The organism is Actinomycetospora succinea, assembly GCF_004363095.1.
GTDB lineage: Bacteria > Actinomycetota > Actinomycetes > Mycobacteriales > Pseudonocardiaceae > Actinomycetospora > Actinomycetospora succinea.
The window spans coordinates 113,003-155,240 of the sequence record NZ_SNYO01000014.1; the positions used below are offsets into that span (position 1 = coordinate 113,003).

47 protein-coding genes (1 of these 47 only partly in view) are annotated in these 42,238 nt (G+C 74.0%); 24 read left to right on the forward strand and 23 right to left on the reverse strand.

Features of this window, described 5'->3' with window-relative positions:
• A protein-coding gene (locus EV188_RS32060) for a coiled-coil domain-containing protein (protein WP_166660165.1) crosses the window boundary here: on the reverse strand, positions 1 to 98 show its beginning. 946 nt of this gene lie to the left of the window's left edge; the window shows 98 of its 1,044 coding nt (coding positions 1-98); it begins with the start codon at positions 96 to 98; its stop codon lies beyond the left edge, outside the window.
• Between the two features lie 252 nt (positions 99 to 350).
• Between EV188_RS32060 and EV188_RS29685 the strand changes: the two genes are divergently transcribed.
• Entirely contained in the window at positions 351 to 1,460 is a 1,110-nt protein-coding gene (locus EV188_RS29685) for a mandelate racemase/muconate lactonizing enzyme family protein (protein ID WP_133829947.1), read from the forward strand.
• Positions 1,461 to 1,505: 45 nt separating this feature from the next.
• Here EV188_RS29685 and fmdA read toward each other — a convergent pair whose 3' ends face one another.
• The 4 genes from fmdA to EV188_RS29705 all read right to left on the reverse strand — a co-directional run bounded on the left by fmdA (position 1,506) and on the right by EV188_RS29705 (position 4,979).
• Positions 1,506 to 2,759, reverse strand: coding sequence for a formamidase (gene fmdA, locus EV188_RS29690; RefSeq protein ID WP_133829948.1), 1,254 nt, complete (start codon positions 2,757 to 2,759; stop codon positions 1,506 to 1,508).
• 29 nt (positions 2,760 to 2,788) lie between these two features.
• The gene (locus EV188_RS29695; protein ID WP_133829949.1) at positions 2,789 to 3,424 is read right to left on the reverse strand and encodes an AmiS/UreI family transporter; all 636 of its coding nucleotides are present in this window, start codon (positions 3,422 to 3,424) and stop codon (positions 2,789 to 2,791) included.
• A gap of 108 nt (positions 3,425 to 3,532) precedes the next feature.
• Positions 3,533 to 3,817, reverse strand: coding sequence for an FmdB family zinc ribbon protein (locus tag EV188_RS29700; RefSeq protein WP_133829950.1), 285 nt, complete (start codon positions 3,815 to 3,817; stop codon positions 3,533 to 3,535).
• 130 nt (positions 3,818 to 3,947) lie between these two features.
• Entirely contained in the window at positions 3,948 to 4,979 is a 1,032-nt protein-coding gene (locus EV188_RS29705) for a substrate-binding domain-containing protein (protein WP_133830000.1), read from the reverse strand.
• A gap of 202 nt (positions 4,980 to 5,181) precedes the next feature.
• Here EV188_RS29705 and EV188_RS29710 point away from each other — a divergent pair, with 202 nt between their 5' ends.
• A complete protein-coding gene (locus EV188_RS29710) occupies positions 5,182 to 5,658 on the forward strand; it encodes a MarR family winged helix-turn-helix transcriptional regulator (RefSeq protein ID WP_166660166.1) in 477 nt (158 codons plus the stop codon).
• Positions 5,659 to 5,661: 3 nt separating this feature from the next.
• Here the strand turns inward: EV188_RS29710 and EV188_RS29715 are convergent, their stop codons facing one another.
• A complete protein-coding gene (locus EV188_RS29715; protein ID WP_133829952.1) occupies positions 5,662 to 6,762 on the reverse strand; it encodes an LLM class flavin-dependent oxidoreductase in 1,101 nt (366 codons plus the stop codon).
• Positions 6,763 to 6,831: 69 nt separating this feature from the next.
• On the opposite strand from EV188_RS29715, the gene EV188_RS29720 reads away from it, so the two are divergent.
• The 5 genes from EV188_RS29720 to EV188_RS29740 all read left to right on the forward strand — a co-directional run bounded on the left by EV188_RS29720 (position 6,832) and on the right by EV188_RS29740 (position 11,759).
• A complete protein-coding gene (locus EV188_RS29720) occupies positions 6,832 to 7,605 on the forward strand; it encodes a cyclase family protein (RefSeq protein ID WP_133829953.1) in 774 nt (257 codons plus the stop codon).
• Positions 7,605 to 9,230 carry a thiamine pyrophosphate-binding protein gene (locus tag EV188_RS29725; RefSeq protein WP_133829954.1) on the forward strand — a complete coding sequence of 542 codons (1,626 nt, stop codon included), beginning with the start codon at positions 7,605 to 7,607 and terminating at the stop codon, positions 9,228 to 9,230. The genes EV188_RS29720 and EV188_RS29725 overlap by 1 nt, the downstream gene beginning before the upstream one ends.
• Before the next feature lie 40 nt (positions 9,231 to 9,270).
• Positions 9,271 to 10,749: a class I adenylate-forming enzyme family protein gene (locus EV188_RS29730; RefSeq protein ID WP_133829955.1), complete on the forward strand. Its 1,479-nt coding sequence runs from the start codon at positions 9,271 to 9,273 to the stop codon at positions 10,747 to 10,749.
• Positions 10,746 to 11,504 (forward strand): SDR family NAD(P)-dependent oxidoreductase, encoded by a 759-nt coding sequence (locus EV188_RS29735; protein WP_133829956.1) that lies wholly within the window; start codon positions 10,746 to 10,748, stop codon positions 11,502 to 11,504. The genes EV188_RS29730 and EV188_RS29735 overlap by 4 nt, the downstream gene beginning before the upstream one ends.
• Before the next feature lie 69 nt (positions 11,505 to 11,573).
• Positions 11,574 to 11,759 (forward strand): VOC family protein, encoded by a 186-nt coding sequence (locus EV188_RS29740; protein WP_243742094.1) that lies wholly within the window; start codon positions 11,574 to 11,576, stop codon positions 11,757 to 11,759.
• Here EV188_RS29740 and EV188_RS29745 read toward each other — a convergent pair.
• Positions 11,750 to 12,127, reverse strand: coding sequence for a winged helix-turn-helix transcriptional regulator (locus EV188_RS29745; RefSeq protein ID WP_133829957.1), 378 nt, complete (start codon positions 12,125 to 12,127; stop codon positions 11,750 to 11,752). The two genes, EV188_RS29740 and EV188_RS29745, sit on opposite strands and share 10 nt — an antisense overlap.
• A 100-nt stretch (positions 12,128 to 12,227) precedes the next feature.
• Between EV188_RS29745 and EV188_RS29750 the strand changes: the two genes are divergently transcribed.
• Entirely contained in the window at positions 12,228 to 13,082 is an 855-nt protein-coding gene (locus EV188_RS29750) for an NmrA family NAD(P)-binding protein (RefSeq protein ID WP_133829958.1), read from the forward strand.
• A gap of 280 nt (positions 13,083 to 13,362) precedes the next feature.
• On the opposite strand, the gene EV188_RS29755 is transcribed toward EV188_RS29750, so the two are convergent.
• Positions 13,363 to 13,737: a cupin domain-containing protein gene (locus EV188_RS29755; RefSeq protein ID WP_133829959.1), complete on the reverse strand. Its 375-nt coding sequence runs from the start codon at positions 13,735 to 13,737 to the stop codon at positions 13,363 to 13,365.
• Positions 13,738 to 13,849: 112 nt separating this feature from the next.
• Here EV188_RS29755 and EV188_RS32065 point away from each other — a divergent pair, with 112 nt between their 5' ends.
• A complete protein-coding gene (locus EV188_RS32065) occupies positions 13,850 to 14,017 on the forward strand; it encodes a hypothetical protein (RefSeq protein ID WP_166660167.1) in 168 nt (55 codons plus the stop codon).
• Positions 14,018 to 14,139: 122 nt separating this feature from the next.
• Positions 14,140 to 14,787, forward strand: a complete 648-nt coding sequence (locus EV188_RS29760; protein ID WP_133829960.1) for an Rv1733c family protein — start codon at positions 14,140 to 14,142, stop codon at positions 14,785 to 14,787.
• A gap of 15 nt (positions 14,788 to 14,802) precedes the next feature.
• Here the strand turns inward: EV188_RS29760 and EV188_RS29765 are convergent, their stop codons facing one another.
• Positions 14,803 to 16,035: a GAF domain-containing protein gene (locus EV188_RS29765; protein ID WP_133829961.1), complete on the reverse strand. Its 1,233-nt coding sequence runs from the start codon at positions 16,033 to 16,035 to the stop codon at positions 14,803 to 14,805.
• A gap of 154 nt (positions 16,036 to 16,189) precedes the next feature.
• Here EV188_RS29765 and EV188_RS29770 point away from each other — a divergent pair, with 154 nt between their 5' ends.
• A complete protein-coding gene (locus tag EV188_RS29770; protein WP_133829962.1) occupies positions 16,190 to 17,752 on the forward strand; it encodes a sensor histidine kinase in 1,563 nt (520 codons plus the stop codon).
• A complete protein-coding gene (locus tag EV188_RS29775) occupies positions 17,749 to 18,402 on the forward strand; it encodes a response regulator (RefSeq protein WP_133829963.1) in 654 nt (217 codons plus the stop codon). The genes EV188_RS29770 and EV188_RS29775 overlap by 4 nt, the downstream gene beginning before the upstream one ends.
• Positions 18,403 to 18,699: 297 nt before the next feature.
• On the opposite strand, the gene EV188_RS29780 is transcribed toward EV188_RS29775, so the two are convergent.
• The gene (locus EV188_RS29780) at positions 18,700 to 19,821 is read right to left on the reverse strand and encodes an EamA family transporter (protein WP_243742095.1); all 1,122 of its coding nucleotides are present in this window, start codon (positions 19,819 to 19,821) and stop codon (positions 18,700 to 18,702) included.
• Positions 19,822 to 19,903: 82 nt separating this feature from the next.
• Here EV188_RS29780 and EV188_RS29785 point away from each other — a divergent pair, with 82 nt between their 5' ends.
• Positions 19,904 to 20,791 (forward strand): LysR family transcriptional regulator, encoded by an 888-nt coding sequence (locus EV188_RS29785; RefSeq protein WP_133829964.1) that lies wholly within the window; start codon positions 19,904 to 19,906, stop codon positions 20,789 to 20,791.
• On the opposite strand, the gene EV188_RS29790 is transcribed toward EV188_RS29785, so the two are convergent.
• Entirely contained in the window at positions 20,792 to 21,682 is an 891-nt protein-coding gene (locus tag EV188_RS29790) for a LysR substrate-binding domain-containing protein (RefSeq protein WP_133829965.1), read from the reverse strand. It lies immediately after the preceding gene.
• Positions 21,683 to 21,798: 116 nt separating this feature from the next.
• Between EV188_RS29790 and EV188_RS29795 the strand changes: the two genes are divergently transcribed.
• Positions 21,799 to 22,989, forward strand: a complete 1,191-nt coding sequence (locus EV188_RS29795; RefSeq protein WP_166660168.1) for a TauD/TfdA family dioxygenase — start codon at positions 21,799 to 21,801, stop codon at positions 22,987 to 22,989.
• A complete protein-coding gene (locus EV188_RS29800; protein ID WP_133829967.1) occupies positions 22,986 to 23,558 on the forward strand; it encodes an HD domain-containing protein in 573 nt (190 codons plus the stop codon). Before EV188_RS29795 ends, EV188_RS29800 begins: the two co-directional genes overlap by 4 nt.
• On the opposite strand, the gene EV188_RS29805 is transcribed toward EV188_RS29800, so the two are convergent.
• Genes EV188_RS29805 through EV188_RS29820 form a run of 4 tightly spaced genes read right to left on the reverse strand, consistent with a single transcriptional unit; the run spans position 23,543 to position 27,831 of the window.
• Positions 23,543 to 25,966, reverse strand: a complete 2,424-nt coding sequence (locus EV188_RS29805; protein ID WP_133829968.1) for an ATP-binding cassette domain-containing protein — start codon at positions 25,964 to 25,966, stop codon at positions 23,543 to 23,545. The two genes, EV188_RS29800 and EV188_RS29805, sit on opposite strands and share 16 nt — an antisense overlap.
• Positions 25,967 to 25,994: 28 nt before the next feature.
• Positions 25,995 to 26,405 carry a VOC family protein gene (locus EV188_RS29810; RefSeq protein WP_133829969.1) on the reverse strand — a complete coding sequence of 137 codons (411 nt, stop codon included), beginning with the start codon at positions 26,403 to 26,405 and terminating at the stop codon, positions 25,995 to 25,997.
• 6 nt (positions 26,406 to 26,411) lie between these two features.
• Positions 26,412 to 26,861 (reverse strand): helix-turn-helix transcriptional regulator, encoded by a 450-nt coding sequence (locus EV188_RS29815; RefSeq protein ID WP_133829970.1) that lies wholly within the window; start codon positions 26,859 to 26,861, stop codon positions 26,412 to 26,414.
• A 49-nt stretch (positions 26,862 to 26,910) separates the two neighbouring features.
• On the reverse strand, positions 26,911 to 27,831 hold the full coding sequence (locus EV188_RS29820) for an LLM class flavin-dependent oxidoreductase (protein WP_133829971.1): 921 nt from the start codon (positions 27,829 to 27,831) through the stop codon (positions 26,911 to 26,913).
• Positions 27,832 to 27,860: 29 nt separating this feature from the next.
• Here EV188_RS29820 and EV188_RS29825 point away from each other — a divergent pair, with 29 nt between their 5' ends.
• Entirely contained in the window at positions 27,861 to 28,430 is a 570-nt protein-coding gene (locus tag EV188_RS29825) for a 2'-5' RNA ligase family protein (protein ID WP_133829972.1), read from the forward strand.
• On the opposite strand, the gene EV188_RS29830 is transcribed toward EV188_RS29825, so the two are convergent.
• Positions 28,384 to 28,863 carry an SRPBCC family protein gene (locus EV188_RS29830; RefSeq protein WP_133829973.1) on the reverse strand — a complete coding sequence of 160 codons (480 nt, stop codon included), beginning with the start codon at positions 28,861 to 28,863 and terminating at the stop codon, positions 28,384 to 28,386. The two genes, EV188_RS29825 and EV188_RS29830, sit on opposite strands and share 47 nt — an antisense overlap.
• A gap of 96 nt (positions 28,864 to 28,959) precedes the next feature.
• On the opposite strand from EV188_RS29830, the gene msrA reads away from it, so the two are divergent.
• The 4 genes from msrA to EV188_RS29850 all read left to right on the forward strand — a co-directional run bounded on the left by msrA (position 28,960) and on the right by EV188_RS29850 (position 33,137).
• On the forward strand, positions 28,960 to 29,478 hold the full coding sequence (msrA, locus tag EV188_RS29835; RefSeq protein ID WP_133829974.1) for a peptide-methionine (S)-S-oxide reductase MsrA: 519 nt from the start codon (positions 28,960 to 28,962) through the stop codon (positions 29,476 to 29,478).
• Positions 29,475 to 30,266, forward strand: a complete 792-nt coding sequence (locus tag EV188_RS29840) for a DUF1684 domain-containing protein (protein ID WP_133829975.1) — start codon at positions 29,475 to 29,477, stop codon at positions 30,264 to 30,266. Before msrA ends, EV188_RS29840 begins: the two co-directional genes overlap by 4 nt.
• A 67-nt stretch (positions 30,267 to 30,333) precedes the next feature.
• Complete coding sequence (locus EV188_RS29845) at positions 30,334 to 31,155, forward strand: mycofactocin-coupled SDR family oxidoreductase (protein ID WP_133829976.1); 822 nt, start codon at positions 30,334 to 30,336, stop codon at positions 31,153 to 31,155.
• Positions 31,155 to 33,137, forward strand: coding sequence for a CehA/McbA family metallohydrolase (locus EV188_RS29850; protein ID WP_133829977.1), 1,983 nt, complete (start codon positions 31,155 to 31,157; stop codon positions 33,135 to 33,137). The genes EV188_RS29845 and EV188_RS29850 overlap by 1 nt, the downstream gene beginning before the upstream one ends.
• A gap of 178 nt (positions 33,138 to 33,315) precedes the next feature.
• On the opposite strand, the gene EV188_RS29855 is transcribed toward EV188_RS29850, so the two are convergent.
• From EV188_RS29855 to EV188_RS29880, 6 genes are all read right to left on the reverse strand, one after another.
• Positions 33,316 to 34,221 (reverse strand): hypothetical protein, encoded by a 906-nt coding sequence (locus EV188_RS29855; RefSeq protein ID WP_133829978.1) that lies wholly within the window; start codon positions 34,219 to 34,221, stop codon positions 33,316 to 33,318.
• Between the two features lie 438 nt (positions 34,222 to 34,659).
• Positions 34,660 to 35,496 carry a hypothetical protein gene (locus tag EV188_RS29860; RefSeq protein ID WP_133829979.1) on the reverse strand — a complete coding sequence of 279 codons (837 nt, stop codon included), beginning with the start codon at positions 35,494 to 35,496 and terminating at the stop codon, positions 34,660 to 34,662.
• A 313-nt stretch (positions 35,497 to 35,809) separates the two neighbouring features.
• Entirely contained in the window at positions 35,810 to 36,535 is a 726-nt protein-coding gene (locus tag EV188_RS29865; RefSeq protein ID WP_133829980.1) for an SDR family NAD(P)-dependent oxidoreductase, read from the reverse strand.
• On the reverse strand, positions 36,532 to 36,987 hold the full coding sequence (locus tag EV188_RS29870) for a GatB/YqeY domain-containing protein (protein WP_133829981.1): 456 nt from the start codon (positions 36,985 to 36,987) through the stop codon (positions 36,532 to 36,534). The genes EV188_RS29865 and EV188_RS29870 overlap by 4 nt, the downstream gene beginning before the upstream one ends.
• A gap of 13 nt (positions 36,988 to 37,000) precedes the next feature.
• The gene (locus EV188_RS29875) at positions 37,001 to 37,735 is read right to left on the reverse strand and encodes an SDR family oxidoreductase (RefSeq protein ID WP_279536779.1); all 735 of its coding nucleotides are present in this window, start codon (positions 37,733 to 37,735) and stop codon (positions 37,001 to 37,003) included.
• Positions 37,736 to 37,754: 19 nt separating this feature from the next.
• Entirely contained in the window at positions 37,755 to 38,105 is a 351-nt protein-coding gene (locus tag EV188_RS29880) for a VOC family protein (RefSeq protein WP_133829982.1), read from the reverse strand.
• 88 nt (positions 38,106 to 38,193) lie between these two features.
• Here EV188_RS29880 and EV188_RS29885 point away from each other — a divergent pair, with 88 nt between their 5' ends.
• Together EV188_RS29885 and EV188_RS29890 are read left to right on the forward strand one after the other, a co-directional pair.
• Positions 38,194 to 38,763, forward strand: coding sequence for an RNA polymerase sigma factor (locus EV188_RS29885; RefSeq protein WP_243742096.1), 570 nt, complete (start codon positions 38,194 to 38,196; stop codon positions 38,761 to 38,763).
• Entirely contained in the window at positions 38,760 to 39,500 is a 741-nt protein-coding gene (locus tag EV188_RS29890) for a methylated-DNA--[protein]-cysteine S-methyltransferase (protein ID WP_133829983.1), read from the forward strand. The genes EV188_RS29885 and EV188_RS29890 overlap by 4 nt, the downstream gene beginning before the upstream one ends.
• 490 nt (positions 39,501 to 39,990) lie before the next feature.
• On the opposite strand, the gene EV188_RS29895 is transcribed toward EV188_RS29890, so the two are convergent.
• Entirely contained in the window at positions 39,991 to 40,743 is a 753-nt protein-coding gene (locus tag EV188_RS29895; RefSeq protein ID WP_133829984.1) for a sulfite exporter TauE/SafE family protein, read from the reverse strand.
• Between the two features lie 65 nt (positions 40,744 to 40,808).
• Here EV188_RS29895 and EV188_RS29900 point away from each other — a divergent pair, with 65 nt between their 5' ends.
• Together EV188_RS29900 and EV188_RS29905 are read left to right on the forward strand one after the other, a co-directional pair.
• Positions 40,809 to 41,027, forward strand: coding sequence for an RNA-binding S4 domain-containing protein (locus tag EV188_RS29900; RefSeq protein WP_133830004.1), 219 nt, complete (start codon positions 40,809 to 40,811; stop codon positions 41,025 to 41,027).
• 404 nt (positions 41,028 to 41,431) lie between these two features.
• Entirely contained in the window at positions 41,432 to 42,148 is a 717-nt protein-coding gene (locus tag EV188_RS29905) for a DUF742 domain-containing protein (protein ID WP_166660169.1), read from the forward strand.
• Positions 42,149 to 42,238: the final 90 nt, after the last annotated feature.

Sequence of the window (42,238 nt, forward strand, 5' to 3'; positions counted from 1 at the left end):
CGCACGACGTCGAAGCCGACGCCCCACCAGGGGATCCGCCGCTCACCCGTGGTCGGGGCGCCCTGCTGCCCGGCCGCGCCGTTCTCCCCCCGCGTCATGTGCCCCTCCCCGATGAATGCTGCCGCCGACCGACACGTCGACCACCGAGTCTTGTCCTGCCCGGGAGCGGGAGGTAGGGCCGTTCGGCGTCGCGGCTGGTCACGGTCGGGCCACGGCGCGCGGAGGAGGACGGCCCGTGCCGATCGTGTACCGGACGTACCGGCAGTCGTGTCCCATCTCGTGATGGACCGGCCGGTCGTGGGCGTCGAGACTGCCGAGGACCCCGCCACCACGACCCCGGACCCGCCGCGATGAAGATCGAACGCATCACCGTCCACCAGGCGCGCCTGCCGGTCGCGACCGGTGCCTACCGGATGTCCCGCACCTCAGTCGAGGAGCTCGACAGCACGCTGGTCGAGGTCGTCACCGACGAGGGCCTCACCGGGTGGGGCGAGACCTGCCCGCTGGGCCCGGTCTACCAGCCCCACCACGCCCTCGGCGCCCGCGCCGCCCTCGAGCAGATCGCGCCGGGGCTGGTCGGCACCGACGTCCCGTCGGCGCGGGTGGTGGCCCGGCGGATGGACGCCCTGCTCACCGGCCACGACTACGCCAAGGCCGCCGTGGACACCGCCGTGCTCGACCTGCTCGGGCAGCGCCTCGGCGTGCCGGTCTCGACCCTGCTCGGCGGGGCCCTGGTCGACCGCGTGCCGTCCTACTGGTCGGTGACCGTGGGCTCGCCCGAGGAGGGCGCGCGGGTCGCGGCGGAGAAGGTCGAGGCCGGGTACCGCCGCGTCCAGGTCAAGATCGGGGGCCGCGACCTCGCCACGGACGTCGAGACGGTCCGCGCGGTCTGGTCGGCCGTCGGGCACCGCGCGCGGCTCGCCGTCGACGCCAACCGGGCGATGACCGTCGCCCACGCCCTGCAGTTCGACCGGCTCGTCACCGACATCCCCTTCGCGCTCGAGCAGCCCTGCGACACGCTCGAGGAGATGGAGCTGCTGCGCGGGCGCCTGCACCACCCGGTCTACCTCGACGAGAACACCGTGGACGTCGGCACCGTGCTGCGCGCTGTCGGGTCGGGGCTCTGCGAGGGCTTCTCCTTCAAGGTGACCCGCCTGGGCGGTCCGACGAAGGCCGCGCTCGCCCGCGACCTCTGCGCGCTGCGCTCCCTGCCCCACACCTGCGACGACGCCTGGGGCGGCGACGTCATCGCCGCGGCCTGCGTCCACCTGGCCGCGACCGTCGACCCCCGGCTGCTCGACGGGGTGTGGATCGCGCAGGACTACATCGGCCACCACTACGACCCCGACCACCCCATCGCAGTCGAGCACGGGGAGATCGCGGTGCCGCGGGGTCCCGGCCTCGGCGTCCACCCCCGCCCCGAGCGCCTGACCGGGGTCATCGCCACCTACGGCTCCTGACGCACGCCGGCGCCGGGGGCCGGCGAGGCCCCCGGCGCCGGTGCCTCAGGCGTTCGACTTCGGGACGCCCATCCCCGGGTCGATGCGCGCCGGACCGTTCTTGCCCGGCTTGACGTCGATGTCGAAGATCCCGGTCGGGAGGTAGACCGTCGAGCACGAGTTCGGGATGTCGACGACGCCGGAGAGCCGGCCCTCGATCGGCGCGGCGCCCAGGATCATGTAGGCCTGGATGTCCGACCAGCCGAAGGTCGTCAGGTAGTCGATCGCGTGCAGGCAGGCCCGCTGGTACGACAGGTGCGAGTCGAGGTAGCGCTGCTCGCCGTCGAGCGTCACCGACGTCCCCGAGAACGCGATCCACTCGCTGTACTGCGGGTCGGTGTTGCCCGGGACGAAGATCGCGTTCTCGGAGACGCCGTAGGTCTGCATCCCGCCCTTGATCAGGTCGACGTGCAGGTCGATGAACCCGCCCATCTCGATCGCGCCGCAGAACGTGATCTCGCCGTCGCCCTGGGAGAAGTGCAGGTCGCCCATGGACAGGTTCGCGCCGTCCACGAACACCGGGTAGAAGACGCGGCTGCCCTTGGTGAAGTTCTTGATGTCCTGGTTGCCGCCGTTCTCGCGCGGCGGCGCGGTGCGGGCGGCCTCGTTGCGGGCGCGCTCGAAGTCGTCGCCGGTCAGGGAGCCGAGGATCGCCGAGTCGGGCTGGGGCGGCAGGGCCAGCGGCGGCACGGCCGACGGGTTCGTGTCGATCAGGGCCTGCTCGCGCGCGTTCCACTTGCGCAGCAGGTCGTGCGAGGGCGCCGTGCCCATGAGGCCGGGGTGGACGATGCCCGTGAACTCGACGCCGGGCACGTGCCGCGAGGTCGCCTTCCCGCCGCGGAAGTCCCAGATCACCTTGTAGGCGTCGGGGAACTGGTCGGTGAGGAAGCCGCCGCCGTTGCGCTTCGCGAAGACGCCCGTGTAGCCCCAGCCCTGCCCGGCCAGCGGGCCGGAGTCCTCCTGGGGGATCGGGCCGACGTCGAGGATGTCGACGATCAGCAGGTCGCCGGGCTGCGCGCCCTCCACCGCGATCGGGCCGGAGAGCACGTGCACGGAGTTCAGCGGGGCGTTGAGGATGTCGTCGGCGGAGTCGTCGTTGACGATCGCGCCGTCGAACCACTCCCGGCAGTCGACGCGGAACACGTCGCCCGGCTTCACGTGCACCTGCGCGGGCACGTCGGGGTGCCAGCGGTTGTGGCCCACGATCTGCTGCTCGGTGAACTTCTTGCTGCTGTCGAGGGGGAAGACCTTCTGCGGCATGGATCTCTCCTGGTGTGGGTCGGGACGGGTCAGGCGACGGCGTGCTCGCCGGTCGGGGCGGGCGTCGCGGGGGTCGGCGAGCGGCGCGCCCACGGGATGAGGGCGAGGAAGACGACGACTCCGAAGATCGCGAGGCCGATCGCGAGCGGGACGCCGATCTCCGTGTAGACGCCGGTGAGCAGCAGGAACGCGGGGATCCACGCGGTGACCCACCCCTGGATGGCGCACACCGCACCCGTGTAGCGCCCGATCCCGTCGCGCCGCCGGCCCAGGAGGACGAAGAACAGCGACCAGAGGAACGCCCAGTAGAGCCAGATGACGCCGAAGGCCGGGTCGGCGAAGCGGAAGAAGTTCAGCGCCGAGAACACGACCGCGGTGATGGCGACGAACAGGCAGAAGTAGCCGAGCCCGGTGCCGTCGAGGTCCCAGGTCAGGTTCACCGCCACGTAGAGGTAGGTGAACGAGAACAGGAACAGGCCGGACGCGGCGAGGATGACATCGGCGTCGCCGTTCGCCGTGAAGATCAGGTACAGCGGCGTGATGATCTGCAGTCCGCCGACGAAGAAGTTCATCGGCGCGGCCGACCTGGCGTCGATCCAGCCCAGCAGCATGACGCCGTTGATGAAGAGCACGGCGCCGACGAACAGGAGGCCGACGCTAGCCACGGGGCGGCGTCCCTCGGAGGTGCGACATGGGAGTTCCCTTCCTGGTCAGGGCAGGTCGGAGCCGCCCGCCGGGTCGTCGGCGACCGGGCGGGCCGGGGAGGGGGCGGTCTACGGGCGCGGCAGGGCCGCGGTCCGGGGATCGAGGCGCGGGGCCGGCCGCGGACCGGCGGGCCGGGGCGGCGGGGCCGAGACGACGGTCGGCTCGGTGCGGGAGGACTCGGCGCGGTCGATCGCGGCGACGCGGGCACGGTCGGCGCGCAGCCGCGGTGCAGTGATCATGCGGGGGGCATCGGCGCCGCACGTCGGGCAGGCGAGCACCGGCGGTGCGGCGCCCATGGGCCGCATGACGTCGACGGGGCCGTCCTCGTCGCATCGGTACGCGTACAGGGGCATGCGGTGGATCCCTTCGCCGACGTCACCGAGGAGATATAGCGAACAGGAAATGATTTCCTCGGAAAGTTAGCCAGCGATCGACGGGAGTGTCAACGGCCGTGGCGGGCGGTCGCGCACCGGCGACCCAGGGTCACAGCTGCTGGACGACGTCCCAGGCGAGGCCGTCCGCCACGGCGAGGAAGACCTGCTGGTGCAGGTGGCGGTCGCGCAGCTCGACGGTGCCGCGCGGGCTCTCGTAGGCCAGCCCGTCGGCCACCGACATCATCGTCGGCACGTCCATGGACCCGGCGCGCCGCATCAGCTCGGTGAGCAGCCGGACGCCCTCGTAGCAGGACTCGCCGAGGCTGTTGAGGACCGGCGCCTCGTCGCCGAACTCGCGGAAGTAGGTGGCGGCGAACTCGAGCCCCGAGCTCGTCGCGAGGTCCTCGAAGTAGCCCGCGGAGGTCATCAGGCCGCGGGTGCTCTCCGCGCCGGAGGCCAGCAGGACGTTCTCCTCGATCAGCGAGCTGAACCGCAGGATGTCCCGGTCGAGGCCGGCCGCGGCGAACGCCCGGTTGAACGCGACGGCGTCGTCGCCGATGAGCAGCATCAGCACGGCCTCGCACCCGCTGGCCTCGACGCGGCGCAGGACCGTCGAGAAGTCCGACGTCCCGAGCGGCACGAACATCTCGTCACAGACCGTGCCGCCCATGCGTCGCAGGTAGCGCGCCGCGGTGGTGGCCGAGCGGCGCGGCCAGACGTAGTCGTCGCCGACGATCGTCCAGCGCCGCACGCCCGCCGTGCTCGCGAACCAGTCGAGGGTCGGGGCGAGCTGCAGGTCCGGCGTCTCGCCGGTGAGGAACACGCCGGGCCGCTGCTCGCCGCCCTCGTAGAGCGCCGTGTACGCGTACGGGACGCGGCCGTGGATGCGGGGCGCGACGGCCTCGCGGACCGCGGAGATGTGCCAGCCGGTGACGGCCTGGACGGCGCCGGCGCTGACCAGCGCGTCCACCTCGATCGCGACCTCGGCGGGGCTGCGGCCGCCGTCGACCGGCACCAGGTTCAGCTCCCGGCCGAGCACCCCGCCGTCGGCGTTGATCTCCTGCATCGCCAGCGCGGCGCAGCTCTCGCAGGAGGGCCCGAAGATCCCGGCGGGCCCCTGCAACGGGATCACGAGGGCCATGTCGAGGACGTCGCGGGCGCGCGGTGCGCGCAGCGTTCCCGGGCGGGGAACCAGCGACTCGGCCATTGCTCGACGCTAGCGAGCGAGCCCCGCCGCGTAGCTACTCCGATCGTACGAGCCGGTCCGCGGCCGGTCGGTCCTCCGGCGGAACCTGACCGTGCGCATCCCCGCCGGGACCTCCGACCTGGCTACCATCGACGCCGTGCCAGCCAACGCCGGAGGGTCGACCGGAGACGGCGAGGAGTCGCTGCGGCTCCTGTCGCTCGTCGAGCGCACCCTCACCGCGCGCCTCGAGGAGGCGCTGCGCGGCGTCGGTTCCAGTCTGGACCAGTGGCGGATCCTGCGTCTGCTCGCCGAGCGCGGCGGCGCCCCGATGAACGTCGTCGCGGACCACGTGCTGCTGCTGGCGCCGAAGCTCAGCAAGCTGGTCGACCGCATGGTGTCGGCGAACCTCGTGCTGCGCCGCCGCGACGTCGAGGACCGGCGCCGGGTGCTCATCGTCGTGTCGGCGCGCGGACGCCGGGCGCTGGCGGAGTGGGACGAGGTCACCGCCGACGTCCGCGGCCAGTTCCGCGACCTGCTGGGCGCCGACGCCGAGCAGTTCGAGGCCCTGCTGCGGCGCCTGCAGGACGGCCTCGACCCCGCCGCCGTCGAGGCCCTCGAGCAGCCCGCGGGCTGACCGTCAGTCCCGCGGCCGCCGCACCCCCAGGCGTTCGAGGCGCGGGAAGACCTCCTGTGCGAGGTAGGGCAGCTCGTCGACGTAGTCGAGGAAGGCCAGCGTCATGCCGCTGAACCCGGCCTTCGCGTAGCGGGCGATCTCGGCGGCGACCTCGTCCGGCGTGCCGACCAGCGGCACGCTGCCGTGCCCCGCGGCGAACCGGGACCGGAACGTCGCGAGCATCTCCGGGGTGAACGACTGGGCGTGCAGGCCCTGCAATGCCATGAGGTTGTCGACCGCCGCCCAGTCGGCGCCCTCCTCGGCGTAGTGGTGCAGCGCGTCCTGCGCCTCGGCGTGGGTCGGACGGCAGACGACGTGGCCGAGGGTGAGCACGCCCATCTCGCGCCGGTAGCGCTCGCGGGCCGCCGAGGTCACCGTCGAGACCACCTCGGCGCCGTCCTCCGGGCCGGCGACGACGGTGAACGCGAAGTCGGCGTTGCGGGCGGCGAAGTCGCGGCCCTGCCCGGACGACCCGGCGTTGAGGATCGGCAGCGTCCCGTGCACCGGCTTCGGCTCGCCCTCGAGGCCGTGCAGCGTGAAGTACTCGCCGTCGTGGTCGAAGCGCCCGGGCGTCGTCCAGAGCTCCCGGGCGACCTCGAACCACTCCTGGGCCCGCGCGTAGCGGTCGTCGTGGTCGGTCGGCAGCTCGACGCCGAACGCGTCGTACTCGGGCTTGTTCCAGCCGGCGACGATGTTGATCCCGGCGCGCCCGCCCCCGATCCGGTCGATCGTGGCGAGCTGCTTCGCGCTGACGACCGGGTGGTTGAACGCCGTGTGCACGGTGGAGAACACGTGGATGCTCCGGGTCCGGGCGAGCAGGGCCGCGGCCCAGGGGATCGGCTCCAGCACGCTCTCGTGGAAGTTGGTCTCGCCGCCGTAGCCGATGAACCGCGCGATCGGCAGCAGGAAGTCCACGCCGACCTCGTCGGCGAGCACGGCGAGGGCGAGGTTGTCCTCCCAGCTGCCCGACCAGCGCTCGGGGACCGCGGTGACCGCGAGCCCCGAGGAGCAGTTCGGGGAGAAGAGTCCCAGCAGGAAGTCGCCGTCGGAACGCTCGAGAACCATGGCCGTCCTTTCCGGAGATGACCGTGGACGGTCATGCTGCCCGCAACCCCTCGACTCCCGGGAGAACACATGTCCGTGCTCGCCGCCCTCACCGACGCGCTGCGCTCCGGCGCCGTCGAGGTCGTCGACCTCACCACGCCGCTGCAGGAGTCCACGCCGATCCTGGAGCTGCCCGCGCCGTTCGCCAACACCTCGCGGTTCCGGCTCGAGGAGCTGTCGCGCTACGACGACCGCGGACCGGCCTGGTACTGGAACGACATCCACACCGGCGAGCACACCGGCACCCACCTCGACGCCCCGAACCACTGGGTCACCGGCCGCGACGGCCTCGACGTCTCGCAGGTCCCGATGGCGACGCTGGTCGCGCCGGCCGTGGTGATCGACAAGACCGCGGACGTGGCGGCCGACCCCGACTTCCTGCTCGAGCTCTCCCACCTCGAGGCGTGGCAGGCCGAGCACGGCCCGCTGCCCGAGGGCGGCTGGCTGCTCTACCGCACCGGGTGGGAGGCGTACGGGGCGACGCAGGAGGAGTTCATGAACGCCGACGAGGCGGGCCCGCACACGCCCGGCGTCTCGGCGGAGTGCGCGCGCTGGATCGCCCAGTCCTCGCCGCTGACCGGGTTCGGCGTGGAGACCGTCGGCACCGACGCCGGCGGCGCGGGCGCCTTCGACCCGCCGTTCTCGTGCCACCACTTCCTCATGGGCGCGAACAAGTGGGGTCTGACGAGCCTGCGCAACCTCGGCCGCCTGCCCACCCGCGGCGCGGTGCTGCTGGTCAGCCCGCTGCCGATCGTCGGCGGCTCGGGGTCGCCGACGCGGGCGCTCGCGCTGATCGAGCACTGATGGGGCCCACATCGACGAGCACGGTCGCCGAGCAGGTCGGCACGCTGCTCGCCGAGCTGGGCGTCGGGCACGCGTTCGGGGTGGTCGGCAGCGGCAACTTCCACGTGACGAACGCGCTGCGCTCCGCGGGGGTGCCCTGGGCCGCGGCGCGGCACGAGGGCGGGGCGACGGTGATGGCCGACGCCTACGCGCGCACGTCCGGCGAGGTGGCGGTCGTGACCCTGCACCAGGGCTGCGGGCTGACCAACGCGCTGACCGGTGTCACCGAGGCGGCGAAGTCGCGGACGCCGCTGCTCGTGCTGGCCGCGGAGACGGCGGGCAGCGCGGTCCGCTCGAACTTCCGCGTCGACCAGGACGCGCTGGCCCGGTCGGTGGGCGCGGTGCCCGAGCGGGTGCACTCGGCGGCCTCGGCGGCCGCGGACGTCGTGCGCGCGTACGGCATCTGCCGCGACCAGCGCCGGACCGTGGTGCTCAACCTCCCGCTCGACGTGCAGGGGGCTGCGGCGGTCAGTGCTCCGGCACCGGCTCGCACCACCTGGCGTGCCCCGCGGCCGGACCCGGCGTCGGTCGCCGAGCTCGCCCGCCTGCTCGACGGCGCGCAGCGCCCGGTGTTCGTCGCGGGCCGGGGCGCGCGCGGGGCCCGCGTGGAGCTGGAGGCGCTGGCCGACCGCTGCGGCGCGCTGCTGGCCACCTCGGCCGTCGCCCACGGCCTGTTCACCGGCTCGCCGTGGTCGCTCGGCATCTCCGGCGGGTTCTCGACGGCCCTGGCCGCCGAGCTGATCACCGACGCCGACCTGATCGTCGCCTGGGGCGCGTCGCTGACGATGTGGACGACGCGCCACGGCGTCCTCACCGAGCACGCGACGCTGGTGCAGGTCGACGACACCGCCGAGGCGCTCGGGGCGCAGCGGCCGATCACGCTCGGCGTGCTCGGTGACGTCGGGGCGACGGCGCGCGACGCGCTCGAGGTCGCCGGGAAGACCGGCGGATACCGGAGCGACGCCGTCGCCGAGCGGCTGCGCACGCAGAGCGCCGACGTCCCGGACGAGGTCGTCGGCGACCGCATCGACCCCCGCGTGCTCTCCGCCGCGCTCGACGAGCTGCTGCCCGCCGAGCGGACCGTCGCCGTCGACTCCGGCAACTTCATGGGCTACCCGGCGGCCTACCTCGGCGTCCCCGACGAGGCCGGCTTCTGCTTCACGCAGGCGTTCCAGTCGATCGGGCTGGGGCTCGCGACGGGGATCGGCGCCGCCCTCGCGCGCCCCGACCGGCTGCCCGTCGCGGCGTGCGGCGACGGCGGGTTCCTCATGGGGATCAGCGAGCTGGAGACCGCGGTGCGGCTCGGGCTCGGGATGGTGATCGTGGTCTACGACGACGCGGGCTACGGCGCCGAGTTCCACCACTTCGCCGGCGGGGACCACACCACCGTCCGCTTCCCCGACACCGACCTCGCCGCCATCGCCGCCGGCTACGGGTGCGCGGCGGCGGTGGTCCGGTCGACGGCGGACCTGGGGGTGATCCCCGAGTGGCTGGCCGGTCCCCGCGACCGTCCGCTGCTGCTCGACGCGAAGGTCACCTCCGACGGCCCGTCGTGGTGGCTGGCCGAGGCGTTCAAGGGGCACTAGGCTCCCCTCGAACGTGTACCCGAGTACAAGTTAAGGTCCCGTGAGCAGCAGCGTCTTCGACGTCCTCGCCGGCACCGCCGCGGACCGGCCGGACGCACCCTTCCTGGTGTTCGCCGGCGACACCGGGACCGAGACCGTCTCCTACGGCGAGCAGGTCCGGCGCGCCGACGCCACCGCGGGCCTGCTCGCCGACCTCGGCGTCGGAACGGGCGCGCGGGTGCACCTCATGACGCCCAACCGCCCGGAGTTCCTCGACGTCTGGTTCGCCTGCGCGCGGCTCGGGGCCGTCGTCGTCCCGGTGAACCCGCTCTCGACCGCCGACGAGGTGGCCCACCAGCTCACCGACTCCCGCGCGGTCCTGTCGGTCGTCGACGACGCCCTGCGCGGGACGATCGTGGGCGAGCGGGCAGTGATCACCCTCGACGAGCTGGTCGCGCGGCGTGCCGACGCCCCGCCCCCGCCGGCCGCGGCGCACGAGGACCTCGCCGCGATCATGTTCACGTCCGGCACCACGAGCGCCCCGAAGGGCGTGCAGGTCACGCACGCCAACTACCTGCGGGTCGGCCGGCTCGTCGCCGACCACCTGCGCGTGACCGCCGCGGACCGCTGGCTCGTCACGCTGCCGCTCTTCCACGGGAACGCCCAGTACTACTGCCTGATGTCCGCGCTGGTGGCGGGCGGCTCGGTGGCGGTCGCGGCGCGCTTCTCCGCCACCGGCTGGCCGACCCAGGCCCGTGAGCTGCGCCCGACGCTGGCCAGCCTCTTCGCCGCGCCCGTCCGGATGGTGCTCGCCCGGTCCACGCCCGCACCGACCGACGCCGACAACGACCTGCGCCTCGTGCTGTTCGCCCAGAACCTCGCCCCGGCGCAGGCGCAGGAGTTCGAGACGCGGTTCGGCGCGCCGCTGATCCAGCTCTACGGCATGACCGAGACCGTCGTCCCGCCGTTCATGAACCCCCTCGACGACCGGCGCCGCTGGGACTCGATCGGCCTGCCGCTGCCCGGGATCGAGGTCCGGGTGGTGGGGGAGGAGGGCGAGCCCGGCGAGCTCCAGGTCCGCGGGCGGCCCGGGATCGACGTGACGCCGGGCTACGACGGGCGCCCGGAGGCCACCGCGGCGCTGTTCGACGACGGCTGGCTGCGCACCGGCGACCAGGTGCGCCTCGACGCCGAGGGCCGCGCGTACTTCGTCGACCGCGCCAAGGACATGATGAAGCGCGCCGGCGAGAACGTGGCGGCCAGCGAGGTCGAGCAGGTGCTCGCCGCCCACCCGGCGGTGCTGGAGAGCGCGGTGCACGGGGTGCCCGACCCGGTGTACGACGAGGCGATCGTCGCCCACGTCGTCCTCGCGCCCGGGGCGCACGCCGACCCCGACGAGCTCGTCGCGTGGTGTGCCGAGCGGCTGTCCCGGTTCAAGGTCCCGGGAACGGTCGTCCTGCGCGACGAGCTGCCCCGCAGCACCATCGGGAAGATCCTCAAGAACGCGCTGCGCGACGAGGTCCTCGAGGCCTCCCGGTGAGCCGGGTCGCGCTGATCACCGGGGGCAACCGCGGCCTCGGCCGTGCCGCCGCGGAGGCCCTCGCCGACGACGGCGTCGACGTCGTCCTCACCTACCGCTCGCGCCCGGAGGAGGCCGACGCGGTCGTCGCCGACCTCGAGAAGCGGGGGCGGCGGGCCGCGGCGCTGCGCCTCGACGTCACCGAGCACGACGCGTTCCCGGCGTTCGTCGAGACGCTCGCGCGGGAGCTGCGGGGCCGTTGGGGGCGCGAGGACCTCGACGTCCTCGTCAACAACGGCGGGTACGAGGGCAACACGCCGTTCGGCGGGATCGACGCCGCGACCGTCGACGCGCTCTACGCCGTCCACCTGCGCGGACCGATCCTGCTCACCGACCTCCTGGCGCCGCGGATCCGCGACGGCGGGCGGGTGGTGTTCGTGTCGACGGGTCTGACCCGCTACGCCGCGAACCCGCTGTTCTCGGTGTACGCGGCGATGAAGGGCGGCATCGAGGTCTACACGAAGTACGCCGCCAAGGCCCTCGGCCCGCGCCGCATCACCGTGAACGTCCTCGCGCCCGGCGCCACCGCGACCGACATCGGCGGCGGGCTGATCCGCGACGACGAGCGCTACCGCGCCATGATCACAGCGAACCACGCCTTCGGTCGCGTCGGCGAGCCCGACGACATCGGCGGCGCCCTGCGCGCCATCACCGCCGAGAGCGCCGGCTGGATCACCGCGCAGCGCGTCGAGGCGTCGGGCGGGCAGATGCTGTAGCCGCGCCGCCTGCACGCCGGGTCGGATTCCGTGCACACGAGGTGGGGTCGGACGGGCCACACCCGGTGCATGCTGTACCGATGTCCACGCTCGGCGGGCGGCGAGCTCGAGCCGGACTTCGAGACGGTGACCTGGGACCTCGCCGACTTCGACACCGGCATCGCGATCGGCGGGGCGACGCTGCCGGCCGAGACCTACTTCGTCTACGGGACGCCGCCGGGACCCGGGCAGGAGAAGCTCGTGGGTCAGCGCTGAGCGGCGCGCCGCCCGACGATCTCCTCGGCGTGGGCGAGCACCCACGTCAGCAGCGGGGCGATCGCCTCGGCGAGGTCCTCGCCGAGCGGGGTCAGCAGGTACTCCACGCGCGGCGGGACCTCGGGGTAGGCGCGGCGCTCGACGAGCCCGTCGGCCTCGAAGGTGCGCAGCGTGGAGGCCAGCATCTTCTCGCTGATGCCGTCGACCTCGCGGCGCAGCTCGCCCCACCGCAGGGTCCCGTCGGCGAGGGCGCCGAGCACGAGGACACCCCACTTGCTGGTCACGTGGTCGAGCACGACCCGGCCGGGGCACGACGTCGTCAGCGCGCCGGGCTGCTGCGCGCGCAGGACCTGGAGACTCACCGCCACGCCACTACCTTACCTGAAAGTGGGTACCTCCCCTCGGGAAGTTTCCTGGTCAGCGCCGTGGTTCTGTCTGCTGACACGCAGCACCACGGAAGGAACTCCCATGACCATCCTCGTCACCGGCGCCTCCGGCAGCCTCGGCCGCCTCGTCCTCGACGACCTGCTCGCACGCGGTGTCGAGCCGACCGCCGTGCGCGCGGGCGCCCGCCGTACCGACTCCCTGGCGGCCCACGCCGACCTCGGTGTCGACGTCGTCGAGCTCGACTACGACCGACCCGACACCGTGAAGGCGGCCGTCGACGGCGCCGACCGCGTGCTCCTGATCTCGGGCAACGAGTTCGGCAAGCGCGTCGACCAGCACCGGGCGGTGATCGACGCCGCGGCCGCCGCGGGCGTCGGTCACCTGCTGTACACGAGCGTCACGCGGGCCGACGACACCACGATCGTCGTCGCCCCCGAGCACACGGCCACCGAGGAGATCCTGGGCGATGCCGGACTGCCCGTCACCGTGCTGCGCAACAACTTCTACACCGAGGTGTTCGGCAGCGCCCTCGACGGCGCCCGGGCGACCGGCACCGTGCTGACCAGCGCGGGGGAGGGTCGCGTGGCCAGCGCCTCCCGGGCCGACTTCGCCGAGGCCGCCGCCGTCGCGCTGACCGGCGACGTCCCGACCGGTGTGCAGGTGCTCGAGCTCGCCGGCGACCAGCGGTGGAGCCGCGACGACCTGGCCGCGGCCGCCGCCGAGGTGCTCGGCCGCGACGTACGCGTCGAGCAGGTCTCGTCCGACGAGCACCGGGCCCGGTTGCTGGACCTCGGCGTCGACGCCGGCACCGTGGGCTTCCTCGTCGAGCTCGACCAGAACATCCGCGACGGCGAGCTCGACATCACCGACGGCACCCTCGCCCGCCTCCTGGGCCGCCCGACCACGCCGCTGATCGACACCCTGCGCGCGCTCTGACGCCTCGGCGAGCGACACGTTCGGCATGATCGTCGGGCTCTCTTGCCGGCGAACTGTGCGGCTCGTCGACCGACGTCGCCATTCTGATCTCGCGAGAGTGTCGTGAGGGCTGTGCCATGCTGACACTCTCGGGAGATCGAAGTGGCGAGCACGGGCGTGACCTTCCTCGGTCGCGAGCGGCACATTGCGCATGATCGACGCGCGGCCTCACGCCCGGCGGAACGTGCCGGTCGCCGACCGACGTCGCCATCTCGATCTCGCGAGAGTGCCGCGAGGGATGTCAGGTCAGCCGCGTGCCCTGCGCCGCGACGAGAGCGTCGAACTTCGCCGGCCCGACGATCGTCAGCACCCGGGCCTGCCGGTCGCCCACGACCTCGAGCCTGTGCCGCACGTCGCGGGGCAGGAAGATGAAGGCGCCGGTCGCGGCGGTGAAGCGCTCGTCGCCGCAGAACCCCCGCACCTCGCCCTCGAGGACGTAGAACATCTCGTCCTCGCCGTCGTGGGTGTGCGGCGGCACGCTCAGCCCGGCCGGCGCGGCCTGCTCCATGACGCCGACCCGGCCCTCGGTGTCGGTCCCGCTCGCCTTGACGGTGAAGGTGGCGCCGCCGAACTCGTAGGTGTCGCCCTCGCCCGCGCCCCGCACGAAGAAGCTCATGCCCCCATGATCGACGATCGGATCTCGGGACCTTCGGCCCTGCACGGACCGACCGCGCGCGGTCACCGTGGGGAGCGCCCCGAACGCTCTCCGGTGCCGAAGGAGGACCCTCGTGGACGAGGACGCGTGGCGCCCGGCCGAGCCCGGGCACGCCGGCGGGACGGCACGCCCCGACGGTGAGCCCGATCCCGGGTCGCCCCCGATCCCGCCGCCACGGGAGCGGCGCCGCTACCGGCCGCTGCGCGGCATGGAGGAGCTCGTCGACGACTTCCTCGGGTAGTCCCTCCGCCACGTCCCGCCACCGGGCCGATGGTCCCGGTCGTGGCGGGACGCTCGCCCCTGCCCGGCGCCGGACGCGCCCCCCACGCTCGCCTGGTCGGGAGCGACGGGAGGCGGCCCACGATGGCGGTGAGGACGGGCGCGTTCCGCCGGGCGATCGGCCTGTTCGTGCCGCCGCGCTCGGAGCTGCGGCGGGGCAGCGACCGCCTCGAGGTCGCGGTCCGGTGGGTGCTCCTGCTCGCCGGCCTGCTGCTCCTGCCCGTCGCCCTGGCGGCCGGCGGGGAGGTCACGGCGCGGCTCGGCGCCCAGGCCGCGGTCGAGCAGGGGGAGCGCCGCCCGGTGGTCGCCGAGGTGCTGCCCGCGGGGTCGCCGGGCGCCCCGGTGGGTGGTGACGTCACGTCCGCGCCGCTGCTCGGCGGGGCGGACCCCGCGTCGGACGTCGTGCGTGCGCCGGTCCGGTGGATCGCGGCCGACGGGCTCCCGCGCACCGGCCTCGCGCGCGTGCCGGACACCACGCGGCCCGGCGACACCCGCGTGCTGTGGGTGGACGCCGCCGACCGGCCGACGCCGCCACCGATGCCGCCCACGGCCCCCGGCGCGCACGGCGCCATGGTCACCGCGTTCCTGCTGGTCATCGACCTGACCGCGTCGCTGGTCCTGCTCGCCGGGCTGCGCCACGTCCTCGACCGCTCCCGCCTGCGCTCGTGGGAGCGGGCGTGGCGCCGCTTCAGCGACCCCGAGCCGGAGCCCGAGCCCGACCGCCAGCACTGAGGACAACAGAGGCGGTCAGCCGGGCAGCACCGTGTCCCGGACCGCCCGGACGACGTCGTCGAGCTCGCTGACCTGGGCGAGCAGGTGGTCGCGCAGCCCGGCGTCGACACCCGACGCGCTGCTGGTCAGCGCCAGCCCGACCCGCTGCACCCGGCGGACCACCTGCTCGGAGAGCGAGAGCACGAGCTGCTCGCGCTCCTCGAGGACGTGGACGGCCTCGCGGTCGCGCCGGCCCTGCGCCAGCTCGATCGCGGTGGTGGCGTGGGCCGCGAACCCGAGCAGCATCTCCGCCTCGACGGCGCCGAACGCCTCGTCGCCGACCGTGCGGGCGAGGATGAGGACCGACCGCCCGGGCGGCCCCGACGTCCCGGTGGCCAGCGGCACGGCGAGCACGGAGCGCACCTCCGGCGCACGGTGCACGACGCCGGTGGTGCGCGGGTCGTCGAGCGCGTCGGCGATGAGCACCGGACCGTCCGCGTCGAGCGCCGCCTGGGTGATCGACCCGGGGCTCGCCGCCGTGCGGCCGGCCCAGTCGTGCAGCCGCCCGGCGGCCGCGACGACGTGCGCGGTCCCCGGATCGGCGTCGGTGACCCGCGTGACCGCGGCGCCGTACGCCCGCGCGACGTCGACGGCGGTGTCGAGGAGGTGCTGGACCTCGGCCTCCGGGGCGATCTCGCCGGAGAGCAGGTCGCTGGACAGCCGCGCGGACGCCGCCTGCCAGCGCTCCCGGCGGCGTGCGGTGTCCAGCAGGAGAGCGTTCTCGACGGCGATCCCCGCGGCGCCGGCGAGCGCGGTCAGCAGCTGCTCGTCGTCCGCCGCGAACCCGCCGTCGTGCTCGCTCTCGGCGACGACGAGGTTGCCCTGCACGACGCCGCCCGCCCGCAGGGGCACGTCGAGGACGCCGTCGCCGTAGGGGAGCCCGCCGTCCACCGTGACGTCCCCGGGGCCCGTCCCCTCCTGGACGAACCGCAGCAGGCGCCCGTCCTGCACCACCGCGAGGGCGGCGTGGCGCGCCCCGACGAGGGTCCGCGCGCTCTCGACGATGCGCCGGACCAGGTCGTCGAGGTCGTGACCTGCGGTGATGTGGTGGGTCGCGTCCAGCAGGTGGCGCAACCGCCCCTGGGTCAGCTTGACCTCGGTCGCGCGCGCGATGAGCTGGTCGAGCAGCTCGTCGAGCTCCAGGCGGGCCACCGACGGGAACGCGAGTCCCTCCGACGGCGCCGCGATCGGCTCGGGCTGGTCGGGCACAGCACCTCTTCTCGATGCCATGTCTCGCCATCGTTCTGGCGACCGGCGCCGTGTCAAGCGCCCGATGGAGATCGTCGGGACGTCCGGCCCTGGCTCCCCGCCCCGGACGGCGTGACGATGAGGTCCGCCGGCGCGTCCCGGGAGGGGGTCGATCGTGGAGGAACCGCGGGGCGTCGTGCCCGTCGTCGCCGGTCCCGAGCGCCTCGCGACCCTCCTCCGCTCGCTCACGGCCCTGGCGCGCGGCGGCGACCTCGACACCGTCCTGCGCTCGCTCGTGACGGCCGCGGCCGACCTGACCGAGGCGCGCCACGGCGTGCTCCGGGTGCTCGGCGAGGACGGCGCGACGGGTCCGGTCGCGACCACGGGCGTCGAGCAGCCGCCGAGCGCCACCCGCCTCGAGGTACCGCTGCGGGTGCGCGGGCGCGTGGTCGGCGGCCTGACCCTCACCGACCGGCGCCACGGCGACTTCACCGCGGACGACGATAAGGCCGCGATCGCCGTGGCCGGCGCGGCCGCCGTCGCCGTGGAGCACGCCCGCCTGCTCGGGGACACGCGGCGGCTCCTGGACGAGGCGCAGCGCCGGGAGCGCCGGCTCGAGGCGTCGGGGGAGATCACCACGCAGGTCCTCGCGGGCGCCGACCCGGAGGACGTGCTGGTGCTCGCCGCCGAGCGCGCGACCGAGCTGTGCGACGGCGTCGGCGCGGTGATCACCACCCCGCCCGCCGCGGTCGCCGAGGGCGACGTCGCCCCGCCCGTGCGGGTCACGGTCAGCGTCGGGCTGGAGGACCCGCTGCCGGTGGGCGCGCGGGTCGCGGCGGCGTCGTCCCCGCTGGCCGAGGTCGCCCGGACGCGGGTCCCGCGGGTCGAGGTCGACCTCGTGCTCGGCGTCGACGGGTTCCCGCGGCGCCTCGGTCCGGCGCTGCTCGTGCCCCTGGACGGCGGCTCCGAGGTCATCACCGGCGTGCTCGTCGTGGTGCGCGACGCCGCGACGGGCGGCCTGGACACCGACCGCCTCTCGACCGTGGCCTCGTTCGCCGACCAGGCGGCCCTGGTGCTGCGGCTGGCCGAGTCGCAGCGGGCCCGCCGCCAGCTCGACGTGGCCGCCGACCGCGAGCGGATCGCCGCGGACCTGCACGACCACGTGCTGCAGCGCCTGTTCGCGCTCGGCCTCGGGCTGCAGGCGACGCAGGCCCGGCTGCGGACCCACCCGGACGCCGCGAGCCGCGTCAACGAGGCGGTCGACCAGGTCGACGGCATCGTGCGCGACATCCGCACCAGCATCTTCGACCTGCACGCCGTCGACGGCGCCCCCGGCCTCGGCGGACGCCTGCGCGGGGCCGTGGCCGAGATGGCGGTGCACGTCGAGACCGAGCCCGTCGTGCGCCTCTCCGGACCCGTCGACACCGTCCCCGAGGCGCTCGCGGCGCAGGTCGAGGCCGTGGTCCGCGAGGGCGTCTCCAACGCGATCCGCCACGGCGACGCACAGTCGGTGATCGTCACCGTCTCCGTCGACACCGTCCTGGCCGTCGGCGTCACCGACGACGGCGTCGGCATCCCGGACACCGTCGCCCGCAGTGGCCTGGCCAACCTCGTGGCGCGCGCCCGCGCCCTCGGCGGCGACTCGGACGTCGGCCGCCGCTCGCCCGGACCCGGGACCCGCCTGACCTGGTGGGTCCCGTTCGACCCGCCCGCTCCCACCGAGAGGACCCTGCCGTGATCACGGTGTTCCTGGTCGACGACCACGAGGTGGTGCGCCAGGGGGTGGCCGCGCTGCTCGACGCCGAGGACGACATGGAGGTCGTCGGGGGCGCGGGCACCGTGACCGAGGCGCTGGCGCGCATCCCGGCGCTGGCGCCGCGCGTGGCGGTGCTCGACGTGCGGCTGCCCGACGGCACGGGGATCGAGCTGTGCCGGGAACTGCGCTCGCGGATGGACGGGCTCGCGTGCCTGATGCTGACCTCGTACACCGACGAGCGCGCCATGTTCGACGCGGTGCTCGCGGGCGCCGCCGGCTACGTGATCAAGGATGTGCGCGGCAACGACATCGTCAACGCCGTCCGCGAGGTGGGCTCGGGGCGCACGCTGCTCGACGGGCGGGCGGCGTCGGTGCTGATGGACCGTCTGCGGACGCGGACCGAGGCGCCGGACCCGCTCGCCGAGCTGACCGGCAAGGAGCGCGAGGTGCTCGGGTACATCGGGGACGGGCTCACCAACCGGGAGATCGGCGCGCAGATGTTCCTCGCCGAGAAGACCGTGAAGAACTACGTGTCGGCGCTGCTGGCCAAGCTCGGGATGCAGCGCCGGGTGCAGGCCGCCGTCCTCGCCGACCGGGTGCGGGCAGAGCGGGCGCGGACCGAGCTGGAGTGATCGCCGGGGTCGGTGTGGGGTAGGAAACCGGCCATGGTGATGGGGTACAGCCGCTCGGGATGGCGGCGCGACCGCGACCCGGGCCCGATCGGCAAGCTCGTGCTCGTCGTCCTGTGGGCCGTCATCGCGGTGCTGCCCATCGCGTTCGGGGTCGGCGACGTGCGGCTCGCGGCGGGCGCGGTCGGCACGCCGGGGGAGCTCACCGTCGAGCAGTGCCTCGACCTCGGGAAGGGGCGCTACGACTGCGACGGCGTCTTCGTCCCGGACGACGGCAGCCCGCCGGTCCGGGTCGACGCCTCACCCGACTCGACCGCGGGGGAGGTCGTCCGGGCGCAGCTCGACGCGGAGCGCGAGCGGGCGATCCCCACCGGCACGAGCGGGGTCCTCGCCGCCCTGACGCTGCCGTTCCTCGGCCTCGCCGCGCTCGGGTTCCTGCCCGCCGTGGTGATGTGGGGGACGCGCCGCACCCGCAACATCCGCCCGGCGCTCGTCGGGGGCGTCGTGGTGGCGACCGTCGGGCTCCTGGGCGTCGTCGTGGGGTTCGTCGCCACCTACGCCTGAACCGCGCGCGCCCGAGCGTTCCGCCCCGATCCCGGCCGCGACGACCGCGGCGAGCCCGAGCGCCGCCTCGAGCGTGGGGGTCTGGCCGAGCAGCAGGGCGCCGATCGCGAGGGCGATGGCGGGCTCGAGGCACATCAGCGTGCCGAAGGCCGCCGTGGTCAGCCGCCGGAGTGCCAGCAGCTCCAGGCTGAACGGCACGACGGGCATGAGCAGCGCGATCGCGAGCGCCGTGGCCAGCACCGTCACGTCGAGCGCCCCGGTCCCGAGGTCGGCGAGCAGCCCGGGCCCGGCGACGAGGGCGGCGACCAGCCCGGCGACGGGCATCGAGACGGCGAGGCCGGTCAGCCCGGTGACGTGGTCGCCGACGCGCTGGGTCAGCAGGATGTAGCCCGCCCAGCAGGCCGCCGCGGCGAGGGCGAAGCCGACGCCGGCCGGGTCGAGACCGGCCTGCCAGGGGTGGGTCAGCAGGACGACGCCGACGGCCGCGAGCAGCGCCCAGCCCCGGGCGCGCCCCCGGCCCCGCACCAGCGCGACCCCGAGCGGGCCCAGGAACTCCAGCGCCGACGCGGTGCCCAGCGGGATGCGGGCGATGGCCTCGGTGAACAGGATCGTAAGGCCGGCGGTGACGGTCCCCAGGGCGACGCAGGCGGCCAGGCTCGCGCGCGTGAACGCCGACGGGCGCGGGCGCACGAGGACGAGCAGCAGCGCGCCGGCGAACAGCAGCCGCAGGCACGCCGTGCCCGCCGGGCCGACGGCGTCGAAGAGCCCGGTCGAGAGGGCGAGCCCGAGCTGCACGCAGAGCATGGCGCCGAGGGCCATCGCCGCGCCGCTGCGCGGTGAGGTGGGGAGCGAGGTCACGCGTCCAGTGAAGGGCGCGCAACCGTTCACGTCCACGTGAGATTCCTTCACAGAACGTTCGCCGATCGCGGATGATGGCGGCGTGGACACCCGGCGCCTGCCCTACCTCGTCGAGTTCGCCCGGCACGGCTCGATGCGGGTGGTCGCCGAGACGATGGGCACGAGCACCTCGGTGGTCTCCCAGCAGATCGCGGCGCTCGCGCGCGAGGCGGGCACGGCGCTGGTCGAGCCTGACGGGCGGCGCTCCCGGCTCACCCCGGCCGGGCACCGTCTCGCCGAGCACGGGCGCACGATCCTCGCCGCCGTCGAGTCCGCGCAGCGCGACCTCGACCCCGACGCCGAGCCGCACGGGCTGGTGCGCGTCGCCGGGTTCGCCTCCGCGATCCGCCGTGCGCTGATGCCGACCGTGGTCGCGATGGCCCGGACCCACCCGCAGGTCGCCCTGACGATCCGCGAGTACGAGCCGGCCGAGGCGCACGCGATGCTCGTCGCCGACCGGATCGACCTCGCCCTGACCTACGACTACGACCTCGCCCCGGCCGCCCTCGACCCCGACCTCACGACGACCCCGCTGTGGTCGACCCCGTGGGGCCTCGCGGTCCCCGCCGGCGACGTGCCCGAGTCCGCGGGCGACTCGCTCGCCGTGCTCACGGCCTTCCGCGACCGCGCCTGGATCGGCAACTCCCGCAACCCCGCCGACGAGCAGGTCCTGCGCACCCTGGCGTCGATGGCGGGCTTCGCGCTGCGCACCACCCACGAGGCCGACAGCCTCGACCTCGTCGAGGACCTCATCCTCGCGGGTCTCGGCGTCGGCCTGCTCCCGCACGACCGTCCCACCGCGCCCGGCGTCGCGATCGTCCCGCTCACCGCGCCCGCGGTCCGGCTGCGCGCCGCCGCGGTCACCCGCCGCGGCCGCGAGGCGTGGCCGCCGCTGGCCCTCGTGCTCGAGCAGGTGATCGCCGCCGCGTGATCACTCCTCGGTCGCGAGCGCCGGGACGCGCGCGTCGAGGTCGTCGAGCCAGGCCAGGAAGGCGCGGGCCCGCGGCGAGGGCCGCGGATCCTCGTGGCGCCGCAGCAGGTAGTGCGCCTGGCGGGTCGGCCAGGACCGGTCGAGGGCGAGGACGACCCGGCCGGCGCGCACGGCCGTGCGGGCGAAGCGCTCGGGGATCACGGCGCAGGCCTCGCCCGCGGCGACCACCTCGAGCGCGGCGAGGCTCGTGTCGACCGTCAGGGCGCGCCGGGGCGGCGGGGCGTCCGGCGGCAGGAGGCGCTGCCAGACGTCGTCGAACCCGAGGACCTGGACCCGGGGGCGGGCGGCGAGGTCGGCGACGGACGTGACGGGCGGCGCCGCGGGTCCCTGGATCGCGACCGCGGCGTCGCGGTGGAGCACCTCGCTGTGCACCCCCGCCCACGGCCCGCGGCCCTGGTGGATGTCGACGTCGACCTCGCCGGGATCGAGCGCCTCGGACCACACCGCGCAGACGACGCGCAGGTCGATCCCGGGATGGAGCTCCTGGAACTCCGCGACGTGCGGGGCGAGCCACGTCGCCGCGTACGAGACCTGGGTGCGGACGGTGAGCTGCTCGCGGCGGGCGGGGCCGAACAGGCCGGTGGTGGCGACGGCGAGGTCGTCGAGGCTCTCGCGCACCGCGGGCAGGTAGGCGCGCCCGAGCTCGGTGAGCGCCACGGTCCGCGGGTGGCGTTCGAAGAGCGCGACACCGAGGTGGGTCTCCAGCGACCGGACGCGCTGGCTGATCGTTGCGGGGGAGACGTGCAGCTCCTCGGCCGCCGCGGCGAAGCTCTCGTGGCGGGCGGCCGCCTCGAACGCCTGCACGGTCACGAGCGGGGGGAGGGCGCGCACCCGCCGACCCTAGCCTCAGGATTCCGTGGTCTCAGGGGCGTTCGCGTTGTTTGATCGTCGGCTCGCGGGCGGTGAGGCTGGTGGGCGCCGGACACCGACCTTCCCGGAGGACCTCCTTGACCTCGACGCTCGACGCCCACCCCGACACCACCTCGGACACCACCGAGGGCGCCCTGACCCTCGACGAGCGCCACCTCGCGCTCGTGCTCGACGGCCATGTGCGCCGCTTCCACTACGTGTGGCTGCGCGACAACAGCTGGGCCGCGCCGGACCGGGTGGCCCAGTCCGGAGAGCGCCGGCTCGTCACGGGCGCGATCCCGGATGGCATCCGGCCGACGACCGCGACCTACGACGCCGCCGCGGGCCTCGAGGTGCTGTGGAACGACGGCCAGGGCTGCGTCTACTCGCCGGACTGGCTGCGCCGCCACGACTACTCGACCGGGCCGCGCCGGCGTCCCCGCCCCGCGGTCTCGCTCTGGTCCGCTGACGCGTCCGAGCCGCCCCGGTTCGCGCACGCCGACGTCGTCGGCACGACCGAGGGCCAGCTGGCCTGGCTCGACGCCGTCGCCCTGCACGGCGCCGCCGTCGTCACCGGCGTGCCGTCGGAGCACCACGAGGTCGAGCGCTTCGCGCGCACCGTCGGCCACGTCCGCGAGGTCGCCTTCGACCGCGTGCACGACGTGCGCCACGACCCCGCGGGCTACAACGTCGCCCACACGTTGGGCGAGCTGCGGCCGCACACCGACATGCCGAGCTACGACTGGCCGCCGTCGGTCCAGCTGCTGCACTTCCTCACCAACCGGGCCGCCGGCGGCGAGTCGACGCTGGTCGACGGGTGGGCGGCGCTCGCGGAGCTGCGGCGCGAGGCGCCCGAGCACTTCGCGACGCTGTGCCGGGTCCCGGTGCCCTACCAGCTGTTCAGCGAGGACGAGGACACCTGGGCGGAGAACCCGATGGTCACCCTCGACACCGACGGCGAGGTCCGGCTCCTGCGGTTCTCCAACCAGCTCGCCCAGCCCCTCGCCGCCCCGTTCGACGAGGTCGAGGCCTTCTACGACGCCTACCGCCACCTCGCGGGGATCATCGACTCCGGGCGGTACCGCGCGAGCTTCCGCTCCGGCGACGGCGACCTCGTCACCGTCCACTCCCACCGCGTCCTGCACGGCCGGCTGCCCTACGACCCGGCCAGCGGCGCCCGGCACCTCCAGGACGTCTACATGGACGTCGACGACCTCCTCGCGCGCCGCCGCGTGCTGCGCGGCGAGCACAAGCCCCTGCCCGCCCAGACCCCGGAGGAGGACGCATGACCCCCACCGTCGGGTTCACCGCCATGGCCGACGGGACGGCCGAGGACTACCGCCTGCTCGCCCGCTACGAGGACGCCGAGCTGGCGCGGTTCCCCGACCGCGTCCTGGGCTGGCTGCGCGCCATGGACGACCACACCGGTTACCGGGTCACCCGCCTCGGGCACAGCCTGCAGGCCGCGACCCGCGCCCACCGGGCCGGGGAGGACGAGGAGACCGTGGTCGGCGCCCTGCTGCACGACATCGGCGACGTGCTCTCGCCCGCCAACCACTCCGAGGTCGCCGCGGCGGTGCTGCGGCCCTACGTCTCCGAGCGCCTGCACTGGGTGCTCGCGCACCACGGAGTGTTCCAGGGCAAGTACTGGTTCCACCACGTCGGCGCCGACCCCGACGCGCGGGACCGGTGGGCCGACCACCCCTGGTACCAGGACTGCGTCGACTTCTGCGCGTACTACGACCAGAACAGCTTCGACCCCGACTACCCCTCGGAGCCGCTGGCGTTCTTCGAGCCGATGGTCCGGCGCGTCCTCGCCCCGGAGCGGGTCAGCCCGCCGGATCAGGCGCCGACGTAGTCCGCCCCCACGTACTCGGCCAGGTGCCGGCCGGTCAGCGTCGACCGGTCGGCGACGAGCTCGGCGGGCGTGCCCTCGAACACCACGAGGCCGCCGTCGTGCCCGGCGCCGGGGCCGAGGTCGATGATCCGGTCGGCGTGCGCCATCACGGCCTGGTGGTGCTCGATGACGATCACCGACTTCCCCGAGCCGACGAGCCGGTCGAGCAGGCCCAGCATCTGCTCGACGTCGGCGAGGTGCAGGCCGGTGGTCGGCTCGTCGAGGACGTAGACGCTGCCCTGGTCGGCCATCTGCGTGGCGAGCTTCAGACGCTGGCGCTCGCCGCCGGACAGCGTGGTCAGCGGCTGGCCGAGCGTGAGGTAGCCGAGGCCGACGTCGGCGAGCCGGACGAGGATCTTGTGCGCCGCCGGCGTCCTCGCGTCGCCGGCGCCGAAGAACTCGACGGCCTCGGCGACCGGCATCGCGAGGACCTCGCTGATGTCCTTGGGGTTCGCGGGGCCGCCGAGCCGGTACTCGAGCACGGAGGCGTCGAAGCGCTTGCCCTCGCAGACCTCGCAGAGCGTCGAGATGCCGGCCATGATCCCGAGGTCGGTGTAGATCACCCCGGCGCCGTTGCAGTTCGGGCACGCGCCCTCGGAGTTGGCGCTGAACAGCGCGGGCTTCACCCCGTTGGCCTTCGCGAACGCCTTGCGGATCGGCTCGAGCAGCCCGGTGTACGTGGCCGGGTTGCTGCGCCGCGAGCCCTTGATCGGCGCCTGGTCGACGACCACCACGCCCTCCCGCCCGGCGACCGACCCGTGGATCAGCGAGCTCTTCCCGGAACCGGCGACGCCGGTGACGGCGACGAGCACCCCGAGCGGGATGTCGACGTCGACGCCGCGCAGGTTGTGGCTGTCGGCGCCGCGCACCTCCATCACCCCGGTCGGCGTGCGCACCGCGTCCTTGAGCGACGCGCGGTCGTCGAGGTGGCGGCCGGTCAGCGTCCCGCTGGCGCGCAGCCCGTCGAGGGTGCCCTCGTAGACGATCTCGCCGCCGGCGGTGCCCGCGCCCGGCCCGAGGTCGACGACGTGGTCGGCGATCGCGATGGTCTCGGGCTTGTGCTCGACGACGAGGACGGTGTTGCCCTTGTCGCGCAGGCGCAGCAGCAGGTCGTTCATGCGCGCGATGTCGTGCGGGTGCAGCCCGATGGTGGGCTCGTCGAACACGTAGGTGACGTCGGTGAGCGCGGAGCCGAGGTGGCGGATCATCTTGGTCCGCTGCGCCTCGCCACCCGAGAGCGTGCCCGCGGGCCGGTCGAGCGAGAGGTAGCCGAGCCCGATCTCGACGAACGAGTCCAGGGTCTCCGACAGCGACCCGAGCAGCGGGCCGACCGACGGCTCGTCGAGCCCCCGGACCCACGCGGCGAGGTCGCTGATCTGCATCGCGCAGACGTCGCCGATGTTCTTCCCGTCGATCTGCGACGACCGGGCGGCCTCGCTCAGCCGCGTGCCGTGGCACTCCGGGCACGTCGTGAAGACGACCGCGCGGTCGACGAACGCCCGCACGTAGGGCTGCATCGCCTCCCGGTCCTTGGACAGGAAGGACTTCTGGATCTGGTTGATCAGCCCGGTGTAGGTGAGGTTGATGCCCTCGATCTTGAGCTTGACCGGCTCCTTGTAGAGCAGGTCGTTGAGCTCGCGCTTGGTGAACTGCGCGATCGGCTTGTCCGGGTCGAAGAACCCGCAGCCGCGCAGGATGCGGCCGAACCAGCCGTCCATGCTCATGCCGGGGATCGTGATCGCGCCCTCGTTGATCGACTTGGAGTCGTCGTAGAGCGCGGTCAGGTCGAAGTCGGACGCCGTGCCCCGGCCCTCGCAGCGCGGGCACATGCCGCCCGTGATGCTGAACTCGCGGCGCTCCTTGATCTCGCGGCCGCCCTTCTCGAACGTCACCGCGCCCGCGCCGGAGAGCGAGGCGACGTTGAACGAGAACGCCTGCGGCCCGCCGACGTGCGGCACGCCGAGGCGGCTGAACAGGATGCGCAGCATCGCGCCGGTGTCGGTGGCCGTGCCGACCGTCGAGCGGACGTCGCCGCCCATGCGCTCCTGGCCGACGACGATCGCCGTGGTCAGCCCGTCGAGGACGTCGACGTCGGGCCGGTTCAGCGTGGGCATGAAGCCCTGGACGAACGCGCTGTACGTCTCGTTGATCATTCGCTGGGACTCGGCGGCGATCGTGCCGAACACCAGGGAGCTCTTGCCGGACCCGGAGACCCCGGTGAACACGGACAGCCGGCGCTTCGGCAGCTCGACGCTGACGTCGCGCAGGTTGTTCTCCCGCGCGCCGTGCACGCGGATCAGGTCGTGGCTGTCGGCGTCGCGCGCGGGCGGCGCCGCCGTCCCGTCGGCCTGACGGGTGGCCGTGCTCATCGGGTCTCCGTTCGTGCGCGTGGCTGCTTCACTTCACCTCGAAGATGCGGATGGTGCTCCCCGCCGGGTCGCGGAAGGCGGCGTCGCGGATGCCCCACGGCTGGTCGGTGGGCTCCTGGACGACCTCGGCGTCCCCGGCCTGCAGCCGCCCGAACGTGTCGTCGAGGTCCTTCGTGGCGAGGTTGATCGAGGCGAAGGTGCCCTTGGCCATCATCTCGCCGACGGTCCGGCGCTCCTCGTCGGTCATGCCGGGCTGGGCGGCCGGCGGGTACAGCACGATCGACGTCCCGGGCTGGTCGGGCGGGCCGACGGTGAGCCAGTGCAGCCCGTTCCACTCGACGTCGTTGCGCACCTCGAAGCCGAGGATGTCGCGGTAGAACGCGAGGGAGGCGTCGTTGTCGTTGTGGGGCAGGAAGGTGTTGTGAATCGTGAGGTCCATGGGAGATCACGCTAGGGGCGGCCCGGCGACCGGTGCTTCTCGATTCCTGACCGGTCGCGTGACCTGCTTGGCCACGCACGGCGGCATGCCCGGGCCCGGGCCGGCCTGCTGTTTGCGGTAGACGCTCGGGGACACCCCGACCAGCTCGGTGAAGCGCGTGCTGAACGTCCCGAGCGACGACGAGCCGACCGCGAAGCAGACGTCGGTGACGCTCATGTCGCCCCGGCGCAGCAGGGCCATCGCCCGCTCGATGCGCCGGGTCATGAGGTAGCTGTAGGGCGACTCGCCGTAGGCGCGCCGGAACTCCCGGCTCAGGTGACCCGCCGACCAGTGCACGCCGCGCGCGAGCGCCTCGACGTCGAGCGGCTGCGCGTACTCGCGGTCGATGCGATCGCGGACGCGGCGCAGCAGCGCGAGGTCGCGCAGGTGCTCCTCCCGGGAGGGACGGCTGGTCACCCGCTGGATCGTGCCACGTGATCGGCGCGGCAGAACTGCGCGAACCGGGCTAAGAGACGAGCGGGAGGACGTCGGCCGCGAGGCGCTCCAGCTGCTCGCGGTCGGCGGTCACGTCGTCACCCAGCGGGTCGAGCACGATCATCCCGGCGCCCGCGTCCCGGACCTCCGCCAGCCCGCGCGCGACGTCGTCGGCGGTCCCGGTGACGGGCACGTCCTCGATCCCCGCCGTGTCGCCGTAGATCCCGTGCAGGCTCGCGACCATGCCCCGCCGTGCCCGGGCCGGGTCGTCGTCGACGCGGACGTAGACGCGCTTGGCGATCGGGAACGTCCCGCGCTCCCGGCGCTCCAGCTCCCGGCGCAGCGTCACCACCTGGTCGGCGAAGGTCGCCGTGGTCACCGAGCCCGCCCCGAGGAACGCGTCGCCGAGGCGCACAGCGCGGGCCAGCGCCTTGGGGGCGCTGCCGCCGAACCACACCGGCGGGTGCGGGCGCTGCACCGGCTTCGGCGCGATCGCCAGGTCCTCGACCCGGCGGAACCGGCCGTCGAAGCTGACGCGCGGGGCGTCCGACCAGGCCTCCTTCATCAGCGCGAGACCCTCGGTGAAGCGCGCGACGAAGCCCTCGCGCTCGATGCCGAAGGCGGCGAACTCCCGGGACCCGCCGCCCGGGGCGATCCCGACGTCGAGCCGGCCGTGGCTCAGTCGGTCGACCGTGGTGAGCGAGGCCGCGAGCTGGAGGGGGTCGTGCAGCGGGGTGATCAGCACGCCGACGCCGAGCCGGAGCCGCTCGGTGCAGGCCGCGGCGTACGCGAGGACCTCGAGCGGCGCCAGCACCGGCGCCGCGCCGATCGTCAGCTCCATGGTCCAGGCGCCCTCGAAGCCCAGTTCCTCCGCCCGGGCGAGGTGGGCCTTCACGCCGGGGGCGTCGAACCCGTCGGCGTCGGACTGGGGGATCGCGATCGACCAGCGCACGCCCCGACGGTAGAGGGCATGCTCGCCGCGTGGACGCCCTCGCCCCGACCGCGCGCCGCACCATGATCGCCGCCCTGGTGCCGGAGGCGGATCCGCTGGTCGGGGCGTTCCGCGACGAGCTCGACCCCACCGCCCGCCGCGGGCTCGGCGCCCACCTCACCCTCGTGCGCCCCTTCGTCGAGCCCGCCGCGCTCACCGCGGAGACCGTGGCGGCGCTGCGCCGCACGGTCGCGGGGGTGCCGGCCTTCGACTGCACCTTCCGCGAGCTGCGCTGGTTCTCCGACCGGGTGCTCTGGCTCGCGCCGGACGTCGTCGCGGGGTTCCGGGAGATCGCGGACCGGGTGCGGGCGGGCTTCCCGGAGCTGCCCGCCGAGGAGCGCGAGCTCGTCCCGCACCTGACCGTCGGGCTGCGGCGCGCCGCCCCGGTGGAGGCCCTGCGCGCGGCCGCCGCGGCGATCGCCCCGCGGCTGCCGCTGACCGTGCGCGTCGACCGGGTCGCGCTGATGGTGCGGACGGAGACCTGGGACGTGGCCGCCGAGGCGCCGCTCGGCGTCAGTCCTTCTGGACCGTCCGGGCAAGGATCCCCAGGGTCGCCCTGATCGAGCTCGGGTGGATCACCGGGAAGATGTCGCGCGCCGCCCACTCGGGATGGATGTTCGACCAGTCGTAGTAGGACGTGACCCGGGTGCCGTCCTCGACCGGCTCGAGGCGGTAACCGTAGACGTGGCCGATGTAGGGGCGCGCCTGCCCCTCGATCGTCCAGGCGATCTCGACGTCGGGCTCGTAGACGGTGATGACGACGTCGACGTCGTAGCGCCCGAGCGGCCGGTCGCCGAGCGCCTCGCGGTCCATGTGGACGGTGAACCGGTCGCCGACGGCCTCGACCGGCTCGCCGGTCGCGTCCATGAGCATGCCCGAGCTGTCGATGGCGACGTGGCCGTGCGGGTCGCGCAGGACGTCGAACACCGACGCCGGCTCGGCCGCGATCCAGCGGGTGACCTCGATGCGCTGCTCGCTCACGGTGCGCAGCATGTCACCCCGAGTGGCACATCAGCGGTCCGGATGGGCGGAACAGCCGTCCTGCCGAACGCGTTGTGCCACGTGCAGGCGAGACCGAGGAGGTAATCGGTGGCCACTCAGACCGCGATCCTGGCCGGCGGGTGTTTCTGGGGCGCCCAGGAGCTGCTCCGTCAGCGACCCGGGATCCTCTCGACGCGCGTCGGGTACTCCGGCGACCCGAACACCCCGAACGCGACCTACCGGCGCCACGGCGACCACGCCGAGGCCGTCGAGGTCGTGTACGACGACGACACGATCTCCTACCGCGAGATCCTGGAGTTCTTCTTCCAGATCCACGACCCGTCGACCCGCAACCGCCAGGGCAACGACATCGGCCGCAGCTACCGCTCGGCGATCTACTACACGACCCCCGAGCAGGAGGCCGTCGCCCGCGACACGATCAAGGACGTCGACGCCTCGGGCCTGTGGCCCGGGCCGGTGGTCACCGAGGTCGAGCCCGCGAGCGACTTCTGGGAGGCCGAGCCCGAGCACCAGGACTACCTGCAGAAGCAGCCCTGGGGCTACACGTGCCACTTCGTGCGCCCGGGCTGGGTGCTCCCGAAGCGCGAGGAGACGACGTCGGCATGACGGCGGTCGACGAGGACCTCGCCGGCACCTGGGCGGCCTGGCACGCGGAGCGCGAGAACGACCTCCGCGCTCCGCACGGCTGGCTCAGCCTCACCGGGCTGCACTGGCTCGACGGTGAGGCGCGCGCCTACCAGGACCTGCCGGGCACCTGGCGGGCCGCCGACGGCGGCGCCGAGGTCACCGCGGCCGCCGGCGACGACGTGTCCGTGGACGGCGTGCCGGTCGACGGCACCGTGCGGGTCGAGCCGGTCGACGGCAAGCCCGGCGTGCTCGTCGCCGTGGGCGAGCGGCGGGTCGAGGTGATCCGCCGCGAGGAGCACGTGGCCCTGCGCGTCCGCGACCCGCAAGGCCCGACCCTGGCGCGGTTCACCGGCGTGCCGGCGTTCCCGGTCGACGGCTCCTGGATCGTCACCGGGCAGTACAGCGCCTGGGACGCCCCGCGGCGCATCGACGTCGACACCGTCGTCGACGGCCTCGGGTTCCACCCGACCGCCGTCGGCACGGTCCGCTTCACCCTGGGCGGCGAGGAGCAGGAGCTCACCGTGCTGGGCGGCGAGGGCGGGGAGCTGCGGCTCCACTTCCGCGACGGCACCTCCGGGGACAGCACGTACGGCGGCGGGCGCATCCTGCGCACCGACGCCCCCGCCGACGACGGATCGGTGCGGATCGACCTCAACCGGACGCTGAACCTGCCCTGCTCGTTCACGGCGTACGCGACCTGCCCGCTGCCCCCGGCGGGCAACGTCGTCACGGTGCCCGTCGAGGCGGGGGAGAAGACGCCGGTCTGACCTCGGACGGTCGCATGGCCGTACCGAGTGGTTGCCATTCAGGACCACTTCGGTACGGTCATGTGCCATGTCTGAGCACAGCGGACGGGTCGCCCTGATCACCGGCGCGGCCCGCGGACAGGGCCGCAGCCACGCGTGGCGGCTCGCCGAGCAGGGCGCCGACGTGATCGCCGTCGACGTCTGCGCACCGGACGAGGGCGTCGCCTACCCGATGGCGAGCCCCGACGACCTTGCCGAGACGGCCGCGGGGATCCGCTCGCGCGGCGGGCGGGTGAGCGCGCAGGTCGCCGATGTCCGGGACGGTGAGGCGGTGCGCGCGGCCGTGGCCGCGGGCGTCGACGAGCTCGGCGGCGTCGACATCGTCCTGGCCAACGCCGGGATCGGGATGGCCTCGCCGGACGTGTCCGCCGCGCGGGCGTTCCGCGACCAGCTCGAGGTCAACACCGTCGGCGTCTGGAACACCGTGCAGGCCGCCGCGCCGACGATGATCGCGCAGGGCCGCGGCGGCGCGGTCGTCCTCACCAGCTCGTCCATGGGGACCACCGGGCGCGGCGGCGACGGCACGGGCGGCGGCGACGGCTACATCGCCAGCAAGCACGCGGTCGTCGGGCTCATGCGCAGCTGGGCGCACTGGCTCGCGCCGCACTCCATCCGCGTCAACGCCGTGCTGCCGTCGGGGGTGGCGACGACGATGGTGCTCAACGACGCCGTCGCCGCGCTGTTCACCGACCCGCCGGAGGGCGAGACGCCGGACGTCGGCAACCTGTTGCCCGTGGCCCTGCTCGCCCCCGAGGACGTCACCGCCGCGATCGCATACCTCGTGTCCGACGGAGCCCGGCACGTCACCGGGGTGGCGCTGCCCGTCGACGCCGGGTTCGCGGTGCGCTGATGTGCTGTCAGGACGACGAGGTCCTCGCCCTGCCCGCCCCCGCGATCGAGGCGCTCGCCCACTACCGGCGCCTGCGCGACCGGCGCGGCTGGGACTGGGGCGACGAGGACCTGCCCGAGTTCTTCCGGCTCGCCCGCTTCTCGCGTCTCGGTGACCTCACCGACGCGCTCGCCGCCACCGGCGGGGACTGGCCGGCCGCGATCCGGCGCGTCGCCGGGGACACGCCGCCGCCGGGGCTGGTGGTGCTCGCGGTGTCGGCGTCCGGGGCGCTCGTCCCGCGGGTCGGCACGCCGCGGCTCACGGTCGCCGGGCGGCCCGTGACCGTCGACGTCGTCGTGGACGCGGCCGTCGCCACGACGCTGGTGGTGGCCGGGACGCCGATGACGGTCGAGGCCGGCGGGGCGGCCGTGGCGACGGTCGAGGCCGACGGGCCGGTGCTCCCCGTCGTGCACGGCGGGCGGACGGTCGAGGTGCCGGGCGTCCTGGAGGTGCGGCCGGCCGCGACGCTGCGGGTGCGGTCGGGCGCGTGGTCGCGGTGGTCGGTGGTCGACGCGGCCGGCGGGGGATGGTGGCCCGACGGCGTGCCGCCCAAGGTCGACGCCGCCCACCGGCCGTACTTCCACGCCCGCGACACCACGCTGACCGTCCCGGCGGGCGAGCTGACGGTGAGCTGCACGCGGGGACCGGAGTACGCGACCGCGTCCGTGGTGACCGCCGCCGACGCGGTCGTCGAGCTGGAGCCCGAGCGCCTCGTCGACCCGGCCGCCGAGGGCTGGCACTCCGCCGACCTGCACGTCCACCTCAACTACTCCGGCGACCTCGTCGTGACCCCCGAGCAGGCCCGGGCGATGCAGCGCGGCGAGGGCCTGGAGCTGATGAACCTGACCGCCGGCAACCTCGGTGGCGCGCACGTCTACGACCGCGCGCTGTTCGAGGCGACGGTGGGCGAGGACCTCTGGTCCGGGGACGTCGTCGCGCGCACGTCGGTCGAGTTCCGCAACGACCTGCTCGGCCACGTCCACGCGCTCGCGCCGACCGCGCCGCCGACGCGCTACCAGACCGGCCACGAGGGCACCGAGCACCCGCACGACTGGCCGCCCAACGCCGCGGCCTGCGCGGAGCTCCGGGCGGCGGACGCGTCGACGACCTACGCCCACCCGGTGTTCGCGGGGTTCGGGTCCGGCGACGACCCGTACGGCCCGTTCCTCGCGCCCCACCGGACGGTCGAGGCGCGCGAGCTCGTCGCCGACGTGGCGCTGGGGCTGGTCGACGCGATGGAGGTCGTGTCGTGCTTCGACGACGCGGCGGGCGCCGAGCTCTACCACCGGCTGCTCGGGTGCGGGCTGCGTCCGGCGGCGGTCGCCGGCAGCGACGTCTTCCTCTCGTTCGCCCACGGCCCGGGCGTCGCGTCGAACCCGCCGGGCTGGTTGCGCACCTACGCCGACCTCGGCGGCGCGCCGGTCACGGCCGAGGCGGTGCGGGACGCGGTCCGCGCCGGGCGGACGCTCGCGACCAACGGGCCGTTCGTGTCCCTGGCCGTGGCCGGCGTCGGACCGGGGTCCGTCGTCGACGCCCGCGCCGGCTCGGTGCTGGACGTCACCGCCCGGGTGCGGGGTCTCGAGGCGCGGGAGGTCGTCCTCGTCGGCCCGGACGGCGAGATCGCGGCCGGGGAGGGTGTCGTCACCGCGTCCGTCGAGGTCGACGGGCCGCTGTGGCTCGCGGCGATCGCCCGCGGTGGCCCGCACCCGTTGGATCCCGAGCGCCCGGTGTTCGCGCACACCTCGCCCGTGTACGTCGAGGTCGGCGGGGCGCGCGTGGCGCGGGCGGCCGACGCGCGCTGGTGCCTGGGGCTGCTCGACCGCCTCGAGCAGCTGGTCGTCGCCGAGGGCCGCTTCGACCCCGCGCGCCGCGACGCCCAGCTCGCCGACCACCGCGACGTCCTCGACCGCGCCCGCGAATTCTATTGTGAAGTAGCGAAGTAGAGAGTGCGGAGTCGCGACCCGTTGTCGAGTGCCTCTCCTGTCTCGAAGCGATGAGGCCAGGCGGTCAGCGTCTTTCTCGCACGAGTAGGGGAGGCCAAGGTTCCAGCAAGGCGTTCTGCCGATTGTAGACATCCTGAGACACCCAGTGAATGAAGTTGTCTCGACCAGGAAGTGATGATCACGGTACAAGAATTGAAGCGGTCTGCACCGGCGTTGGGTCCATGGGCGGAGAACAGAGACGAGCAGGGATGCGTCGCACGCCTTCGAAAGTTACCAACGGAAGTGGTTGCATGGCCGCGGGTGGCCCGGGCTTGCAGACGGTTCTTCGGGTCACTTCCGAGGATGGGAGGTATTCGATTGTCCGCGTCTCTTCGTCTAGGAGAACATACCAACCAACGCTGACATTCAGTGCATAGCCGACCTTAACTTCACCAGACTTGAGCGCCACCTCTTCAGCTGGGATCCAAGGCCTGCGCACAACCTCTGATACCGTCCTCATGTCGAATGGCACCTGGTAGATGGCGCGGACAAAGAAGAAGGCGTAACCACATATCGCCGCGACGACTATGCTGTATATTGCCACCATGGCCAACTGTGGGACGAAGATGGACCACCCGCCGGTGATGAGCGGAATGGGTGGATCGAGGTAGACGAGCAACGCGCCCCCCAGTACGCATATCAGCAACCATCGAGAGTCGCTGTAGAGCGCTCTCCAACCTTCAAGGTCGAGCCTCGTCAACATGTCGTTGTATTCGAACTTTGCTCTGTTCCAGCCGGTAGCAAATGTTGCGTAGGCGGGCGCGATGATGGCCGTGGCAAGCCCTGACAGCGCAGCCAGTTGCCAGTACCTACCCATAATAAGAGCGATCGTGATGGCGGGGAGGAAGACCGGGAGGAGCGGAACCAAAGTCCCCAGCAGCGTCCCGGTGAATCCTCCAGCGACTGTTACAGCAGTAGCGGTAGTCGTGTCGTAGTTCGTGATCAGCAAGAGTCGACAAGCGGCAGCAACTAACAGCACTGCAGGGGAGAGAATGAGCGCCTTGATCGCACGCCCACTTCTCGCCTGTTGGTTCCCGTCGGTCACGCGATCCTCCGCCTGTCGAGGCCAAGAGCGTTGTTGGGCGTCGTCACCTGTTGAGGACGCACTAGTAGAGCGGCCGGCTCATGTTCCACAAGGTGTAGATCGCGAAACTGATCCATACGATGAGGAGTCCGCTGTAAATCAAAGTCCACTTGAAGATGATCCATACTGCATAGATGAGCCCAGCACAGATCTCGACCACGAGCCAGAGTCCGGACTCGACTAGCTTCGGGACTAGCAGCAGGGTGAGTAAGACCGTTACCCCGACGAGTACAGGCACAAGCGGGAGGGGGACGGCTTCGATGGTCGTTAATGGCGGCATCAAGGTGGTGGTCTCCTGGGTGGCGCGTTCTCCCCAGCGGGTGAGCTCGCCTTCCTGAGCGCAAGGTCGGTGATCGACGCTTGCTTTGTGCTATCCGTCGCTGCAAGGCCGCCGGCGCGTTACGGTGCCAGAATCGGCTGGACGGGTGAAGATTCGATGCGTCTGATGACGATAGTTGCGCAAGTGGTGAATGAGGCGAGTCCCACCCAGCATGAGGGGACGAGCTTGGTCGAGGTCGTGACATCCCGCGCGATGCGCCCGATCAACCGGCTCTCGTGAGCTTCGAGGTTCCGCCGAGCTGGGCGCGTCGTCTGGGCCGCGTCTCCGGCGAGACATAGGCGCAAGATCGCGTCGAGACCGACCGTCCGGCTCGACGCGATCATGACCATAGGTCGGAGGGCACCCGGCGCCGTGGGAACCGCCGGGAGTGGGGCGGCGTCGAACCCCACATGACCACCGACCACGGTGAGGCCCTGCAGGCCGCCGACCTCCTCCGCGCCGTGCACGACCTCCTCGGGCGACGGCCCGGCGCCGTGATCGCCGGACCGACGGCCGCGGCGCTGTGGATCGGCGAGCTCAGCGGCCTGGCGCCCGGCGACGACCGCGAGGCCGGGGCGTCGCTCCTCCCGTCCCTCGCCGCGGGTCCCCTCGAAGCCGTGGTGCCCGGGACCGGCGGGCGGTCGAGCCCGGAGGTGCGGATGCGCGCCGACCGGCTCGACGCCGACGAGATCCACGAGGTCCTCGACCGCGCGGGCAGGCACCTCCGGCTCACGAGCCCGCTCCGCACCTGCTTCGACCTCGCCCGCACCCTGCACGCCGACGAGGCCGTGGCCGTCGTCGACGCCGTCGCCGCCCGCCACGGCACGACGGCCGAGGACCTCCGCCTGCTGGCCCACCACCACCCGGGCGTGCGGGGCCGCCGCTCGGTCTTCCCCGTCGCGGACCTGATGGACCACGGGAGCACCTCGCCGGGGCGCACGCGGGTGCGGCTCGTGCTCCGACGGGCCGGCATCGACGTCCCGCTCGCCGGTCGGGCCGTCGTCGACTCGGACGGCGAGCTCCTCGGCGAGCTCGACCTGCTGTGGCCCGACGACGGGTGCGGCATGCAGGTCGGCCGCACGAGGGAGGAGGCGATCGCGCGGATGGGCCGCCTCGCGGAGAGAGGGTGGTACGTCCGGCTGGTGCCCGAGGACGGTCCGGCCGACTGGCTCCGCTACCAGGCGCTCGGGCTGCTCGAGCAGCGGCGGGGGCGCACCTACCCGCCGCTCGTCACACGGTCTGCCCGCCGTCGACGACCACGGTCTGTCCGGTCATCGCCCGGCTCTCGACGAGACCCAGGACGGCGCGCGCGACGTCGTCGGGCGTGGTCTCGCGGTCGAGCAGGGCCTTCGACGCCAGCTCGCGGCCCCGCTCCTCGTTGCCCGCCCACCAGCGGGTCAGGACGAGGCCGGGCGCGACCTCGTTGACCCGTACGGGCGCGAGCGCGCGGGCCAGCGAGCGGGTGAGCCCGTGCAGCGCGGACTTGCTCACCGCGTACGGCAGCGAGGACCCGCTGCCGGTCAGGCCGGCGATCGAGCCGATGTTGACCACGACGCCGTCCTCGGCGGCACGCAGGTCGTCGGCGGCCGCCCGCGCGCAGTACCAGGGCGCCATGAGGTTCACCGCGAGCATCTGCTGCCAGACGTCGTCGGTGGCGCCGTCGAGGTCGTCGAGCGGCAGCGGGATCGTGGCGCCGGCGTTGTTGACGAGCACCGCGACCGGCCCGAGGCGCGCGCGGACGTCGGCGACCATCGCGGTGACCGCGGCGTCGTCGGTGACGTCGGCGGCGACGGCGATCGCGCGCCCGCCGTCGGCCTCGATCTCGGCGACCGTCGCCTCGGCGTCGCCGGACGAGCGGCGGTAGGAGATCGCGACGGCGTACCCGGCGCGGTGGAGCGCGAGGCTGCAGGCGCGCCCGATGCCGGTGCCGCCGCCGGTGACCAGCGCGGTGGTCACGAGCTCAGCTGCCGCTTGACCTCGCCGGACACGCGACGACCGTCCGCGCGCCCCGCGACCTGCGGCTGGACCACCTTCATGACCTGCCCCATCTGCTTCGGTCCCTCGGCGCCCGTCTCGGTGATCGCCGCGGCGACCAGCTCCGTGAGCTCGGAGTCGGAGAGCTGCGCGGGCAGGTAGTCGGTGAGCACGGCCTGCTCGGCGCGCTCCCGGTCGGCGAGCTCGGTGCGCCCGGCACCGTCGAAGGCCTCGGCGGACTCGCGGCGCTTCTTCGACTCGCGCCCGATGACCGTCACGACCTCGTCGTCGGTGAGCTCGCGGTGGGACTCCCCCGCGACCTCCTCGGTGTTGATCGCGGACAGCGTCATCCGCAGCGTCGAGACCCGCACCTCGTCACGGGCCTTCATCGCGGTGGTGAGGTCGCTGCGCAGTCGCTCCTTCAGCTCGGCCATGTGCCCAGCGTAGTCAGGTCACGCGACGCAGAATCGGCGTCGGCATCACGCGCAGCACCCGCCCCAGGACCGCCCACGGCCACGTCGGCACGTAGGCGAACGCGGGTGCCTTCTCGATCGCGTCCACCATCGCCCGGGTGCCGGTCGCGGCGTCGACCGAGAACGGCCTGCTCATGCCGCCGTTGAGCTCGGTGCGGATGTAGCCGGGGGCGAGCGTGGTGACGCGGATCGGGGTGCCGGCGACGTCGACCCGGATGCCCTCGGCGAGGTGCGAGAGCGCGGCCTTCGTGGCGGCGTAGGTGGTCTGCGCGCCCCGCAGACCGCGGTCGGCGGCCACGGAGGACACGACCACCAGGTGGCCCCGGTTCTGCTCCCGGAAGATCTCCATCGCGGCCTCGCACTGGGCGAGGGCGGCGACGAAGTTCGTCTGCGCCGTGGCGAGGTTGGCGTCGAAGCGCCCGGTGCCGATCGGCGCGCCCTTGCCGATCCCGGCGTTGACGACCACGCGGTCGAGGCCGCCGAGCTCGTCGCGCAGCGCCCGGAAGGTGCTGAACACGGCGTCGTGGTCGTCGACGTCGAGCGCGGCGATCGCGATCCGCACGCCGGCGGGGGCGAGCTCGTCGCGCAGCGCCTCGAGGCGGTCGAGGCGCCGGGCGGCCAGCGCGAGGTCGTGGCCCCGGGCGGCGAGCTCGCGGGCCATGCCCGCGCCGAGCCCTGCGCTCGCCCCGGTGATCAGTGTCGTCGGCACGGGGAGCGTGCCTACCAGCTCAGTGCTGGCCGAGCACGTTCACCACGACGCCCTGCGGGGTGCGCACGAAGAACCGGCGCACGCCCCAGGGCTCGTCGGTGAGGGGGTGGACGATCTCGTAGCCCGCGGCGAGGGCCTGGGCGTGCACCGCGTCCACGTCGTCCACCTCGACGCTGACGCGGCTGTCCTCGGGCGCCGTCGCGTCGCGGGAGATCAGCTGGACCTGGCCCGTCGCGCTGCTCCCGGCCCGGTGGTTGACGACCCACCCCATGTCCATCGGCGTCTCGAGGCCGAGCAGGCCGGTCCAGAACGGGGCGTCGGCGGCGGGGTCGTCGACGGCGAGGTTGGCGACGATGCGGGTCACGGTCATGGCGTCGAGCGTGCCGCCCGGGAGGTCGGCGGTCTTGCAGGAATCGGAGGAGCGCCACGGATCGCGCCACTGTGGTGTTCTCCCTGGCGTGGCGGACGACGAGCAGCTGCGCACCGCGCTGGTCGAGGACCTCGACGCGGGGTTCGAGGCGGTGGTGCGCACCCACGGCGACGTGGTGCACGCGGTGGCGCGGCGCACCGCCGAGCGTCCGGCGGACGCGGAGGACCTCGCCGCCGAGGCGTTCCTGCGCGCCTACCGGGCGATGCGCGGCTACGACGCGGCGCGGATCGAGCGGCTGGACCTGCGGCCCTGGCTGCTGACGATCCTGCTCAACACGGCCCGCAACGACCGCCGGGACGCCGCGCGGCGGCCCCGGACGGACGGCGCCGCCGACCCGCCCGACCGCGCGAGCCCGGCTCCCGGCCCCGCCGAGCGCGCCGAGGCCACCGACCTCGGCGACCGGCTCGCGGCACTGCTCGCCGAGCTCCCGGTCGCGCAGCGCACGGCCGTCGTCCTGCGCCACGTCGTCGACCTGCCGGTGGCCGAGGTGGCCGCCGTGCTCGCGTGCAGCGAGGGGACCGCCCGGTCGCACGCCGCTCGGGGGCTCGCCGCGCTCCGGGCCCGTCTGACCGCTTCGACCCCTGGGGAGACCTCATGACCGACTCGCTGCTGGAAGACCTCCGCGACCTCGCCGAGCCCGCGCCCGCGACCCTCGCCGAGCGGGTCGTCGACAGCTGGGTGCAGGTGCCCGGCCCTCTCGGTGACGTGTACGCCGTGGTCGGCGCCCGGGGTGTACGGCTGCTGCGCCCGGCCGCCTACGCCGGCGAGCTGGGCACGTTCCTCGAGGACTACCGCGCCCGCCACGGCCGCCCCGTGCGCCCGGCCGCGCGCCCGCCCCGCGGTCTTCTGCCCGCGCTCCGCGGGACCGGCCCGGGACCGGCGCTCGACCTGGACGCGCTGACCCCGTTCGCCCGCGACGTCCTCGCCGTCACCGCGCGCATCCCGTCGGGCCAGACCCGCCCGTACGGCTGGGTGGCGCGCGAGGCCGGGCACCCTCGCGCCGTCCGGGCGGTCGGCACGGTGCTCGCGCGCAACCCCGTCCCGCTGCTCGTGCCCTGCCACCGCGTGGTGCGCGGCGACGGCGACGTCGGCCAGTACCTCTCGGGACGCGCGGACAAGGTGGCGCTGCTCGAGGACGAGGGCGTCGACCTCCCCCGGCTCGCCGAGTTCGCCGCGGCGGGCACCCGGCTGATCGGCAGCGACACGACGGGCATCGTGTGCCTGCCGACGTGCCACCACGCGCGCCGGATCACCACGGCGCACCGGCACGGCTTCCCGAGCCTCGACCGCGCCCGCGCCGCCGGCTACCGCCCCTGCCGCGACTGCCGCCCATAGACGAGCGGGTGCCGATCAGGTGGCGCGGCGGCTGTCGACCGGCGAAGCTGAGGAAATGGAGTAGGCATTCGCGCCGTCTCGGGACGGTCGGTGGCTGGCGCAGGATCGCCGGAGCCCGGGCGCAGACGTCGGCCGCTCTACGTCCGTGACCGCGTCGAGCCAGACCGTCGGTCTCGACGCGATCTTGCACCTATTTCCCGCCGCGCCTCCCCGGAGGTGGCCAGCGGCCGGCGCGCGGTCGCGAGCCCACGCGGAGACGCCGCCGACCTATGCCCATGATCGCGTCGAGCCGGACGGTCGGTCTCGACGCGATCTTGCGCCTATATCCCGTCGGTCGCCCCGGAGGCGGCGGCGGCCGGCGCACGGTCGTGCGAGCCCGCGCGGAGGCGTCGGCCGCCCTATGCGCACGATCGCGTCGAGCCGGGCGGTCGGTCTCGACGCGATCGTGCGCCAATGTCCCGCCCGGTGCCCTGGAGGTCGGGCGCTCGGCTCAGGGCGCCGTGAGACCGCGGTACAGGAGCACGCCGGCGAGCACGAGGCCCGCGACGGCGATCCCGATGCGCAGCACCGTCGGCGGGAGGCGCCGGGCGATCGCCGGCCCGTAGTAGTTGCCGACGAGCAGGCCGGCGGTGAGCGGGAGCGCCGCCGACCACGAGACCTCGCCGAGCACCGCGAACCCGACGGCGGCGACGGCGTTGGACGCGCCGAGCAGCACGTTCTTGACGGCGTTGACGCGGACCAGGCTGTCGGCGAGCGCGCGGGTCAGCAGCGCCATCATCACCACGCCGGCCGCGGCGCCGAAGTAGCCGCTGTAGACGCCGACCACGAGCACGCCCACCACCGTCGCCGCGTGCCCCACGCGGGACGTCACCGGCTTGGCGTCCTCGCGCCGGGGCAGCAGCAGCACCAGCGAGGCGCCGGCGACGAGGAACGGGACGATCAACGCGAAGGCGTCGGACGGCGTGACGAGCACGAGGCCCGCGCCGATCGCGCCGCCGACGAGGGTCAGCGGGAGCAGGCGCAGCACGCGCGGGGCCTGGCCGCGCAGTTCCGGGCGCGACCCAAGCACCGAGCCGACGCTCGCGACGGCGAGCGCGATCGTGTTGGTCTGGTTGGCCGCGACGGGGGAGAGGCCGACCGCCAGCAGCGCGGGGTACGAGAACAGCGACGCGAGCCCCGCCATCGAGCCCGACAGCCCCGCGGCGAAGCCGGCGACGACGAGCAGGACGACCATCCGCGCCATCCCACCACCGGCGGACCCCGGCCGCCCGGCAGCGAGGCGCGGGGCACACTCGCCGGGTGGGCCAGATCCGGGACGTCGAGATCCGCGACGAGACCATCCGCCTCGGCCAGCTGCTCAAGCTCGCGGGCCTCGTCGAGCACGGCGCCGCCGCCCGTGAGGTCCTCGAGGCGGGGGAGGTGACGGTCAACGGCCGCGAGGAGATCCGGCGGGGCCGGCAGGTCGCCGCGGGCGACGTCGTGGCCTTCGGCGGCGAGCGGATCCGCGTCCGCGGGCCCGCAAGTTGATGTGTACATGCAACGAGACTCGGGATCGCCGTCCCGGCGAACCGGGTGGAACGACGACGACCCCGAGCCTCGGTGGGAAAAGCCCCACGGAGAGAGGTCCGAGATGGGGCTGGGGTCGAGCCTAGCCCCCCGCGCACCGGTCGTCGTCGCTGGACACGACCTCCGATCCGGTCGCAATCAGGTCGTCCCGAGCGCGTGACACGACTGTCACTCAGTAACGAAGACATCACTGCGGGTCACGGTCGTGAAGCGGCCCTGATCGGGGCTCACCGGGCGCTGTTATCGATCCGAGACCTGCACTATCGTGGCGATCGATCCCCTTCGTCCGGTGCCCGGGACGTCGTGGCGCGAGGGGGAGGCCGGCGGTCCCGTCCGTCGATCGTGCCACCGGGAGGCTGCGCAGCGTGAGCGAGGCGGAGGGGGACGGCGACGGCACGAACGGTGCCGCCGGCGACCGTCGACGCCGGCGCACGCGGGTCGGCCGCACCGGTGCCCGCTTCCCGCGCGCCCTCGCCGCCGAGGTCCTCGACGAGCCCACGGACGGGGCCACGGACGGGGCCCCGGACGCGGTCGAGCCCGAGGTGGTCCTGCCCGGCGAGACCGGCGGGCTGCCGCTCACCGGCGCCCGGTTCGGGTCCCACGCGCGGCGGACCCGCAAGGAGGCCGCCCGGGCGGAGGCCGAGGACGCCGCCGTCCCGGAGCAGGCCCCGCCGCCCGCCCGCGCCCAGCCCGCGGGGGACGACGCGCCGACCTTGCCGCTGTTCCTGACCTCGGCCCCGCCGCCGGAGAGCACGCGGACCCGGGTGCGCCCCTACGTCCGCACGCGCGGGCGGACCCGGGCGCGCGCGGACCTCGCGGTGGAGACGCTGGTGTCGATCCCGTCGCCGCGCCCGCCGCTGGAGGACCCCGAGCACGTGGCGCTCGGCGACGTCGTCGGCGACCCGCGCTCGGTCGCCGAGGTCGCGGCGCTGCTCTCGCTGCCGCTGGGCGTCGCCCGCGTGATCATCGACGACATGGCGGGCGCCGGGCTGCTGCTCGTGCACCCGCGCGCGGTCGCGGCCACCGGGGCCCCGTCGCGGGACATCATGCAGCGCGTGCTGGACGGGCTGCACAGGCTCTAGGTGTCGTGACCCAGCACGTTGTCAGCTCGCGAGTCGGGTGATTGGTGGCCGGCCGCCGAGGGCGGAGTGGGCTCGGCGAGTGTTGTAGTT

Coding starts and splice junctions, on each gene's coding strand:
- EV188_RS29685 (WP_133829947.1), top strand. CDS start 351: ATGAAGATCGAACGCATCACCGTCCACCAGGCGCGCCTGCCGGTCGCG.
- fmdA (WP_133829948.1), bottom strand. CDS start 2,759: ATGCCGCAGAAGGTCTTCCCCCTCGACAGCAGCAAGAAGTTCACCGAG.
- EV188_RS29700 (WP_133829950.1), bottom strand. CDS start 3,817: ATGCCCCTGTACGCGTACCGATGCGACGAGGACGGCCCCGTCGACGTC.
- EV188_RS29705 (WP_133830000.1), bottom strand. CDS start 4,979: ATGGCCCTCGTGATCCCGTTGCAGGGGCCCGCCGGGATCTTCGGGCCC.
- EV188_RS29715 (WP_133829952.1), bottom strand. CDS start 6,762: ATGGTTCTCGAGCGTTCCGACGGCGACTTCCTGCTGGGACTCTTCTCC.
- EV188_RS29720 (WP_133829953.1), top strand. CDS start 6,832: ATGTCCGTGCTCGCCGCCCTCACCGACGCGCTGCGCTCCGGCGCCGTC.
- EV188_RS29725 (WP_133829954.1), top strand. CDS start 7,605: ATGGGGCCCACATCGACGAGCACGGTCGCCGAGCAGGTCGGCACGCTG.
- EV188_RS29740 (WP_243742094.1), top strand. CDS start 11,574: ATGCTGTACCGATGTCCACGCTCGGCGGGCGGCGAGCTCGAGCCGGAC.
- EV188_RS29750 (WP_133829958.1), top strand. CDS start 12,228: ATGACCATCCTCGTCACCGGCGCCTCCGGCAGCCTCGGCCGCCTCGTC.
- EV188_RS29755 (WP_133829959.1), bottom strand. CDS start 13,737: ATGAGCTTCTTCGTGCGGGGCGCGGGCGAGGGCGACACCTACGAGTTC.
- EV188_RS29760 (WP_133829960.1), top strand. CDS start 14,140: ATGGCGGTGAGGACGGGCGCGTTCCGCCGGGCGATCGGCCTGTTCGTG.
- EV188_RS29800 (WP_133829967.1), top strand. CDS start 22,986: ATGACCCCCACCGTCGGGTTCACCGCCATGGCCGACGGGACGGCCGAG.
- EV188_RS29805 (WP_133829968.1), bottom strand. CDS start 25,966: ATGAGCACGGCCACCCGTCAGGCCGACGGGACGGCGGCGCCGCCCGCG.
- EV188_RS29810 (WP_133829969.1), bottom strand. CDS start 26,405: ATGGACCTCACGATTCACAACACCTTCCTGCCCCACAACGACAACGAC.
- EV188_RS29830 (WP_133829973.1), bottom strand. CDS start 28,863: ATGCTGCGCACCGTGAGCGAGCAGCGCATCGAGGTCACCCGCTGGATC.
- EV188_RS29840 (WP_133829975.1), top strand. CDS start 29,475: ATGACGGCGGTCGACGAGGACCTCGCCGGCACCTGGGCGGCCTGGCAC.
- EV188_RS29845 (WP_133829976.1), top strand. CDS start 30,334: ATGTCTGAGCACAGCGGACGGGTCGCCCTGATCACCGGCGCGGCCCGC.
- EV188_RS29850 (WP_133829977.1), top strand. CDS start 31,155: ATGTGCTGTCAGGACGACGAGGTCCTCGCCCTGCCCGCCCCCGCGATC.
- EV188_RS29870 (WP_133829981.1), bottom strand. CDS start 36,987: ATGGCCGAGCTGAAGGAGCGACTGCGCAGCGACCTCACCACCGCGATG.
- EV188_RS29880 (WP_133829982.1), bottom strand. CDS start 38,105: ATGACCGTGACCCGCATCGTCGCCAACCTCGCCGTCGACGACCCCGCC.
- EV188_RS29890 (WP_133829983.1), top strand. CDS start 38,760: ATGACCGACTCGCTGCTGGAAGACCTCCGCGACCTCGCCGAGCCCGCG.
- EV188_RS29895 (WP_133829984.1), bottom strand. CDS start 40,743: ATGGCGCGGATGGTCGTCCTGCTCGTCGTCGCCGGCTTCGCCGCGGGG.